Annotated in this window: 43 protein-coding genes and 1 pseudogene (1 of these 44 cut by a window edge); 21 read left to right on the top strand and 23 right to left on the bottom strand. The window is 75.8% G+C overall.

Annotation, left to right across the window (positions count from 1 at the left end; all coding sequences use genetic code 11):
• Window positions 1-51: 51 nt before the first annotated feature.
• Window positions 52-291: a DUF397 domain-containing protein gene (locus tag GA0070558_RS18195; RefSeq protein WP_043968620.1), complete on the bottom strand. Its 240-nt coding sequence runs from the start codon at window positions 289-291 to the stop codon at window positions 52-54.
• Between the two features lie 262 nt (window positions 292-553).
• Here GA0070558_RS18195 and GA0070558_RS18190 point away from each other — a divergent pair, with 262 nt between their 5' ends.
• The gene (locus GA0070558_RS18190) at window positions 554-1,204 is read left to right on the top strand and encodes a GGDEF domain-containing protein (protein ID WP_091281555.1); all 651 of its coding nucleotides are present in this window, start codon (window positions 554-556) and stop codon (window positions 1,202-1,204) included.
• A gap of 37 nt (window positions 1,205-1,241) precedes the next feature.
• Here GA0070558_RS18190 and GA0070558_RS18185 read toward each other — a convergent pair whose 3' ends face one another.
• A complete protein-coding gene (locus GA0070558_RS18185) occupies window positions 1,242-1,736 on the bottom strand; it encodes a type II toxin-antitoxin system PemK/MazF family toxin (protein WP_091281553.1) in 495 nt (164 codons plus the stop codon).
• A gap of 129 nt (window positions 1,737-1,865) precedes the next feature.
• On the opposite strand from GA0070558_RS18185, the gene GA0070558_RS18180 reads away from it, so the two are divergent.
• Window positions 1,866-3,152, top strand: a complete 1,287-nt coding sequence (locus tag GA0070558_RS18180) for a hypothetical protein (RefSeq protein WP_091281551.1) — start codon at window positions 1,866-1,868, stop codon at window positions 3,150-3,152.
• 60 nt (window positions 3,153-3,212) lie between these two features.
• Here the strand turns inward: GA0070558_RS18180 and GA0070558_RS18175 are convergent, their stop codons facing one another.
• From GA0070558_RS18175 to GA0070558_RS18125, 11 genes are all read right to left on the bottom strand, one after another.
• Window positions 3,213-8,714 (bottom strand): non-ribosomal peptide synthetase/MFS transporter, encoded by a 5,502-nt coding sequence (locus GA0070558_RS18175; RefSeq protein WP_091281548.1) that lies wholly within the window; start codon window positions 8,712-8,714, stop codon window positions 3,213-3,215.
• On the bottom strand, window positions 8,711-11,833 hold the full coding sequence (locus GA0070558_RS18170; RefSeq protein ID WP_091281545.1) for a non-ribosomal peptide synthetase: 3,123 nt from the start codon (window positions 11,831-11,833) through the stop codon (window positions 8,711-8,713). Before GA0070558_RS18170 ends, GA0070558_RS18175 begins: the two co-directional genes overlap by 4 nt.
• Window positions 11,830-12,018: an MbtH family protein gene (locus GA0070558_RS18165; protein ID WP_043968608.1), complete on the bottom strand. Its 189-nt coding sequence runs from the start codon at window positions 12,016-12,018 to the stop codon at window positions 11,830-11,832. Before GA0070558_RS18165 ends, GA0070558_RS18170 begins: the two co-directional genes overlap by 4 nt.
• A complete protein-coding gene (locus tag GA0070558_RS18160) occupies window positions 12,018-12,971 on the bottom strand; it encodes a TauD/TfdA family dioxygenase (protein WP_091281542.1) in 954 nt (317 codons plus the stop codon). Before GA0070558_RS18160 ends, GA0070558_RS18165 begins: the two co-directional genes overlap by 1 nt.
• A 56-nt stretch (window positions 12,972-13,027) precedes the next feature.
• The gene (locus tag GA0070558_RS18155) at window positions 13,028-18,529 is read right to left on the bottom strand and encodes a type I polyketide synthase (protein ID WP_256092001.1); all 5,502 of its coding nucleotides are present in this window, start codon (window positions 18,527-18,529) and stop codon (window positions 13,028-13,030) included.
• Between the two features lie 11 nt (window positions 18,530-18,540).
• Window positions 18,541-22,116, bottom strand: coding sequence for a non-ribosomal peptide synthetase (locus GA0070558_RS18150; protein ID WP_091281538.1), 3,576 nt, complete (start codon window positions 22,114-22,116; stop codon window positions 18,541-18,543).
• Window positions 22,113-24,434, bottom strand: coding sequence for a lantibiotic dehydratase (locus GA0070558_RS18145; RefSeq protein WP_256092000.1), 2,322 nt, complete (start codon window positions 24,432-24,434; stop codon window positions 22,113-22,115). Before GA0070558_RS18145 ends, GA0070558_RS18150 begins: the two co-directional genes overlap by 4 nt.
• Window positions 24,416-27,568 (bottom strand): thioesterase domain-containing protein, encoded by a 3,153-nt coding sequence (locus GA0070558_RS18140; protein ID WP_091281535.1) that lies wholly within the window; start codon window positions 27,566-27,568, stop codon window positions 24,416-24,418. The genes GA0070558_RS18145 and GA0070558_RS18140 overlap by 19 nt, the downstream gene beginning before the upstream one ends.
• Window positions 27,565-31,341: an AMP-binding protein gene (locus GA0070558_RS18135; protein ID WP_091281531.1), complete on the bottom strand. Its 3,777-nt coding sequence runs from the start codon at window positions 31,339-31,341 to the stop codon at window positions 27,565-27,567. Before GA0070558_RS18135 ends, GA0070558_RS18140 begins: the two co-directional genes overlap by 4 nt.
• Before the next feature lie 911 nt (window positions 31,342-32,252).
• Window positions 32,253-32,453, bottom strand: a complete 201-nt coding sequence (locus GA0070558_RS18130) for a DUF397 domain-containing protein (RefSeq protein ID WP_091281523.1) — start codon at window positions 32,451-32,453, stop codon at window positions 32,253-32,255.
• Window positions 32,444-33,211 (bottom strand): DUF5753 domain-containing protein, encoded by a 768-nt coding sequence (locus GA0070558_RS18125; protein ID WP_091281519.1) that lies wholly within the window; start codon window positions 33,209-33,211, stop codon window positions 32,444-32,446. Before GA0070558_RS18125 ends, GA0070558_RS18130 begins: the two co-directional genes overlap by 10 nt.
• A gap of 324 nt (window positions 33,212-33,535) precedes the next feature.
• On the opposite strand from GA0070558_RS18125, the gene GA0070558_RS18120 reads away from it, so the two are divergent.
• The 4 genes from GA0070558_RS18120 (at window position 33,536) to GA0070558_RS18105 (ending at window position 35,546) form a co-directional block, all read left to right on the top strand.
• On the top strand, window positions 33,536-33,820 hold the full coding sequence (locus tag GA0070558_RS18120) for a hypothetical protein (protein ID WP_256091999.1): 285 nt from the start codon (window positions 33,536-33,538) through the stop codon (window positions 33,818-33,820).
• A complete protein-coding gene (locus GA0070558_RS18115; protein ID WP_091281511.1) occupies window positions 33,820-34,074 on the top strand; it encodes a flavin reductase in 255 nt (84 codons plus the stop codon). The genes GA0070558_RS18120 and GA0070558_RS18115 overlap by 1 nt, the downstream gene beginning before the upstream one ends.
• Before the next feature lie 87 nt (window positions 34,075-34,161).
• Window positions 34,162-34,638, top strand: a complete 477-nt coding sequence (locus tag GA0070558_RS18110; RefSeq protein ID WP_091281507.1) for a macro domain-containing protein — start codon at window positions 34,162-34,164, stop codon at window positions 34,636-34,638.
• Between the two features lie 50 nt (window positions 34,639-34,688).
• Window positions 34,689-35,546 (top strand): hypothetical protein, encoded by an 858-nt coding sequence (locus tag GA0070558_RS18105; RefSeq protein WP_141722238.1) that lies wholly within the window; start codon window positions 34,689-34,691, stop codon window positions 35,544-35,546.
• Between the two features lie 149 nt (window positions 35,547-35,695).
• Here GA0070558_RS18105 and GA0070558_RS18100 read toward each other — a convergent pair whose 3' ends face one another.
• Window positions 35,696-37,090: an FAD-dependent oxidoreductase gene (locus tag GA0070558_RS18100; RefSeq protein WP_091281499.1), complete on the bottom strand. Its 1,395-nt coding sequence runs from the start codon at window positions 37,088-37,090 to the stop codon at window positions 35,696-35,698.
• 36 nt (window positions 37,091-37,126) lie between these two features.
• Window positions 37,127-37,600, bottom strand: a complete 474-nt coding sequence (locus GA0070558_RS18095) for a GNAT family N-acetyltransferase (protein WP_091281591.1) — start codon at window positions 37,598-37,600, stop codon at window positions 37,127-37,129.
• Between the two features lie 88 nt (window positions 37,601-37,688).
• Between GA0070558_RS18095 and GA0070558_RS18090 the strand changes: the two genes are divergently transcribed.
• The 4 genes from GA0070558_RS18090 to GA0070558_RS18075 all read left to right on the top strand — a co-directional run bounded on the left by GA0070558_RS18090 (window position 37,689) and on the right by GA0070558_RS18075 (window position 40,429).
• Entirely contained in the window at window positions 37,689-38,090 is a 402-nt protein-coding gene (locus GA0070558_RS18090) for an ArsR/SmtB family transcription factor (RefSeq protein ID WP_091281495.1), read from the top strand.
• The gene (gene arsB / locus GA0070558_RS18085; RefSeq protein ID WP_091281492.1) at window positions 38,087-39,154 is read left to right on the top strand and encodes an ACR3 family arsenite efflux transporter; all 1,068 of its coding nucleotides are present in this window, start codon (window positions 38,087-38,089) and stop codon (window positions 39,152-39,154) included. The genes GA0070558_RS18090 and arsB overlap by 4 nt, the downstream gene beginning before the upstream one ends.
• Before the next feature lie 35 nt (window positions 39,155-39,189).
• Window positions 39,190-39,597 carry an arsenate reductase ArsC gene (locus GA0070558_RS18080; RefSeq protein ID WP_077939844.1) on the top strand — a complete coding sequence of 136 codons (408 nt, stop codon included), beginning with the start codon at window positions 39,190-39,192 and terminating at the stop codon, window positions 39,595-39,597.
• Window positions 39,598-39,724: 127 nt separating this feature from the next.
• A complete protein-coding gene (locus GA0070558_RS18075) occupies window positions 39,725-40,429 on the top strand; it encodes a CBS domain-containing protein (protein ID WP_091281490.1) in 705 nt (234 codons plus the stop codon).
• A 41-nt stretch (window positions 40,430-40,470) separates the two neighbouring features.
• Here the strand turns inward: GA0070558_RS18075 and GA0070558_RS18070 are convergent, their stop codons facing one another.
• Window positions 40,471-41,820 carry an MGH1-like glycoside hydrolase domain-containing protein gene (locus GA0070558_RS18070; protein ID WP_439709613.1) on the bottom strand — a complete coding sequence of 450 codons (1,350 nt, stop codon included), beginning with the start codon at window positions 41,818-41,820 and terminating at the stop codon, window positions 40,471-40,473.
• On the bottom strand, window positions 41,817-42,647 hold the full coding sequence (locus tag GA0070558_RS18065) for a sugar phosphate isomerase/epimerase family protein (protein WP_091281487.1): 831 nt from the start codon (window positions 42,645-42,647) through the stop codon (window positions 41,817-41,819). Before GA0070558_RS18065 ends, GA0070558_RS18070 begins: the two co-directional genes overlap by 4 nt.
• A gap of 249 nt (window positions 42,648-42,896) precedes the next feature.
• Here GA0070558_RS18065 and GA0070558_RS18060 point away from each other — a divergent pair, with 249 nt between their 5' ends.
• Entirely contained in the window at window positions 42,897-43,499 is a 603-nt protein-coding gene (locus GA0070558_RS18060) for a class I SAM-dependent methyltransferase (RefSeq protein WP_091281472.1), read from the top strand.
• A 116-nt stretch (window positions 43,500-43,615) separates the two neighbouring features.
• Here GA0070558_RS18060 and eccB read toward each other — a convergent pair whose 3' ends face one another.
• Window positions 43,616-45,004, bottom strand: a complete 1,389-nt coding sequence (gene eccB / locus GA0070558_RS18055) for a type VII secretion protein EccB (RefSeq protein ID WP_091281470.1) — start codon at window positions 45,002-45,004, stop codon at window positions 43,616-43,618.
• Window positions 45,005-45,169: 165 nt separating this feature from the next.
• Here eccB and GA0070558_RS18050 point away from each other — a divergent pair, with 165 nt between their 5' ends.
• Window positions 45,170-45,439: a metal-sensitive transcriptional regulator gene (locus GA0070558_RS18050; RefSeq protein WP_043968569.1), complete on the top strand. Its 270-nt coding sequence runs from the start codon at window positions 45,170-45,172 to the stop codon at window positions 45,437-45,439.
• Window positions 45,440-45,475: 36 nt separating this feature from the next.
• Here the strand turns inward: GA0070558_RS18050 and GA0070558_RS18045 are convergent, their stop codons facing one another.
• Window positions 45,476-46,033 carry a histidine phosphatase family protein gene (locus tag GA0070558_RS18045; protein ID WP_091281468.1) on the bottom strand — a complete coding sequence of 186 codons (558 nt, stop codon included), beginning with the start codon at window positions 46,031-46,033 and terminating at the stop codon, window positions 45,476-45,478.
• A 125-nt stretch (window positions 46,034-46,158) separates the two neighbouring features.
• Between GA0070558_RS18045 and GA0070558_RS18040 the strand changes: the two genes are divergently transcribed.
• From GA0070558_RS18040 to GA0070558_RS18020, 5 genes are all read left to right on the top strand, one after another.
• A complete protein-coding gene (locus tag GA0070558_RS18040; protein WP_256091997.1) occupies window positions 46,159-46,620 on the top strand; it encodes a helix-turn-helix domain-containing protein in 462 nt (153 codons plus the stop codon).
• A complete protein-coding gene (locus GA0070558_RS18035; protein WP_091281466.1) occupies window positions 46,613-46,981 on the top strand; it encodes a DUF4180 domain-containing protein in 369 nt (122 codons plus the stop codon). Before GA0070558_RS18040 ends, GA0070558_RS18035 begins: the two co-directional genes overlap by 8 nt.
• A gap of 124 nt (window positions 46,982-47,105) precedes the next feature.
• A complete protein-coding gene (locus tag GA0070558_RS18030; protein WP_256091996.1) occupies window positions 47,106-47,813 on the top strand; it encodes a polyamine aminopropyltransferase in 708 nt (235 codons plus the stop codon).
• Window positions 47,814-47,961: 148 nt separating this feature from the next.
• Window positions 47,962-48,141, top strand: a complete 180-nt coding sequence (locus GA0070558_RS18025; protein WP_043969511.1) for a hypothetical protein — start codon at window positions 47,962-47,964, stop codon at window positions 48,139-48,141.
• 113 nt (window positions 48,142-48,254) lie between these two features.
• Entirely contained in the window at window positions 48,255-49,103 is an 849-nt protein-coding gene (locus tag GA0070558_RS18020) for a glycosyltransferase family protein (RefSeq protein WP_091281463.1), read from the top strand.
• 58 nt (window positions 49,104-49,161) lie between these two features.
• Here the strand turns inward: GA0070558_RS18020 and GA0070558_RS18015 are convergent, their stop codons facing one another.
• Both GA0070558_RS18015 and GA0070558_RS18010 read right to left on the bottom strand, forming a co-directional pair.
• Entirely contained in the window at window positions 49,162-50,334 is a 1,173-nt protein-coding gene (locus tag GA0070558_RS18015) for a fatty acid desaturase family protein (RefSeq protein ID WP_091281459.1), read from the bottom strand.
• A gap of 14 nt (window positions 50,335-50,348) precedes the next feature.
• Window positions 50,349-51,440 carry a ferredoxin reductase gene (locus tag GA0070558_RS18010; RefSeq protein WP_091281454.1) on the bottom strand — a complete coding sequence of 364 codons (1,092 nt, stop codon included), beginning with the start codon at window positions 51,438-51,440 and terminating at the stop codon, window positions 50,349-50,351.
• An 84-nt stretch (window positions 51,441-51,524) separates the two neighbouring features.
• Here GA0070558_RS18010 and GA0070558_RS18005 point away from each other — a divergent pair, with 84 nt between their 5' ends.
• Window positions 51,525-52,805: a PucR family transcriptional regulator gene (locus GA0070558_RS18005; RefSeq protein ID WP_091281588.1), complete on the top strand. Its 1,281-nt coding sequence runs from the start codon at window positions 51,525-51,527 to the stop codon at window positions 52,803-52,805.
• On the opposite strand, the gene GA0070558_RS33860 is transcribed toward GA0070558_RS18005, so the two are convergent.
• Both GA0070558_RS33860 and GA0070558_RS34465 read right to left on the bottom strand, forming a co-directional pair.
• Window positions 52,802-53,704, bottom strand: a complete 903-nt coding sequence (locus GA0070558_RS33860; protein ID WP_256091995.1) for an alpha/beta fold hydrolase — start codon at window positions 53,702-53,704, stop codon at window positions 52,802-52,804. The two genes, GA0070558_RS18005 and GA0070558_RS33860, sit on opposite strands and share 4 nt — an antisense overlap.
• 247 nt (window positions 53,705-53,951) lie before the next feature.
• Window positions 53,952-55,049 (bottom strand): annotated as a pseudogene (locus GA0070558_RS34465) (MFS transporter); the annotation flags it as partial.
• Between the two features lie 174 nt (window positions 55,050-55,223).
• On the opposite strand from GA0070558_RS34465, the gene GA0070558_RS17990 reads away from it, so the two are divergent.
• The 3 genes from GA0070558_RS17990 to GA0070558_RS17980 form a co-directional block, all read left to right on the top strand.
• On the top strand, window positions 55,224-55,859 hold the full coding sequence (locus tag GA0070558_RS17990) for a S1 family peptidase (protein WP_176734257.1): 636 nt from the start codon (window positions 55,224-55,226) through the stop codon (window positions 55,857-55,859).
• The gene (locus tag GA0070558_RS17985) at window positions 55,860-56,876 is read left to right on the top strand and encodes a hypothetical protein (RefSeq protein ID WP_091281447.1); all 1,017 of its coding nucleotides are present in this window, start codon (window positions 55,860-55,862) and stop codon (window positions 56,874-56,876) included. It begins immediately after the preceding gene.
• 198 nt (window positions 56,877-57,074) lie between these two features.
• Window positions 57,075-57,671 carry the 5' portion of a tetratricopeptide repeat protein gene (locus GA0070558_RS17980; RefSeq protein WP_091281444.1) on the top strand. The gene runs 525 nt beyond the window's last position, so 597 of the gene's 1,122 nt are visible here — the first part of the coding sequence; its start codon is at window positions 57,075-57,077; its stop codon lies off the right edge, out of view.

Raw genomic sequence — 57,671 nt, 5'->3', positions numbered from 1 at the left:
GGTCGGCGTTTCGGTCCCGTTGACGGGACGCAGCCGAGGGGTGACCCAGGGTCAGCCGATCAGGTGGTCGAAGTCGCCGTCCCTGGCGCCGAGGACGAAGGCCGCGATCTCGTCGATCGTGTAGATGAGCGCCGGACCGTCGGGGTAGCGGGAGTTACGGACGGCAATGCCGGCGCCACCGGGAAGCTCGGCGAGCTCGACGCAGTTGCCGCTGGGATTGCTCCGTCGACTCTTCATCCAGGTCAACGGGGGGAGCTGTGCAGTGGGAACGCCGTTGCGGGGCTGCTGCATGGGGCATCTTTCTTGTCAAGAGCCTGCCGATGCCGCGGGAGGAGCGGTGTGCTGGCGAGGGGTCGGGGCTTACGACGGGATTTGCTGCACGTGCATCTGCTATTGCATCTGCACCGGACAGCGAGCATGATAGCCCAACGAGGGTGTACCTAGGTGTTCACTTTGGGTTACCTCACCTGGGGCTGCACCAGGGAAAACAGGAGTCCCACGGGCACCTGGCCGGCACGGCCGGGCGCGTGGGCAGACGCGGTGAGGAGGGTTCGTGCCGGATCCGTTGACCATCGCGTCCGGCATCTCGGCCGCCGGAGCCCTGGTCTCCGCATGGCAACTGCGTCGCCGGGCCATGCTGGCCGAGGCGGAGATCGAGCACCTCCAGGCCGAGCTGGCCGCCGAGCGGCACGCCGCCAGCCACGACCCGCTCACCGGGCTGCCCAACCGACGGGCCTTCTTCCGGCTGGCCGCGACCCTGCTCACCGACACCGCCGGCCAGCCACTGATCGCCATCGTGCTGGACCTGGACGACTTCAAGCAGGTCAACGACCGCTACGGGCACGCCGCCGGGGACCAGGTGCTGGTCAGCGTGGCCGAACGCCTGGCCGCCTTCGCCGGAGACAACCTCGTGGCCCGCCTCGGCGGCGACGAGTTCGCGGGCCTGCTGGCCACCCCGACCGTCGACCGGCGGTGGATCGAGCACGCCTCCCGCCGGCTCTGCGAGTCACTCGCCGCGCCGATCCCCCTCGGCGGCCTGAGCCTGCGAGTCACCGCCTCCGTCGGGCTCGCCCCGGTCACCTGCCCGACCCAGCTCACCGAGGCGCTCGACCGCGCCGACGCGGCGATGTACCGGGCGAAGAGCGTCGGCACCTCCCGCTCCGCCCGCCAGCTCGTCGACAGCGCGCGCCTCGCCGAGTGCTGAGACAGGGACCGGAGCGCCCGCGACCTGGCGGCGGGGCTCAGCGCCAGCCGTAGCCGGCGCGGAGGGCCTGGCCGACCCGGTCGAAACGCGCCCGGTCCAGCACCGCGCCCTCGCGGCGGATGCTGTCCTCCCGCATGGTGAGGACGCGGTCGAGCCGCACCCAGCTGGGCCGGTTGTCCCGGTCCCAGGTGCCCGGGCCCAACGCCAACCAGTGCCGCTGACCGTCCCGCTCGCCCTGGCTGGACAGCATCAGGCCGAACAGGGTCCGGCTGGACCGCCCGACCACCAGCACCGGGCGGTCCTTGCCCTGCCGGGGGTCGTCCTCGTAGGGGACCCACGTCCAGACGACCTCACCCGGGTCGGCCTGACCGTCGGGCTCCGGTGCATAGCTCAGCTCCCGGCGCTGCAACGCGGAGACCTGCCGGCGCCGCGCCACCTGGGCCGGGATCGGACCGGGGGTACGCGGCGGCGCGGCCCCGCCGCGGGCCACCCGCCCCAGCCGGGACGCCACACTCCTCAACAGACCAGCCACGGCGGGCAGCCTAACCCGTCCCCCGGCCCGCCGCCCACCCACGGCGGCGGGAGGGGGCGACGCGGCCGCCGGGAGGGGCGGCGCGACCGCCCGCCGTGCGAACGGGACCCGCCGGGGCACAGTAGGGGCATGACGACGAACCTCCACGCCCCGCTGGCCCGCTACGCCGCCCGGCTGCACGGCGCGGCCGGCGACGGGCACCACGTCGCGTCCCCGCTGGGCGCGTGGCTGCTGCTCGCCCTGTGCGCGTCGGCCGTCCCCGAGCGCGACGCCGCCGACCTCGCCGACGTGCTGGGCATCGCACCGGCCCAGGCCGCCCGGATCGCCGCCGACCTGCTGGACGCGCCGCATCCCCTGGTGCCGTCGGCGACGGCCGTCTGGCACCGGCCCGGCACGGAGACCGCCGGGCTGGACGCCTGGCGGGCCGCCCTCCCCCGCGCCACCGGAACCGGCCCGCTGCCGGACCAGGCCGGCCTCGACGCGTGGGCCCGCGAGCACAGCCTGGGGCTGGTCGAGCGGTTCCCGCTGACGCTCACCCCCCGGGTGACGCTCGCCCTGGCCTCGGCCGTGGCCACCCGGATCTCCTGGGCCACCCCGTTCGACCTCGCCCCGGCCGGGACGCTCGGCCCGGACAGCCCGTGGGCCGGGCGGCTGACCCGGGTGCTGCGCACCCCGGCGCACGGGCACCGCGCCTGGATCGCCGCGACACCGGAGGCCGGGGACGTCGCCGTGCACGTGGCGGCGGCGCAGCCGGCCGGGGACGGCACCGGCGGGCACGAGGCGGGCGGCGCGCACGGCGGCGGCGGAACCGACACCGCCTCGGCGGGGCTGTCGGTGGTCTCGGTGGCCGCCGCCCCCGGGGTCGCCCCGGCCGACGTGCTCGCCGCCGCGTACCGGATCGCCGCCGACGCCGACGCCGACGAGCCCGCCGGCCGGCGGTCGCTGTTCGACCTGCCGCTGGGCGACACTCCGCTGTGGACGCTGCGCGAGGAGGCCGTGCGCACGTTCGCCCCCGACCGCCGGGAGCAGCGGCACACGGCGGCGCTGCCCTGCTGGTCGGCACGCGACGAGCACGACCTGACCGGGATCGGGTTCGCCGCCGCCGGCCGGGTGCTGGCCCCGCTGGTCGGCACGGGCGACGTGCGGGCCCGGCAGGCGGTCGCCGCCCGCTACGACCGGTACGGGTTCGCCGCGGCGGCCGTCACCGGGATGTTCGCTCGGGTCAGCCTGCCCCCGCTCGGGGTGGCCCGCGTCGCGGAGCTGCGCTTCGGCCACCCGTACGCGGTGGTGGCCGTCGCCACCGACCGGCGCGGCGGCGGCACCGGCCCGTGGCACGGGGTGCCGGTCTTCTCCGGCTGGGTCGCCGAGCCCGACGACGTCGCCGACGCCGACCTGGCCGACCCGCCGGGGGCCTGAGCGCACGCCGGGGCCTGCGGCGATAACCCGCCGCAGGCCCCGGCCAGCCACCCGGGCGGGTCAGGCCGCCACGGGCACCTTCTCCTCCTGCCGTTCGGCGGCGCGGGCGGCCAGCCGCCGCTCGCGCTCCTGCGCGCCGATCAGATCGTCGGGCAGCGAGTCCGGCACCTCGATGTCGAAACGGCGCAGCAGCCGGATCGCGAAGCCGCCGAGGGTGACCAGCACCAGCGCCGCGCCGAAGCAGACGTACGCGAAGCCGATGCCCCGGCCCGGACCGGTGCCGATGACCGCGCCCACCGACCCGGCGAGCGACCCGCCCTCGGCGAGCATCGGCTCGAACAGGCCGGTGGCCGCCGGCGCGAGCAGCGCGAACCCGATGGGCAGCGTCGACCAGGAGATGGTCTGGTTGAGGCTGAACACCCGGCCGTGGTAGCGCTGCGGCACCTTCACCTGGACGATCGTCGCGTAGATCGACTGGGCGGTGGTCATGGACATGGCCAGCCAGAACGCCCCGACGCAGATGACCACCACGGAGGCGTCCAGGCCGATCACGACGCAGCCGAGCGCGGTGCCGAGGTTGCCGATCAGGACGCCGATCATCCGCCGGTGGCGGGGGCCGCCCCACAGCGACATCAGCACGCCGCCGGCCACCGCGCCGAGCGCCTCCGCCAGGGCCACCTGCGCCACCTGCGTCGCCGTGGCGAAGGAAAGCACCAGCGGGGTGGTCAGCACCAGCGCCGGGGCCAGGAAGATGTTGCCGATCGCGAAGTAGCCCAGCATGAGCCGGAAGCCCCGGTGCTGCCACGAGTAGCGCAGCCCGTTGGCGATCGCGACGAGCAGCCGTTCCCGGGGCCGCCAGCCGAGCAGGTCGGGGAAGCGGACCACCGCCAGGGTGGTCACCGCCACCACGTAGCTGGCCACGTCGATGAGCAGGATGCCCTTGAGCTCGATGGCGGCCAGCAGGCCGGCGGCGAAGACCGGCATCAGCAGCATCGCGAAGCCGTTGGTGAGCTGGGTGACGCCCATCGCGTGGCCGAGGTAGCGCTTCGGCACGAGCTGCGGCACCGCCGAGGTGAACGCGATGCGCTGGAACGACCCGGCGACCTGGCTGAGCGCCACCAGGGCGTAGATCATCCACAGCCGCAGGTTGTCCGTCCAGAGCAGGGCGGCCAGCACCAGCTGGATCGACCCGGCGGCGGAGCTGGCGATCATCATGATGCGACGGCGGCTGACCCGGTCGGTGATCGCGCCCGCGATGGGCAGCATCAGCACGCCGCAGATCAGCGCCAGCGCCCACAGCAGGCCCAGGTTCGCCACCGAGCCGGTCTGGGTGAACAGCCAGATCGGCAGGGCGAACGCGGTCAGCGCCGAGCCGGTGGTGGAGACGAGCTGTCCGGCGGTGACCGCGACGAACCGGCCCATGCTCGGCTTGACCACGGCCCGCTCGGGGCTCCGGTCCGCGCCGACGCGCTGGTGGTCGGCGACGACCCAGCCGGCGCCCTCGCCCCGGGCCGCCGCCTCCAGGGCGGTCGTGTCGTCGGCGCGCACCGCCGGGTGCACCGAGGTGACGATCTCGGCCAGCTCGTCGGCCCGGTATTTGAGGAAGAAGTGCCCCGCCTGGTCGAGCACGACCAGCCCGACGGTGTCGGTGAGGAACTGCCACTCGGCGTACCGCTCGGTGAAGTAGTCGGTCACCGGGTCCTCGGAGCCGACCACCGAGACGATCGGGGCGCGCAGCTTCGCCGCACCGGCGTCGAGCAGCCCGGTGAAGTACTCCTCGGAGGCGCGGGAGTCGGCCCGCATGTTGCTGATGATCCGGTCGGCCTGCTCCGGGTCCAGCTCGTCGGTGTCGACACCCATCGACTTGAGCCAGCTCGCGTAGTGCTTGTTGCTGCGCAACCGCTCGAGCCGGTTGCGGGCGGCGGCGAAGAGGCCCTTCGGGCGGGCGAACGGGAACATCGCGCCGATGTAGAGCGCCTCCAGCTCCCGGCCGGCCGCCTCGACCTTGCGGGCCACCTCGGCGACGATGGCGCTGCCGACGCCGCAGTGGCCGTACAGGACGATCGGGCCGGAGATCCGCTCGACGATCTCGTCGGCGACCCGGCGGGTCAGCTCCTCGAACGGCAGGCCCTCCTCGCTGAGCCCCACGTCGTGGCCGGGGATCGCCAGCGAGAACAGGGCGTTGCCGGCGGGCAGGGCGTCGGCGAGGGGCTGGTAGACGATGGCGCTGCCGCCGCCGTAGGGGACGCAGACGTACGTGCGGACCCGCTGGCCCGCCGGGATCGGCTTGGTCAGCTCGTAGAGCAGCCGGCGCGGGCCGTCGTCGGCGGCGTCGCCGGTCATGAACGCGGCCAGCTCGCGGATGGTCCGCTGCTGGAACAGGTCCATCACGCCGACGGGCCGCCCGCCGTGCTCGGCCTTGCGGATCTTCGCGACGACCTGGGTGGCGAGCATCGAGTGCCCGCCCAGGTCGAAGAAGTCGTCGTCGATGCCGAGCGTGTCGACGCCCAGCACCTCCGACCAGATCCCGGCCAGCAGCCGCTCGGTGTCGTCGCGCGGCTCGACCAGCGCCACCGACGCCTCGCGGGTCACCACGGGCGCGGGCAGCGCCCTGCGGTCGAGCTTGCCGTTGGGGCTCAGCGGCAGCGCGTCGAGGGTGACGAACGCGGTCGGCACCATGTATTCGGGCAGCGTCTCCTTCAGCGCCGCCTTCAACGCGGCGTGCTCGGCGTCGCCCACCAGGTACGCGGTGAGCCGCTTGTCGCCCGGGGTGTCCTCGCGGACGATGACGGCCGCCTCGGTGACGCCCGGCTGCTCCCGCAGGGCGCTCTCGATCTCGCCCAGCTCGATGCGCAGGCCGCGCAGCTTCACCTGGTGGTCGATGCGGCCGAGGAACTCGATGACCCCCGAACCGGCCGGGGAGACGACCCAGCGGGCCAGGTCGCCGGTGCGGTACAGCCGGGCCCCCGGCTCGAAGGAGAACGGGTCGGGCACGAACCGCTCGGCGGTCAGCGCCGGCCGGCGGTGGTAGCCCCGGGCCAGGCCGACGCCGCCGATGTGCAGCTCCCCCGCCACGCCGACCGGGCACTCGTTGCCGGCCGCGTCGAGCACGTGCAGCCGCAGGTTGGCGATCGGCCCGCCGATCGGCACGCCGGACAGCCCGGCGAGCGCCGCCGGGTCGCAGTGCCAGGCGCTGACGTCGATGGCCGCCTCGGTGGGGCCGTACAGGTTGTGCAGCTCGCACCAGGGCAGTCGGGTGGTGAACTCCACCGCCGAGGCCAGCGGCAGCTCCTCGCCGGAGCAGATCACCCGGCGCAGGCCGGTGGCCGCCTCGATGCCGTCCTCGCCGAGGAAGACCGTCAGCATCGACGGCACGAAGTGGGCGGTGGTGATCCGCTCGGCCACCAGCAGGTCCCGCAGGTAGCCGGCGTCCTTGTGCCCGCCGGGCTTCGCCAGCACCAGCCGGGCGCCCTCGCGCAGCGGCCAGAAGAACTCCCACACCGACACGTCGAAGCTGGCCGGGGTCTTCTGCAGCACCGCGTCGTCGGCGGCGAGCCGGTAGGTCTGCTGCTTCCAGTGCAGCCGGTTGACGATGCCCCGGTGGGTGTTCGGCACGCCCTTGGGCCGGCCGGTGGAGCCGGAGGTGTAGATGACGTACGCGAGGTTGCCGGGCCCGGCCGTCGGCGCGGGGTCGGTGGCGGGCTGGTCGGCCCACGTCGCGGTGTCGTCGAGGGCGAGCACCGTCGCGCCGGTGTCGGGCAGCACGTCGCGCAGGTGCTCCTGCACCAGCACCACGGGCGCGTCCGCGTCGGTGACCATGAAGGACAGCCGGTCGGCCGGGTACTCCGGGTCCAGCGGCAGGTACGCGCCGCCGGCCTTGAGCACGCCGAGCAGCCCGGCGACCAGCTCCACCGACCGCTCGGCGCACACCCCGACCAGGGTCTCCGGGCCGACGCCGGCCGCACGCAGCCGGTGGGCGACGCGGTTCGCGGCGGCGTTCAGCTCGGCGTACGTGACCGAGCGGCCCTCGAAGGTCAGCGCCACCGCGTCGGGGGTGGCGGCGGCCCGCGCCTCGAACGGGCCGTGCAGGGTCTGCTCCTGCGGGAACCCGGCCGTGGTGTCGTTCCAGGCGGCCAGCAGCTCCCGCTCGGCGGGGTCGACCATCGGCAGGGCCGAGACCGGGGTGTCCGGTGCGGCGACGACCGCCCGCAGCAGGGTGGTCCACCGCCGGGCGATCCGCTCGACGGTGGCCCGGGTGAACAGGTCGGTGTTGAAGACCAGCTTGCCCCAGAGCCCCTCGGTGGTCTCCACGGCGTGCAGCTCGAAGTCGAACCGGGTGGCCCGCAGCTCCATCGGCGTCCACTCGAAGCGGACGTCGGCGGCGTCGGAGACGCCGGTGAACCGGCCCATCTCGTAGTTCTGCAGCACGAACATGGCCTGGAACACCGGGGACCGGCTCACGTCGCGGGGCAGGCCCAGCTCGTGCACGACCTTCGCGAACGGCACGTCGGCGTGCTCGAAGCCGTCCAGCACGCCGCGCCGGGTGCGCTCCAGCAGCTCGGTGAACGTCGGGTCGCCGGCCAGTTCGGCGCGCAGCGGCAGCATGTTGATGAACATGCCGACGACGTTCTCCAGCTCGGGGACGGACCGGCCGGCCACGGACGCGCCGACGGCGAAGTCCTCCTGCCCGGCGTGCCGGGACAGCAGCACCTGGTAGGCGGCGAGCAGCGTCATGAACAGCGTCGCGCCGGACGACCGGGTGAGCGCGTTGAGCCGCTCGGTCTCGGCCGGGTCGAGCTGGAACTCGACGAAGTCGCCCCGGTAGGTCTGGGTGGCCGGGCGCGGCGCGTCCAGCGGCAGCTCCAGCGGGGTGATCCCGGCCAGCCGGGACTTCCACCAGTCCAGGTGCCCCCGGGCCGCCGGGCCGTCCAGCTCCTGGCCCTCCCACACGGCGAAGTCGCCGTACTGCACGGGCAGGGCGGGCGGCTCGCCGCCGTGGTAGAGGGTGATCAGGTCGCGCAGCAGCACGTCCACCGACCAGCCGTCGCCGACGATGTGGTGCTTGCTCAGGAACAGCACGTGGTCATCGGGGGCGAGGCGGATCAGCAGGGCGCGCAGCAGCGGCCCGCTGGCCAGGTCGAACGGCTCCGCCGAGGCGGCCTCCACCAGCGCCTGGGCGGCGTCGGCGTCGGCCGCCTCCGTCACCGTCAGCGGCACCTCGACGGACTCCTCGACCACCACCGTGGGGCGGCCGTCGGCGTCGGCGGGGAACCGGGTGCGCAGCGACTCGTGCCGCGCGGTCAGGGCGGCCAGCGCGCCGCGCAGGGCCGCGACGTCGAGCGGTCCGCGCACCCGCAGCGGCACCGCGATGTGGTACGCCGCCTCGCCCGGGGCGATCTGGTCCATGAACCAGACCCGCTCCTGGGCGTACGACAGCGGCACCGGCGTGCCGGGGGGTCGGGGGGTGATCCGGGCGGCGGGGGCGGCGGTCCGCTTGCGCAGGCGCTTGGCGATCAGCGCCTGCCGGGCCGCCTCCCGGGCCGGATCCTTCAGGTCGGTCATGCGGTGGGTCCCTCTTCCGTCGCCAGCAGCTCGGCGACCTCGGCGTCGGAGAGCTCGTCGAGTTCCGCGGCGATCAGCTTCTCGATCTGGGCGGCCAGGTCGGCCACCACCGGGCTGCCGAACAGCGCCCGCATGGGCAGGTCCACGTCCACCTCGGCCCGGATGCGGGCCATCGCCCGCATGCCGCGCAGCGAGTTGCCGCCGAGGGCGAAGAAGTCGTCGGCCGCGCCGACCTTCTCCACGCCGAGGATGTCCGCGTACACCTCGGCCACGAGGGCCTCGGCGTCGGTGCGCGGGGCGACGTACGCGTCGTCGACCGCCGCCGGGGCGGCCGGGGCGGGCAGCGCGGCCCGGTCCAGCTTGCCGTTCGGGGTCAGCGGCAGCGCGTCGAGCGTGACGAACGCGGTCGGCACGAGGTGCGCGGGCAGCTCCCGGGCCAGGTCGGCGGCGAGGGTCGCCGGGTCGGCGTCGCCGACGAGGTAGCCGACCAGCGCCGGCTCGCCGGAGTCGGCGCGCACGGCTGCCGCCGCCGCCCGCACGCCCGGCCGGGCCAGCAGGGCCGACTCGACCTCGCCCAGCTCGATGCGCATGCCGCGCACCTTCACCTGGTCGTCGCGGCGGCCCAGGTACTCCAGCGTCCCGTCGGCCCGCCAGCGGGCCAGGTCGCCGGTGCGGTACATGCGCTGCCCCGGCGGCCCGTACGGGCAGGGCAGGAACCGCTCGGCGGTCAGGCCGGGGCGGCGCAGGTAGCCGCGGGCGAGCTGGTCGCCGGCCACGTACAGCTCGCCGGCCACGCCCGGGGGCACCGGGTGCAGCGCGGCGTCGAGCAGCAGCGCCCGGGTGTTCCAGGTGGGCGTGCCGATCGGCACCGGCCCGGCGGCCAGCTCCTGCCCGGGTGCGATGCGGGCGGCGACGCAGCCGACGGTGGCCTCGGTCGGGCCGTACTCGTTGGTGACGGCCACGCCCGGGTGGGCGGCCCGCCAGGCGGCGAGCTGTTCGCCGGTGAGCGCCTCGCCGCCGATGACCAGGTCCGCCGTCGGGGACAGGGCGTCGTCGAGCAGCGGCAAGTGGCTCGGGGTGACCTTCAGGAACGCCGGCTTCCCGCCCGCGCGGGCGGCCGGCTCGTCGATGGCGGCGAGCCGGACGGTGCCGCCGGCGGTCAGCGGGCCGAGCAGCCCGGTGACGGTCAGGTCGAACGACACCGGCGAGTGCAGCAGCGCCGTGCCGGCCAGCCCCGGGTAGGCGTCCCGGGCCCAGGCCAGGTAGGCCGCCACCGCCCGGTGCTCCACCACGACGCCCTTGGGGCGGCCGGTGGAGCCGGAGGTGTAGAGCACGTACGCGGGGTGTCCGGGGCGCAGCGGGGCGACCCGGTCGGCGTCGGTCAGGTCGGCCGCGTCGAGGTCGTCGGCGGTGCCCGGGTCGAGCACCAGCGCGTCGCCGGGCACCAGGGCCGCCGTGTCGGCGGCGGCGAGCACCAGCGCCGGCCCGGCGTCGTCGAGGAGGTAGGCGATCCGGGCCGCCGGGTAGCCGGTGTCGACCGGCACGTACGCGGCCCCGGACTTGAGCACCGCGAGGACGGCCACCAGCAGGTCCGCCGAGCGGGGCAGGGCCAGCGCGACCCGGGTCTCCGGGCCGGCCCCGCGCGCCACCAGCAGCCGGGCCAGCCGGTTCGCGGCGGCGTTCAGCTCGGCGTACGTCAGCTCGACGCCGTCGCCGACCAGCGCGGTGGCGTGCGGGGTGGCGGCGGCCTGCCGCTGCACCGCGTCGACGACGGTGCCGGCCGGCCGGGCGTGGCCGGTGGCGTTCCAGTCGTCGAGGACCAGCCGCCGCTCGGCGTCGTCGAGCAGGGGCAGCTCGCTGACCCGCCGGCCGGGGTCGGCGACGGCGGCGGCGAGCAGCCGCACGTAGCGGGCGACGACCGCCTCGGCGGTGGCCCGGTCGAACAGGTCGGTGCGGTAGACCAGCCGGCTCTCCCCCGCGGTGACGTCGAAGGCCAGGTCGTCCTTCGTGGTGCCCAGCGGCACCGGGTCCAGGCCGGAGTCGGGGATGAAGTTCAGCGCGGTCTGGAAGATCGGCTGCACGGACGGGTCCCGCTGCGGGGCCACCGCCTCGACGATCTTCTGGAACGGGGTCTGCCCGTGCTCCATCGCGTCGAGCAGGCCGCCCTTGACCCGGCCGAGCAGCTCGGCGACGGTGGGGTCGCCGGTCAGGTCGCAGCGCAGCGCCACCGGGTTGACGAACATGCCGATCAGCGGGGCCACCTCGGCGGTGTCCCGGCCGGCGGTGGAGACGCCCACGACCACGGTGTCGTCGCCGGAGACCCGCGACAGCAGCGCGGCGAACCCGGTCAGCAGCACCATGTACGGGGTGGCCGCCGACGCGGTGGCGAGCGCGCCGACGGCGTCGAGCAGCCCGTCGGGCAGGTCGAAGCGGACCTCGTCGCCGGCGAAACCGAGCTGGGCCGGGCGGGGCCGGTCCAGCGGCAGGCCGGTCACGGCGGGCGCGCCCGCCAGGTGCGCCTTCCAGAAGTCGAGCTGCCGGTCCAGTTCCGGGCCGGCGAGCTGGTCGCGCTGCCAGGCGGCGAAGTCGGCGTACTGGATGGGCAGCTCGGGCACGGCGGCGGGCGCGCCGGTCAGCGCGGCCGTGGTGAACGCGGACAGCTCGGTGGTGAACAGCACCGCCGAGTGGGCGTCGAAGACGGCGTGGTGCACCACGAACTGCACCGACCACGCCTCGTTGACCTTGACCAGCCGGGCCCGCCACAGCGGCGGGACGTCCAGCGGGATCGGGGTGCGGGCCAGCTCCTCGCGGATCGCGTGGTAGCGGGCGAGCCGCTCGGCCTCGGGCAGGCCCGACAGGTCCTCGGCCGGCAGGCGGACCGGCTCGTGCTCGCGGACCACCTGCACCAGCGTCCCGTCGTCGGAGCGCAGGTGGGTGCGCAGCGCCTCGTGCCGGGCGACGACCTGGTTGAACACCTCGGTCACGGCGTCGGCGTCCAGCTCGGGCGGGAAGGGCCACGGGTTGGACACGTTGTAGACCGGCGAGCCGGGGTCGAGCTGGTTGGCCAGCCACACCCGCTCCTGGGCGAAGGAGGCGGGGAAGGTCCACTCGCGCGTCATGACGCTGCCTCGCGTACGGAGCGGGGGCGCATGTCGGTCCAGACGGTGTCGATGTGGGCGAGGCACTCGGAGCGCGTGCCGGCGAAGCCGGTGTCGTGCCAGCCCGCGGGGAGCTCCCGGTCGGCCGACCAGATCGAGTACTGCTCCTCGTCGTTGCGCACGACCAGGAATCGGGTTTCGGCCATCAGTTGTCTCCAGTGCTCTCGGGGGTGTGCGGCTCGGCCATCGCGACGGCGATCTTGCGGGGCCCGGTGAACGGCTCCCGGGCGTGCGCGGCGGTCATGTTGTCGACCACCAGCACGTCGTCGCGCTGGTAGTCGAAGCGGACGCTGGCGGCCCGGTACGCGGCCCGCAGGTGGTCCAGCACGTCGGCGGGGATCTCGCCGCCGTCGCCGTAGTAGGTGTTCGACGGCAGCCCGTCGGGGCCGAACATCGCCAGCAGCCCCTCCTGGTATTCCTGCGGCAGGGTGCTCAGGTGGAAGAACGTGGCGTGGTTGAACCAGCGCGGGGTGTCCGAGCCGGGCCGGTAGTGCACCGGCTCGCGCACGGCGCGGGTGCGCAGCCCGTCCGCGCCCACCCACTCCAGGCTGATCCGGTTCGCCGCCGCGTACGCCTCGACCTCGGCGCGGTCGTCGGTGTTGAACACGTCCTGCCAGCGGGTGCCGAAGTCGGCGTGGAAGTTGCGCACCAGCATCCACCGGCGGCGCACGAACTCCTCCCGCACGGCCGGGTCGATCAGCTCGTGGACCCGGCGCACGTCCGCCAGGGGCGTCGCGCCGAGGGTGTCCGGCGGCGTGACGCACCAGAAGAACAGCGTCAGCGGCCAGCGCGCCTGGTACGAGTTCTCGTTGTGCAGGAAGATCTCCTCGTCCGGCGGGTAGTCGGTCGAGGTGTAGACCCGGCCCTTGATGGCGTGCCGGGGCGAGGACCGCTCGGTGTAGACCAGCGGCTCCCCGGCCAGCGCCCGCACCACCGCGTCGAAGCCGTCGACGCCGCCGACGTCGAACCCGCGGAACAGCAGCCCGCCGTGGTCGACGAGGGCAGCCCGCAGCTCGGCGCGGCGCTCGCCGATCAGGTCGGTCAGTGCCCGGCCGTCGCTTTCGACGACCACCGGCAGCGTGGCGATCGTGTCGCTCATTGCTCTGTACTCCCTTGCTTGCTCGAAGCCACGAACCCTGGGTGCTTCCTTGGTGCTCACGCGCGGGGCAACCGCGGGATGCTCGTGGTCGGGGCCGGGGCCGGGGGCTCGTCGGCGGCGGACGCCTCGGCGCGCAGCTCCTCGATGCGGGCGGCGAGCCCGGCGACGGTGGGCGTCTCGAAGAGGCTGCGCATCGGCAGCCGCACCCCGGTCGCCTTGCGCATCGACGCGATGAGCTGCACCGCGACGAGGGAGTTGCCGCCGAGGGCGAAGAAGTCGTCGTCCACGCCGACGACCGGCACGCCGAGGCCGTCGCGCCACACCTGGGCGATGGTGGCCTCCAGCTCGGTGCGCGGCGCGGCCGACGCGCCGGCCTCCACAGTGGCGGCCGACACCGCCGGGTCGGCCTCCGACTCCAGGCTCCCGGTGGTGACCCGGGCGGCGCGGGCCCGGATGTCGGCCACCGACCGGGTGGTGATCACCACCTGGGCGCCGAGGCCGGCGGTGAGGCTGCGGCGGAACGCCTCCGCGCCGTCGACCGGTCGGATGTCCTCGCTGGGCGCACCCGCCGCCGGGCCGTCGGCGTCGGCGGGCGTGCCGTCGGCGGCGAGCCCGCCGGTGACCGCCGACGCGTCCACCCGGCGCAGCACGAAGTCGCTGATCGAGACCAGTTCCCGCCCGTCGGGGGCGGTGAGGGTCAGGTCGGCGGAGACGACCTCGTCGGTGCCGCCGGCGCGGTGGCGCAGGTGGCTGTGGAACCGTGCGGGCAGCGGCCCGCGCACCACGATCCGCCCGTACGACAGCGGCAGGTAGGTGCCGGAGCCCTGGCCCCGGCCGAACGCGGTGGCCACGTCCAGCAGGGCCGGGTGCAGGCCCCACGCGCCGAGGTCGGCGGCGGCCTCGGCGGGCGCCTCCACCAACGCCAGCTCCTCGCCGTCGGCGAGGTGGTGCGCGGTCAGCGACCGCCAGCGCGGCCCGAAGGTGAGCATGCTGGTGCGGCCCCGGCCGAACGACGCGTCGTCGTCGACCCGGCGGGACCGGGCGGCCACCGCCGCCACGTCGACCGCCGCCGGGGCGGGCTCGGTGGTCCAGCCGGCCGCGCCGCGCACGTGGGTGCGCAGCACCCCGGCGGCGAGGCTCTGCACCACGAACTCCGTGGCACCGTCCTCGGCGGCGGTGAGCGCCACCCGGTACTGGGCGATCGTGCCGTCGGGCACCGAGAACGGCTCCAGGAACACCACGTCGCGCAGCTCCACCGCCGCGTCGGGGCCGGGGGCCGCGACGGCGGCGGCCACGGCGGCGCGCACCGACTCCAGGTGGGCGGTGCCCGGCACCACCGGCACCCCGCCGATGCGGTGCTCGTCGAGCAGCCAGTGGGTCGCGGCGGAGACCAGCCCGTGCAGCACCGTGCCCTCCGGGCCGGTCACCCGCGTGGTGAGCACCGGGTGGTCGACCGTGGCGGTGACGGTGTCCCGGGTCACCGCCCGGAAGCCGGCCGGCGCGGTGCTCTCCGCCGCCATGCCGACCTCGGCCCAGCCGCCCCAGTTCTGCGACACCACCGGCGCGGCCCAGCCGGCGCCGGCGCGGGCGTGCGCGTCGAGGAAGTTGTTGGCCGCGCAGTAGTCGACCTGGCCGAAGCCGCCGATCACGGCGGTGATCGAGGAGCAGAGCACCACGAAGTCCAGCGGCAGGTCGCCGAAGACCTGGGCCAGGGCGAGGGTGCCGGCGAGCTTCGGGGCGAGCACCCGGTCGGCCTCGGCGCGGTCCTTCACCTCGGCCATGCCGCCGCCGGGCAGGCCGGCGGCGTGCACGATCCCGTCGATCCCGCCGAACTCGGCCTCGGCGGCGGCCCGCACCCGGCGCAGGTCGGCCGGGTCGGTGACGTCGGCGGCGAGGATCAGCACCGACGCGCCGGCGGCCTCCATCCGGCGGATCGCGGCGATGGCCCGGCCCGCCCGGTCGTCCGCGCCGTGCACGGCGAGGTGGTCGTCCCACCGATCGCGCGGCGGCAGGCCCGAGCGGGTCAGCAGCACCAGCTTCGCCTTCGCGCGGGCGGCGAAGTCCTCGGCGAGGGTGATGCCGATGCCGCCGAGGCCGCCGGTGATGACGTACCGGCCGCCGTCGCGCAGCGCGCCCGGCTCGGCCTCGGCGTCGACCGTCACCTGCTCGTAGCCGGTGACCCAGCGGCGGGACCCGCGCAGCGCCACCTCCGGGTGCGCCGGGTCGACCGGGCGGCGCAGCTCGGCGACCAGAGCGTCCGCGCCGGGCGCGGCGGGGTCGGCGTCGAGCAGCCGCACCGTCAGCCCGGGCAGCTCGACCGGCAGCACGCGGGCCAGGCCGGCGAGGGTGGCGTGCTCGGGGCGGGTCAGGTCCGCGCCGGTCACGTCGCCGATGCCGGCGGTCACCAGGTCCAGGGCCAGCGGGCGCTCGTCGCCGGTGCGGCCGGCCCCGGCGAGGGCCTGCACCAGGTGCAGGGCGCTGAAGAAGCCCCGGTCCTGGGCGGCGAGGGTGGCGGCGATGTCGGTGCCGGTGGGCTCGCCGTCGAGGGCGAAGGCGTGCACCAGCCGCGCCGGCAGGTCGTCGCCGAGGGCGGCGACCAGCGCGTCGAAGTCCTCCCGCGCGGCAGGACGCAGCGTGAAGCCGCCGTCGACGGCGGCGAACGCGTCGCCGGGGCGTACCACGAGGGTGTCGGCGCCCGCGGCGCGCAGGCCGGCGACGAGCGCCGCGCCGCGCGGGCCGTCGGCCAGCACCAGGCACCGGCCGGGCGGCGCGGTGGCCGGCGCGGGCGCGGCCTGCCGCCACACCGGCACGGCGAACCACTCCGGCAGCGGCCGCGGGCCCGTCTCGGCCGGCGCGGCGGCGACCGCCTCCACCGGGTCCGGGTCGACCCAGTAGCGGCGGCGCTCGAACGGGTACGTCGGCAGCGGCACCCGCCGCGCCGCCGGGTCGGAGCCGGTGCGCACGGGCAGGCCGGCGCACCACAGCGCCCCGGCGGTGGCCAGCAGCGTCGCCAGGTCGCCGGTCGGCTCCCCCGGGCCCGGGAGGCTGCCCAGCGGCACCAGGGCCCGCTGCTGCGCCGAGCCCTTGGCGACCTGCATCCGGGCCAGGTTGGCCAACTGCCGGCCGGGGCCGCACTCCACCAGGGCCCAGGTGCCCTCGGCGAGCAGGGCGGCCACCGCGTCGCCGAAGCGCACCGGCTGGCGCAGGTGCGCCGCCCAGTACGCCGGGTCGGTGGCCTGCGCGTCGGTGATCCAGGTGCCGGAGACGTTCGACACGAACGGGACGCGCGGCGCGCGCAGCGCCACGGTGGCCATCAGCGCGGTGAACTCGGCGAGGATCGGCTCCATCATCGGCGAGTGGAACGCGTGCGAGGTGCGCAGCGCCTTGCTCTTGACCTTGCGGGTGGTCTTCAGCGTCTCGGCGAACGCGGCCACCGCGTCGGCCTCGCCGGCCACCACGCAGGTGCCCGGCCCGTTGACCGTGGCGATCGACACGCCCTCGGGCAGCAGCCCGGCGACCACCGACTCGTCCAGCGGCACGGCCAGCATCGACCCGGCCGGCAGGGACTGCATGAGCCGGCCCCGGGCGGCCACCACCCTCAGCGCGTCGGGCAGGTCGAGCACCCCGGCGACGGTCGCGGCGACGTACTCGCCGATGGAGTGCCCGACCATCGCCGCCGGCCGCACGCCGAAGCGCTGCCAGGTGACGGCCAGGGCGTACTCCACGACGAACAGGGCGGGCTGGGTGTAGCGGGTCTGCGCCAGCAGCTCGGCCGCCTCCGGGTGCCGGTCGAGGATCAGCTCCCGGATGTCGAGGCCCAGCTCGGCGCGGAGCAGCTCGGCGCACTCGTCGACCACGGCCGCGTAGGCGGGCTCCTCGGCGTAGAGCTGCGCGCCCATGCCGACGAACTGGGAACCCTGGCCGGAGAAGAGGAAACCCACCTTCGGGGCGGGCCCGTCGGTCACCCCGCGCGTCGCGCGCCGGGGGTTGCGCAGCGCGGCGACCGCGTCGGGCAGGTCGGTGGCGGCCACGGCGAGACGGTGGGCGTACTGCTGGCGGCCCACCCGCAGGGTGTGCGCGACGTCGGCGAGGTGCGCGGCCCCGCCGTCGGGGTTGCCGGCGAGGTGCTCGGCGAGCCGGTCCACGGCGGCGTCCAGGGCGGTGGCGGTCTTCGCCGAGACGTGCAGCAGCTGCGCCGGGCGCACCCGCCGGTCGCCCGGGTGCGCCGCCGGCGCCTCCTCCAGCACCACGTGCGCGTTGGTGCCGCCGATGCCGAAGGAGCTGACCCCGGCGCGGCGCGGCGCGCCGTCGGTGTCCCACTTGGTGAGGGTGTTCGCCACGTAGAACGGGGTGTCGGCGAACTCGATCGCCGGGTTGGGGGTCTCGTAGTTGATCGTCGGCGGGATCAGGCCGTGCTCCATCGCCAGCACCGTCTTGATCACGCTGACGATGCCGGAGGGCTGGCTGAGGTGGCCGATGTTGGACTTCACCGAGCCGATCCCGCACCAGCCCCGGTCGTCGGTGTCCTTCGTGTAGACCGCCGACAGGGCGGCCACCTCGATCGGGTCGCCCATCGCGGTGCCGGTGCCGTGCGCCTCGACGTAGCTGATGGTGCGCGGGTCGATCCCGGCCATCCCGACGGCCTGGGCGACGGCCTCCGTCTGCCCGTCCACGCTGGGCGCGGTGAAGCCGACCTTGCCCGCCCCGTCGTTGTTGATGGCATTGCCGAGCACCACGGCCCGGATGTGGTCGCCGTCGGCGATCGCGTCGGAGAGCCGCTTGAGCAGCGTCACCCCCACGCCGCTGCCCCACACGGTGCCGTTCGCGGCGGCGTCGAACGGCCGGCACCGCCCGTCGGGCGAGGTGAAGCCGTCCATGCCGAGGTAGCCGGCCTGCGGCAGCTCGATGTTGACGCCGCCGGCCAGGGCCATGTCGCACTCGCCGTTGCGCAGCGCCTCGCACGCCAGGTGGAACGCGACCAGCGAGGTGGAGCAGGCGGTGTGCACGGTCAGGCTCGGCCCCCGCAGGTCCAGCCGGTACGACACGTTCGTCGCCACGTAGTTCGGCGAGTTGCTGGTGGCGATGGAGACGGCGCTGTGCGGGTTGCCGCCGACCTTCTTGTTGCGCAGCACGTTGCGGTTGAGGTACGACGCCGCGCCGGTGCCCGCGTACACGCCGACGGCCCCGTCGTAGCGGGCCGGGTCGTAGCCGGCGTCCTGCAGGGCCGTGTAGCAGGTCTCCAGGAACAGCCGGTGCTGCGGGTCGGTGACCTCGGCCTCCCGGGCGGTCATCCCGAACAGGCCGGCGTCGAACTCGTCGTAGCCGTCGACGAGGGGGGCGCGGCTGACCCAGCCCGGGTCGTCGACCTCCTCGGGCGGCACGCCCCGGGCGATCTGCTCCTCGCGGGTCAGCTCGGTCACCGACTCCACGCCGTCGACCAGGTTGCGCCAGAACTCGTGCACGTCGGCCGCGCCGGGCAGCCGGGCGGCCAACCCGACGATCGCGATCGGCTCGATGCCGTCGTCGGCGGGGTGGTCGGTGTCGATCGCGTTGTCCATCAGGTCGTCCTTCATGCGGTGCCGCCGGGGCGGCGGGGAGGGATACGTCGGGCGCGGCTGCGGCGGGCGGCGGCCCGCAGCGCGGCGCGGGCCAGCTCCGGCCGGTCGGCCGCGCCGTCGAGGTGCGCGGCGAGGGCCCGGACGGTGGGGTGGCGGAACAGGTCGAGCATCGCGATCGACCGGCCGGCGGCGGCGGTCAGCCGGGCGTGCACGGCGGCCAGGGCGAGCGAGTGCCCGCCGATGTCGAAGAAGTTGTCGGTCACACCGACGCGGTCGCGGCCGAGGATCTCCCGCCAGATGCCGGCGACCAGCTCCTCGGTGTCGGTGAGCGCGTCGGGCCCCGCCGGCAGCGCCACCGGCCGGGCGGGCTCGGCGGACGCGGCGACGGTCATCGCGCCGAGCCCGGCGGTGCGCACCGTCGGGCGGGGCAGCTCGGCGGCCACCTCCCCGGCCGGGGACCGCGGCGCGGCGGCCAGCGCGCCGACGAGGGCGGCCAGGTCGGCCAGCATCGCCGCGACGCGGTCGGCGTCGAACAGGTCGGGGTTGAACACCACCTCGACGCCGAGCCGGCCCGGGCCGTCCGCCCCGTTCGTTCCGGCAGGCGCGCGCTCCACCACGTAGACGGTGAGGTCGAACGGGGAGCCCGGCTTGGGCACCGGCACCGGCTCGGCGGCCAGCCCGGCCAGCCCGAGCCGGGGCTCGGCGAAGTTGAGCACGTTGAACAGCACCTGCACCAGCGGGGCGCGGGAGGTGTCCCGGCCCACGCCGAGGGCCTCCACGATCCGCTCCAGCGGCGCGCCGGGGTGGGCGGTGGCGTCGTGCAGCTCGGCGGCGCACCGGTCGACCAGCTCGGCGAAGCTCGCCCCGGCGGTGCGGACCCGCACCGGGACGGTGTCGATGAAGAACCCGACGACGTCGTCGAACGCGGCCAGCCGCCGGTCGGCGACGATCGCGCCGACGACGTGGTCGTCGCCGCCGGTGAGCCGGCTCAGCAGCTCGCCGAACCCGGCCAGCAGCACCGCCGCCACGGTCGTCGCGCGCCGCTCGGCCAGCGTCCGCACCGCCCGGTCGGCCTCGGCGGAGAACATGACAGCGGCCTCCACCCCGGCGTACGTCTGCACGGCGGGGCGGGGGCGGTCGCGGGGCAGCTCCAGCACCGTCGGCGCGCCGGCCAGGTGCGCGGACCACCAGGCGAGGTCGTCGGCGCCCCGGCGGCGGTCCCGCTCGGCCCGCCACACGGCGTAGTCGGCGTACCGGGCCGCCGGGGCGGGCAGCGCCGGGTCGTCGCCGGCCACCGCGCGGGCGTACGCGGCGGCGAGGTCGGCGTAGAACACCGCCTCGGACCAGCCGTCGAACACGGCGTGGTGCCAGGTGACGGCGAGCACGTGCTCCGCCGGGCCGAGCCGGTAGACGGTCACCTGCCAGGGCGGGCCGGTGGCCAGGTCGAACGCGTGGGCCGCCCCGTCGGCGAGCATCCGGGCCAGCTCTGCGGCGGGGTCGCCGCCGCCGGTCAGGTCCACCACGGGCACCGCCACGTCGGTGGGTTCCGCGCAGACCGCGTACGGCACCCCGGCGGTCTGCGGGATGCGCCAGCGCAGCACGTCGTGCCGTTCGGCCACCGCCCGCAGGGCCGCGCCGAGGGCCGGCACGTCCAGCTCGCCGCGCAGCCGGTGGGCCACCGCGATGTTGTAGGGCGCGCTGCTGGGCGCGAGCTGGTCGACGAACCACAGCCGCCGCTGCGGCGGGGACAGCGTCGGCGGGTTGCCGGTGGTCAGCCCGTCGGCGGCGGCGGGCGCGGCGGCGATCCGCTGCACCAGGCCGGCGAGGGTGCGGCCGGCGAACACGTCCCGGGTGTCCACGGCGCGGCCCAGCTCGGCGCGCAGCGCCGCGACCAGCCGCATCGCGGCGATGGAGTTGCCGCCGGCCGCGAGGAAGTCGGTGTCGGGGCCGGGGGCCGCGCCGAGCAGCCGCGCCCACACCCGGGCCACCGCCCGGGTGACCGGGTCGGCGTCGGCCGGCCCGTCGGCGTCGGCGGCCCCGGGCGCGGGGCGGGCGGCGGCGGCCAGGGCCCGCAGCGCCGGCCGGTCCAGCTTCCCCGTGGTCGGGCTGACCGGCAGCTCCGCCAGGCGCAGCACCCGGGCGGGGCGCATCGCGGCGGTCAGCCTCGGCTCGGCGTACGCGCGCACCGCCGCGTCGTCGGGGGCGTCGGCGGGGGTGAGGAACGCGACCAGCTCGGCCCCGGCGGGAGCGTCGACGGCCTCCGCCACGACCCGGTCGACGCCGGGCAGCCCGGCGAGGACGGCCTCGACCTCGCCCAGCTCGATGCGCTGCCCCCGGATCTTCACCTGCCGGTCGGCGCGGCCGAGATAGACGATCCGCCCGTCGGGGGCCTGGGTGACCAGGTCGCCGGTGCGGTACAGCCGCTCGCCGGGCAGGCCGGAGAACGGGTCGGGCACGAACCGGTCGGCGGTCAGGCCGGGCCGGTTGAGGTAGCCGTCGGCCAGGCCGGGGCCGCCGATCAGCAGCTCGCCGGTCTCGCCGGGCGGCACGGGGCGCAGGTCGGCGTCGACGACGTACGCCCGGTGGTTGGGCAGCGGCCGGCCGATCGGCACGGGGTCGGTCTCGGCGGCGGTCAGCTCGGCCGTGACGGCCAGCACGGTGGTCTCGGTGGGGCCGTAGCCGTTGACGAAGCGCCGGCCGGGGGCCCAGCGGGCGGCCAGCTCGGCGGGCACGGCCTCGCCGCCGCAGAGCACGGTGCGCCAGCCGGGCAGCTCTGCCGGGTCCAGCATGGACAGCACGGTCGGGGTGATGAAGCCCCAGTTGACCTCGTGGGCGGCGACGAACCGGGCCAGCCGCGCCGGGTCGGACCGGTCGTCGGCCCCGATGAGCTGCACCGTGCCGCCGAGCAGCAGCGGCACGAACAGGTCCATGGTGGCGGCGTCGAAGCCGAGGGAGGCGATGCCGAGGCTGCGCACCGACGCGTCCGCGCCGGTCAGGGCCGCGCAGCCGGTGACGAACTCGACGACGTTGCGGTGGGTGGTGAGCACGCCCTTGGGCCGGCCGGTGGAGCCGGAGGTGAACAGCACGTACGCGGGGTCGCCGGGCCGGGCAGGGCACGGGGCCAGCGGGGCGGGTCCGGGCAGCCCGAGCGCCTCGATGCCGGGCACGTCCCCGCACTCGGCGTCGCCGGCAGCGCCGAACTCGGCCTCGGCGGCGTCGCCGACGACGACGCGCACCCCGGCGTCGGCGGCGATCTCCCGCAGCCGGCGGCGGGGGCCGCCGGGCTCCAGCGGCACGTAGCACGCGCCGGCGAGCAGCACGCCGAGGACCGTGACCACCAGGTCCGGGCGGCGGTGCCCGCACACCCCGACCCGGCTGTGCCGGCCCACGCCGCGCTCGCGCAGCGCGGCGGCCACCCCGGCGGCCCGGCCGACCAGCTCCCGGTAGGTGAGCCGCTCGTCCCACTGGCGCACCGCCACCGCGCCCGGGGTCCGCGCGGCCTGCGCGGCGACCAGCTCGGCCAGCGTCGCGTCGGGCCACGGCAGCGGCTCGCCGTGCGCCGCGCTGATGGACAGGATGTCGGTCACCCGTGTTCCCCCCGGTAGGTGGCTGGATCGGTGATCTGCAGGCGCAGCTCGCTGACGTAGCCGCGCCCGGCGGCGTCGGTCACCCAGGCGTCGGCGGGGGCCGGCAGCAGCTCGCTGACGGTGAGCGTGACGGCCGGGTCGGTCCGGGCGGCGGCGTCGGCCATGGCGCACAGCGACTGGGCGTACAGCGGGCCGGTGAGGTCGACGTAGCAGGGCTTGACCTCGGTGCCGACCTTCACGAAGACCCGCTCGGGCAGGCCGAGGCGGGCCCGCCAACGGCGCACCGCGAGGAAGCGCGCGGACTCCCCGGTGGCCCCGGCCAGGCCGCTGTCGGCGACGGTGGTGCGCCAGGTGCGCCGGGCCACCACCAGCCGGTCGATGGTGATCCGGGGCGTCGTCGGCGCGGGGGCGAGCAGCTTGAAGCTGTCCAGCAGCAGCGCGCCGAGGAGGTTGGCGAACACCTCGACCAGCGGCCAGCGGGCCCCGTCGGGCAGCACCGCGACGAGCCGGCCGGCGACGGACTCGACCCGGACGGCGCTCGCGGCGACGAGGTCGGTGACGTCCGCGCCCCGGGCCGTGTCGATGCCGACCTGCCGGTCGGCCGGGCCCCGCAGGTGCCACGTGGTGCGGGTGGTCTGCCGGGGGAACCCGGCCGGCGGCAGCAGCCGCAGCCGGGCCGGCCCCAGGTCGGCGTCCACGGCGGCGCGCAGCGCGGCCGGGTCGGGGTGGAACGGGGCGAACACGGCGCTGTCGAACGGCGTCGTCGCCGGGTGCAGCTCGCCCAGGACGAGCTGGAACTCGCCCCGGTTGAGCGCATCGACGCCGGCCGCGGCGACCTGCACGTCGGGGCTGTGCACGCGGGCGGTGGGCCAGCCCGGCGCGGTGGCGGGGAACAGCGCCTCGGCCCGCCCGGCCAGGTCGGCGCTGCGCAGCCGCAGCTCCGGCTGGTCGGCGGCGACGTCGGCGAGCCCGAACAGCTCCGCCCAGCGGGCGGTGAACCCGGCGCTGGCGACGGCGACGGGGCCGTCCGGGGCGAGGATGAGCCCCTGCGCGAGGGACCACATGTCGGCCAGCCGCACCGGCCCGTCGGCGGCCAGCTCGGCGTGCAGCTCGCCGAGGACCCGCTCGCAGGCCGCGCCGATCTCGGCGGTGAGCCAGCGGGCGGCCCGCAGCACGATCGCCAGGGGCGCGGCGAGGGCGTCGAGGACGGCCGACCCGACGGCGACCTCCAGGTCCCGCGTCGTCTCCTCGTAGACGACGGTGCGGCCCGTGTACATCTGCCCGCCGTGCCGGGTCGCCGACTCCCCGGTGGCGGCGGTGAACGCGGCGTTGAGGGCGGCGAGGGCGGCGGCGAGCCGGTCCGGGTCGCCGGCGGCGGCCACGGCGTCGCGGGCGGCGGTGAGCCGGTCGAGGCCGGCGGTCAGGTCGGCGCGCAGCTCGGGGTCGCCGACGGCGGCGATCCGCGCCGCGAGCACCCGCACCGCCTGCGGGTTGTTGGGCAGGCCGGCGTCCCAGGTCAGCAGGCCCCGCTCGACGAGCCGGTCGAGCAGCAGGTAGCCGTCGTCGGCGCGGCGCAGGCCGGCGTCGCCGTCTTCGCACAGCCGCGCCACGATCTCCCGGGCCGGGGTGCGGCCGTCGCAGCCGGCGAGCAGCCGGGCCTCCACGGCGGTCAGCTCCACCGCCGGGGCCAGCGGCGGGCACAACCGGCGGCCGTCGAGCCGCAGGTGGGGCGGGAGCACCGGGGCCCACCAGCGGCGCACCGCCGGGTCGGCGGCGACCCGGTCGGCGTACGCGGCGAGCGCCCACGCCTCCAGGTGCACCTCGCGGCGGCCGACCAGCCCGGCGCCCGGGGCGAGCCGGGTGTGCGGGCTGTCCGGGTCGAGGGTGCCCCAGCAGACCGGCCCGAAGAAGCCGATGGTCTCGGCCTTGCCGCAGTAGCGCTGCCAGTAGCGCAGCACCGCGATCTCCCGCTTGCGGCGGGGCTTGTTGCGCACGGCCGGGTCGGTGCGCAGCAGCCCGTCGAGGGCGACGAGCATCTCCGGGTTCTGCCAGGTGACCGCCTCGCGCACGGCCGGGTCGGCGCAGATCCCGGCGAGCACGTCGGAGGAGCGGGCCAGGGCGGCGGCCAGCTCCTTGTCGTACCCCTCGGTGGCGGCCTCGCCGGCCAGCAGGGCGTCGGCCGCCGCGGCGGCCTCGGGCGCGGCGAGCAGGTCGAGGCCGGCGGCGGGGAACCCGGCGGTACGCAGCAGCACGTCCCGCCACACCGACCAGCCGGTGTCGCCCAGTGGCAGCAGGTGGCTCACTCCGCGGCCCGCCACTGGTCGTCGACGATGTGCAGCCGCAGCTCGCTGAAGTAGCGGCGGCCGGCGGCGTCGGGCACCCACGCGTCGTCGGGTGTCGGCAGCATCTCGCTGACCGTCAGCGACACGGCGTCGCCGCCGTCGGTGCGGGCGGCCCGCACCATCGCGGCGAACATGGCGGCGTACGCGGGGCTGGACAGGTCGACGAAGCAGGGCTTGGTCTCGGTGCCGAGCTTGACGTAGACCCGCTCGGGCAGGCCGAGGTCGCGCCGCCAGCGGCGCACGGCGAGGAACCGGTCCCGCTCGGTGGTGACGTCGGCCAGGCCGCTCTCGGCCACCGTGGTACGCCACGTCTGCCGGGCCACCACCAGCCGGTCCAGGGTGATCCGGGGCGTGTACGGAGCGGCGGCGACCAGCTTGAACCCGTCCACGGCGTGGGCGCTGAGCAGCCCGGCGAACACCTCGGTCAGCGGCCAGCGCGCCCCGTCGCGGGCGGTGACGACGAGCCGGCCGTCCTCGTCGGTGACGGTGAGGTCGACGGTGGGCAGCACCCGGTCGGGGTCGACGCCGGGGGCGGGCAGGAACGCGAGCTGCCGGTCGGTGGGGCCGGTCAGCGCCTCGGCGGTGCGGCTGGTGCGCCGGGGCCAGTCGGCGGGGAACAGCAGCCGGATCCGGTGCTCGCCGAGGTCGGCGGCGAGCGCCGCGCGCAGCCGCGCCACGTCCGGGTGCGACGGGGTGAACACCTGGCAGTCGAACGACGGCCAGGCGGCGTGCAGCTCGCCGAGCACGACGGTGTAGTCGCCCCGGGCGAGGGCGTCGGCGTCGGCGGCGCAGAGCTGCAGGTCGGGGCTGTGCAGCCGGCCGCTGGTCCAGTCGCTGGGGCGGTCGGGGAACACCTGCGCGACCCGGTCGACCAGGTCGGCCACCGCCAGCCGCACCTCGGTCGCGCCGTCGGGCAGGTCGGCGAGGCCGAACAGTCCCGCCCAGCGGGCGGCGAACTCGGCGGCGACGGCGTCGACGGGCCGCTCGCCGGTGCCCCAGAACAGGCCCTGCACGAGGAACCACAGGTCGGCCAGGCCAACGGGGGCGTCGCCGGCGTCGGCGCGCAGCTCCTCGTAGAGGTCGCGGAACGTCGCCCCGTACTCCTGCTCCAGTTCGCCGGCCAGCCAGCGGGCGGCCCGCAGCAGCACGGCGAGCGGGGCGGCGAGGTCGGCCAGCAGCGGCGCGCCGAAGCTCACGTCGAGGTCGCGGGCGGTGTCTTCGTAGCAGAGGGTGCGCCCGGCGTACATCTGGCCGGCGCGGCGGCGGGCCGGCTGGCCGGTCAGCTCGGTGAACGTGGCGTCGAGCCGGTCGAGGGCGGCGCGCAGCCGGTCGGGGTCGCCTGCGGCGTCGGCCACCTCGTCGCGGGCGGCGCGCAGCCGGTCGAGGCCGGCGCGGGCCGCGAGCCGGGCCGGCTCGTCGCCGATGGCGTCGATGCGGGCGGCCAGGGCCGCCTCGGCGTCGGGGGCGACGGGCAGGTTGGCGTCCCAGGTGATCAGTTCCCGCTCGACGAGGCGGTCGAGCAGGGCGTACCCGTCGTCGGGGCGGCGCAGCCCGATCGCCGGGTCGGCGACCAGGTCGCGGGCGCTGCGGTGGCCGTCGGCGGCGGCGAGCAGGGCCGCCTCGACGGGGGTGAGGGTGACCGGCGGGCGGCCGGGGCGCAGCACCGACCGGTCGCGCAGGCTCAGGTGCGGCTGGAGCAGCGGCGGCCACCACTGCCGCACGGCCAGGTCCGCGCCGACGGTGTCGGCGTACGCGGACAGCGCCCACGACTCGAACCACACCCAGCGCCGCCGGGTCAGGGCCGGCCCGGGGCGCACCCGGGCGGTGTCGGCCTGCCCGGGGTCGAGGGTGACCCAGCAGCTCGGGCCGAAGAAGCCGACGGTCTCGTTCTTGCCGCAGTAGCGCTGCCAGTACTTCAGCAGGGCCCGCTCGCGGTCGCGGCGGCGCACGTTGCGAGGCGCGTCCGCGCCGGCGCGGGCCAGCCCGTCGAGGGCGAGCAGGGCGTTGCGGTTCTGCCAGGTGACGGCCTCGCGCAGCAGCGGGTCGGCGGCCAGCTCGTTGAGCCGGCCGGCGGCGGCGGTGAGCGCCTCGGCGAACTCCTTGTCGAACCGTTCCGCGCCCTCGCCGGTGGCGAGGAGGTCGTCGGCCGCGGCGGCGGCCTGCGGCGCGGAGAGCGCGGTGAGCCCGTCGGCGGGAAACCCGGTGGTACGCAGGATGGCGTCGCGCCACACCGACCAGCCGGTGTCGCCCAGCGGCACCCGGTGCGCGCCGGCCGCGCCGGCCCCGTCCCCCGTCGGGTCGATCGCCGTCTGCTCCGCCGGGCCGTCCGGGGCCGGCACGGTCCCGTGTGCGCCGGCGACCCGGACGGCGGCGGCGCCCCGCAGGGCGTCGGTGAGGTCGGCGCGGATCGCGGCGACCAGCTCGGGCAGGCGGTCCTGCAGGAAGAAGTGCCCGCCGTCGATCTCGTGCAGGGTGAACCCGGCGGCGGTGTGCCGCTCCCAGGCGGCGCTCTGCGCGTGGCTGACGGCCCGGTCGGCCCGGCCGGAGAACGCGACGACCGGCACCGGCAGCGGCTCGCCCGGGACGTACCGGTAGCTGTCGACCCGGCTGAAGTCGGCGCGCAGCAGCGGCAGCAGCAGCTCCACCAGCTCGGGGTGGGCCAGCACCTCCGGCGGCAGCCCGCCGCCGTCGCCGAGGCGGCGCAGCAGCTCCTCATCGTCCACCGTGGACAGCCCGTCGAACAGGCTCGCGTCGTCGACGTGCGGGGCGCGGGCCCCGCCGACGTAGAGCCGCAGCGGCAGCGGCCCGCCGGTGCGGCGCAGCTCGCGGACCACCTCGAAGCCGACCCGCCCGCCCATCGAGTGGCCGTAGATCGCGTACGGGCGGTCGGCCCGGCCGGCGATCGCGGCGGCGACGTCGGCGACGGTGAAGTTCGGGTCCTCGCTGATCCGGTTCTCCCGCCCGGGCAGCTGCACCGGCAGCACCTCGACGTCCGCGCCGAAGGCCCGCTGCCACTCGCGGAACGCGCTGGCCCCGGCCCCGGCGTAGGGCAGGCAGAACAACCGCACCGGCGCCTGGGGTCGGCTTCCGGCGGAGACGAACCAGTTCACCGCGCACCTTTCTGAGGGGGGTCGATCCAGTGCCGCTGACGTTGGAAGGGGTACGTGGGCAGCCCGGTGCGCCGCACGCCGCCCTCGGGGTGCAGGGCCGCCCAGTCGACGTCGCGGCCGGCGACCCAGTCGAGGGCCAGCTCCCGCAGCGCGCCGTCCGGGCCGGCGACCCGGGCGTCGGCGGCGGGCAGCTCCTCCGGGCCGGCGGCGTCGAGCAGCTCGTCCAGGCCGGCGAGGGCGGCGGCGAGGTCGGTGGCGACGACCGCCGCCCGGCAGCCGAACTCCCTGCGGCCCAGCGCGAGCGTGGCGGCGACCTCGGCCAGCGCCGGGGACGCACCGGACAGGTGCTGCCGCAGCCGGCGCAACGCCGCCCGCAACGCCACGGGGGTACGCGCCGACACCGGCAGCAGGTGCGCGACCGCGTCGGGGGCGTCGGCATCCTCCCCCGCGGCGGCTCCCGGGGCGGCGGCGTCCCGGGCGGCGACCGGCTCGACCGGGGGCGGCTGCTCGACGACGACGTGGGCGTTGGTGCCGCCGAGCCCGAACGAGCTGACCCCGGCCACCCGGCGGGCCGCCTGCGGCCAGTCCCGGGCCTTCGTCGGCACATAGAACGGGCCGGCCAGGTCGATCTCGGGGTGCGGGCGGGTGAAGTGCAGGTTCGGCGGGATGACACCGTGCTGGACGGCGAGCACCGCCTTGATCAGGCCGGCGATGCCGGCGGCGGCGTCGAGGTGGCCGATGTTGGTCTTCACCGAGCCGAGCGCGCAGCTCTCTGCGGGCGCGGCGCCCCCGTACACCTCGTGCAGGGCGGCGACCTCCAGGGCGTCGCCGAGCGGGGTGCCGCTGCCGTGCGCCTCGATGAGGCGTACCTCGCCGGGGGCGACCTCGGCGGCGGCGAGCGCGCCGGCCACGGCGGCGGCCTGCCCCGACGGGCCGGGGACGGCGAAGCCGGCGCGGTCCGCGCCGTCGTTGGTGACCGCCCAGCCGGGCAGCACCGCGTAGATCCGGTCCCCGTCGGCCTGCGCGTCGGCGAGCCGGCGCAGCGCGACGACCCCGACGCCGGAGCCGAAGCCGGAGCCGTTGGCGGACTCGTCGAAGGCGCGGCACCGCCCGTCCGGGGACGCCATGCCGCCGGGGGCGTGCCGGTAGCGGGGCCAGGTCACGTTGACCCCGCCGGCCAGGGCGATGTCGCACTGGTAGTCGGCGAGGCTCTGGGCGGCGACGCAGACCGCGACCAGCGAGCTGGAGCAGGCGCTCTGCACGGCCAGCGCCGGCCCGGTCAGCCCGAGGCGGTAGGCGACCTGGCCGGGCAGGTGGTCGGTGAACTGCCGGCCGACCAGGCGGGCCTCCCAGTCGTCGGGGTCGACGTCGCCGACCACCGCCGGGTTGTCCATGAGGTGGAACAGGAAGTAGCGGTTGGCGGAGGTCGCGGCGTAGACGCCGACCAGGCCGGGGAACCGGGACGGGTCGTGCCCGGCGTCCTCCAGGGCCTCCCACGCCGTCTCCAGGAACAGCCGGTGCTGCGGGTCGGTGCGGGCGGCCTCCTGCGCACCGAAGGCGAAGAAGTCGGCGTCGAAGTCGGCCACGTCGTCGAGCCGGCCGGCGGCCCGCACGTGCCGGGGGTCGGCGAGCAGCCGGGGGCCGATGCCCAGCGCGGCCAACTCCTCGTCGGTGTGGTCGTGGATGGCGTCGACGCCGGCGCAGAGGTTCCACCAGAAGGTGGCGGGGTCGGGCGCGCCGGGGAAGCGGCCGGCGAGCCCGACGACGACGATCTCGTCGCCGGTGTACTCGCGGGCGGCCGTGGCGGGCGCGGCCGGCGTCGGCCCGACGGGCGCGTGGCCGGGCGCGGCCGGCGCGTCGACCAGGCGGGCCTGCGCCTCGATCGTCGGGTTCTCGAACAGCCGCAGCAGGGGCAGCCGCACCCCGAACCGGGCGGCGAGCCGCTGCTGGACGACGCCGAGCAGCAGCGACTGGCCGCCGACGTCGAAGAAGCCGGCGGTGCGGGCGACCGTCTCGCGGCCCAGCACCGCGCACCAGATGTCGTGCACGGCCCGCTCGGTGGCGGTGGCCGGCTCCTGGCCGGCCGCCTCGCTGCCGGTGGTGGCTTCGGCGTCCGGGTCGGGCAGCGCCCGCTCGTCGACCTTGCCGGTGACGGTGAGCGGGAACTCGTCGACCACGACGACGGCCCGGGGCAGGGCGTAGTCCGGCAGCCGCCGGGCGAGGGCGGCGCGCAGGGCCGCCGGGTCGAGGCCCCCGCCGGCCGGTCGGGCGTACGCGAGCAGCTCGCCGCCGCGGGCGATCGCGCGGACCGCGCCGACACCCGGCTCGGCGGCGAGCACGGCCTCGATCTCGGTCAGCTCGACGCGGAAGCCCCGCACCTTGACCTGCCGGTCGAGCCGGCCGAGGCAGACGAGGTCGCCGCCGGGCAGCCGCGCCCCGAGGTCCCCGGTCCGGTACGACCACACGCCGTCGGCGTCGCGACTGAACCGGTCGTCGGTGCGGTCGAGGTAGCCGGGCGCGACGTGCCGCCCCCGCACGACGATCTCCCCGGTGCCGCTGGTCTCGGCGCTGTCGTTGGCTCGGGCACTGCCGCTGGCTTCGGCACTGCCGTTGGCTCGGGCGCTGTCGTTGGCTTCGGCGCTGCCGTTGGTCTCGGCGCTGCCGTTGGTCTCGGCGCTGCCGTTGGTCTCGGCGCTGCCGTTGGTCTCGGCGCTGCCGTTGGTCTCGGCGCGGTCGCCGACGAGGTCGACGTGGTAGCCGGGCAGCGCCGTACCGATCGGCAGCGGGCCGACGGCGGCCGGGTCGGCGTCGGCCAGCGGCAGCGCGTACCGGGCGGCGAACGTCATCTCCGTCGCGCCGTACCCGTTGACCAGCACGCAGCCCGGGGCGAACCGGTCCCGGCCCCGGGCGACGTCGGCGTGGGTGGCCTGCTCGCCGCCGAGCAGCACCGCCCGGACGCTGTCCAGCCGCCGGTCGCCGAGGGCGTCGAGCATGAACCGGTAGACGGTCGGGGTGGAGTGGTAGACGGTGACCCGGTGCTTCTCGAGCTGTTCGACGGCGTGGGCCAGCCCGTGCCGGCGCAGGTCGACGGGGACGACGGCGGCGCCGGTCAGCAGCGCCGGGTACAGGTCGGGGATGGCCGCGTCGAAGCTGAACGAGGCGAGCAGGCTGAGCCGGTCGTCGGGGCCGACGCCGAGGGTGGCGATCTGGTTGTCGACGACGTGGGCGAGGTTGCGGTGGGTCTGCCCGACGGCCTTCGGCAGCCCGGTCGAGCCGGAGGTGAACAGCACGTACGCGAGGGCGTCGGGGTCGACCGGCACGGGGCGCAGCGGCGCGGGAGTGACCTCGTCGGTGGTCAGCACGACGCCGGCCGGCACGGCGGTGCCGGGCAGGTCGGCTGGTTCCCGGTGGTCTGCGGCGAGCTGGTCGGCGAGGTCCCGGTGCTCGGGGGCGGCCAGCACGGCGCGCACCCGCGCGGCGGCGAGCATGTGGCGCAGCCGGTCGGCGGGGAAGCCCGGGTCCAGCGGTACGTACGCGGCCCCGGCGGCGAGCGTGCCGAGGATCGCGGCGACGGTGGGCGCGCCGTGCGGGGTCAGCAGGGCGACCCGGTCGCCGGGGCGGACCCCGGCGGCGGCGAGCTGCGCGGCGTGACCGCCCGCCGAGGCGGCGAGGGCGGCGTAGCTGACCGGCTGGCCGTCGCCGAGCAGGGCCGGCCGGTCGGCGAAGATGGCCGAACGGTCAGCGAAACGATGGACGACGTTGTATATTTCCATGTCAGTGGGCGCGGGTCGTCGCCACGCCGACGGGCGCGCAGCATCCAAGCATCGTGATCACGATCCCCCCCAGGACTTCACAATGGATGCAGCATAGGACTCGATGCCTGGGCGGCAAGATCATCGATCAGAGTCGGACCGAACAGCCGACGGAGGCGACCCGGGACGGCCGGCAAGATTCACCCGATCATCCCCCTAGCGCGCACATGAGTTTCGGCCTAGAGGTATACCCGCAAGTAATCTTGCGGCCAAAGCGCCTGCTGACCGGCGTTTTTCCTATGTGGCGATCCTTAACGGCAGCTCAGGAAGGGCAATGCCGGGCGGGCCGAACGCCAACCATCGTACGCCGCAAACGCGTTCCTGACCGACCCTGCCGCGCCCCGTGCCGGCCGCCCCGCACCCGCTCGACGCGCCCTGCGCGACGGCCAGGTCGCGCACGCTCGCATGTCAGCCAGCCCGCCGACTCCCGCCCGCCGACCCGCGCCCGCCGACCCCTGTCCACCGACCTGCCCGTCGGGGCACCAAGGAGAGCTTGGCCCCGAACCCTGGCCGCCTCCGCGACACGACACGCCGACGCGATTCCACCGCAACCGGCCACCGAACGCCCCGCACCACCAGACGCCCCGCACCACCAGACGCCCCGCACCACCAGACGCCCCGCACCACCAGGGCGAGCCACGCGCGGCGAGCCCGACCGGGCCGGGGCTCACGCGCGCCCGCCCCACCCCGCCACGAACACGAGGCACCTGAACGATATCGACAGATCTTGGTACGAAACGGCCCCCAGAGGGGCCGAAACCTACCAAGATCTGCCAACGCCTCCACCGCGATGTCGCGCTACCGGCGGCGAGCACGTTGTCGGCCGTCAGGTCACGTCATGGTCGGCTCGCGCACGGCCCGGGGCGGCTTGGTCAGCCGACGGGGCCGATCCGCTTGGCGAGGCTCACGAACCCGGCCCAGGCGGCAGGCGCGAAGGTCAGCGTCCCGCCGTCGCGGTCCTTCGTGTCCCGGACGAGAACGACACCAGGCAAGTTGTCGGCGACCTCGACACACGCACCGCCGTTGTTGCCGCTCCTCGTGCTCTTGCGCCACCGAGCCTGGCTCATGTCCATGATGCCGCCGCTTTCCTGATGAGTTCTAGGGATTGCGCCCGCGGCAGGGCATCACCACAGATACGAGCCCACCGCCGATCCAGCGTAACAAGGTCAGCCGCCTGTTCGAGGATCTGCGCGTGGGCCTGACCGTCCACGTGCAGGAGGCGCGCGCCGCCGTCCAGTTCGGCGAGAATGAACGGCCCGCCGAGCCCGGCATACATGCCCACGTCCGCAGGAACGACATGGACCTGCACGAACGGCAGGGTCGCGCAGTCCGCCAGGTGCTCGCACTGCTCGCGCATCATGGACCGGTCCCCACCAGCCGTGCGCCTGAGCACCATCTCATCGATGACCGCGACCAGCAGCATGGGTGGGTCGCGGCGCAGGACCGCCTGCCGGGCCAGACGAGCGGCAACGAGTCGGTCGACCTCGCCACTGGACAACGCCTCGCCCGCGAGGGTGGCTCGCGCGTATGCCTCGGTCTGAAGTAGGCCCGGGACCCAGGCCAGCTCGAACCATCGCAGCGAGAGCGCCTCGCGCTCGACGTCGGCCCACCGCCGGAACCACGCCGGCTCGCGCCGCCTGCCGACCTCAGGCCACAACTCCGAGACTTCTCGGCCGAGCAGGGCGGCAACCTTTGCCCGGTGGCGGGACTGCGGGATATGTCCAGGATTTGCCCACCGCCCTGCCGTCTTCGGGTCCACCTCAACCTGAGCTGCAAGGGCTTCGGCAGTCAGACCGGCAGTCGCCATCGCCTCGATAACCGCGTGGTTCATCCGGCTTCCTTTCTGGATTGTCCCGTGCACCTCAACTCCATCCTGCTACAGGGTGTATTCGTCTCACAACCCTCAGCAAGCTGGTGTCGGGGCGGCGCGGGTCGGTCGACAGACGTCTCGACCCGTGTTCGCCGAGGGGGCCGTCCCGGTCCTTCCGCACCAGTCGGGCGGGCGGCCCCCTCTCCACTGCTCCACTGCCGACACGCACCGAGGGAGAGCCATGTCCCACCGACGAGCACGTGACCGGGCGACCCGCCTCGCGCACGGCGGCGCCGCTGCGCCGCGTACCCCGATCGAAGGCCGGCGGAGAGACGGAGGCCGCTGGTGAGGCCCGCGCTGGCGCTGGAGCGGCATTGCGCGGCCGGGCCCACCTGGCGGTGCGAAGCCGACGGCGAGCCGTTCCCCTGCCCCGCGTGGCGCGGCCTGCCGCTGGACGACCACCTGCGCGGCGTACTGCTGGCGAGTTTCACGCTCTTCCTGCGCCCGGCGATCCGCGACCTGCGGGGCCGGCCGGAGGGCCCGACGCCGCCGCAGATCGTGCGGCGGTTCCTGTGGTTCCTGCCGATGACCGACGAGGAGGCGCGGGCGACCGCGCTGCGGTACCGCTGATGTCGGGCGGCCCGCACCTGCCGATGCGCCCCCTCTGGCGGTGCCGCCGCTGCGGGGCCCCGTGGCCGTGCGGCCCGGCGCGGCTTTCGCTGCTCGTCGAGTACCGGGGCGACCGCACCGCCCTGCTGTTCTACCTGGCGCTGCTCATGCAGGAGGCGACGGCGCACCTGACGGCGCTGAACCCGGCGAGCCCGCCGGGCGACCTCACCAACCGCTTCCTGTCCTGGGTGCGCGCGCCGCGACCGCCCTCCTGATCCCCCGCACGACCTGTCTCCTCTGCCCGGTCGTGGCCTCTGGATAACGAGGTCGACGGCTGGCCGCACCGGTGGGAGCATCACCGGGTGGCACCACTGCAGATCATCAGGGGCGATGCGACCAGCCCGCAGGCCAGGGGGCCGAAGATCATCGCCCACGTGTGCAACGACATCGGCGGGTGGGGCAAGGGTTTCGTCCTGGCCGTGTCCCGCCGGTGGCCGGAGCCCGAGCGCGCCTACCGGCGGTGGCACCGCGAGCGCTCCGGCAACGACTTCGGCCTCGGCGCGACCCAGTTGGTCCAGGTCCGGCCCGACACCTGGGTGGCCAACATGGTCGCCCAGCACGGCATCCGCACCGGCAGCAACGGGCCCCCGATCCGGTACGACGCCGTCGAGCGCTGCCTCGACGCCGTCGCCGCGCACGCCACGCGGCTGTCCGCCAGCGTCCACCTGCCGCGCATCGGCTGTGGCCTCGCGGGCGGGCGGTGGGAGCGCATCGAGCCGCTCGTCGTCGCGGCCCTGTGCGACCGTGACATCGCCACCACCGTCTACGACCACGGCTGACCGGTGCCCGCCGGTCCGGACATATCCGGGCCCGCAGACATAATGCCCCCGTGTCGCATGCCGATCTCACGTTGCCCGCCTGGTCGGGTCTGTCCGACGATGCCGCAGCCCGCACCGCCGCCGCCATCGCGCGCAGCACCGGAACGCGCCTGACCGGCGTCGGGCCGCACGCGTACGCCGGCCGGGGCGGCCGGGTCGCCTTCTTCGACCGTGACGGCGTCAGCTTCGCCCTCGTGCCGGGCGGCACCGCACAGCTCGGCCACGACCCCGACCGCTTCGTTCCCGACGCCCGGATGCGCGCCGACTTCGCCGAGGCCAGCACGGGGTGGGCCCTCACCGAGCCGCTCGACCGTTTCCTGGCCGAGGTGACCTCGCCGCCGCGTCGCGTGTCCCTGCCGGCCCGCCTCGTCGCGGTCCGCTCCGTGGAGGCCGACACGCTGCTGCCCACCGACGACGAGGACGACCCCGAGGACGATGACGGCCCCGAGGACGGCGACGGCCCCGAGGACGACGGTCACGCGTGGCTGGTGGCCGGGCTCGACCGCCTCGGCCTGCGACCGCCGACCCCCGACGAGTGGGAGTACGCCTGCGGGGCCGGGGCCACCACCCTGTTCCGGTGGGGCGACGGCTATCCCGAGGGCCTGCCCTACGGCACGGTGCCGCTCATCCAGGAGCCGAACCTGTTCGGCCTGGTCATCGGCGACGACCCGTACCGCGCCGAGTTCACCGCCGACCCGGCGGTCCTGTGCGGCGGCGACGGCGGCGCGTCGCTCTGCGGCGGCTACGGCAGCTTCCTGAGCTGGATCGTCCTCGCCACCGCCTACCGGGAGCGGGAGCTGGCGGCGACCGTGCACGACGGCGGCCTGCTCGGGGAGACGCCGGTGCGCCCCGTCGCGCCGATCCCCTGAGCCGGGGGCCGCCGCCGGGGCACGCCGCCGCCGGGGCACGCCGCCGCCGGGGCACGCCGCCGCCGGGGCACGCCGCCGCCGGGGCACGCCGCCGCCGGGGCACGCCGCCGCCGGGGCACGGGCTGTCGCCGCGCCCCGGCAGCGCCGGGTCAGCCGGCGCAGCACCCGCCCGCGCCGGAGTCCACGGTGGCCAGTGGCAGCGCGGTGAGCAGCCCGCCGGCCAGGCCGGTGGCCAGTCCCCGGGCGGCCGGCTGCGGGGCGGGGCCGCAGCAGTTCTGCCCGTCGACGGAGTCGGCCGGGTCGCTGCTGCACACCCCGGTCTCGGGCAGTTCCAGCCGTACGTCGCGGGCCGCCGCCCAGTCCCCGGCGAGGGCGGCGACGACCGAGCGGACCTGCTCGTAGCCGGTGGCCATGAGGAACGTCGGCGCGCGCCCGTAACTCTTCATGCCAACCGCGTAGTAGCCGGGCTCGGGGTGGCTCAGCTCGTCGACGCCGTGCGGCGGGACGGTGCCGCAGGAGTGCTCGTTGGGGTCGATCAGCGGGGCCAGGGCCCGGGTCGCGCCGAGCACCGGGTCGAGGTCGAGGCGCAGCTCGGCGGCGATGCCGTGGTCGGGGCGGAAGCCGGTGGCGGCGACGATCCGGTCGACAGTCACCGACTCCTGCCCGCCGTCGGGGCGGCGCACGGCGACGGTGACCCGGTCGCCGGCCGGGTCGAGGGCGTGCACGGAGAAGCCGGTGAGCAGCCGGATCCGGCCCGCCTCGACGTGGGCGCGCAGCCGGGAGCCGAGGGCGCCCCGGGCGGGCAGCGCATCGGCGTCGCCGCCGCCGTAGGCGCGGGTCGGCGAGGCCGCGCGGATCGCCCAGGTCACCTCCGTGCCGGGCGCGTCAGCGGCCAGCTCGGCGAGGGAGAGCAGCGTGTTGGCGGCGGAGTGGCCGGCACCGACGACGAGGGTGTGCCGGCCGGCGAACCGGTCGCGGTCCGCGCCGAGCACGTCCGGCAACGCATGGTCCAGGTACGCCCCGGCGGCCGCCTCGCCCCGGGCGGGCAGGCCGGAGGCCCCGAGCACGTTCGGGGTGTCCCAGGTGCCGGAGGCGTCGATCACGGCGCGGGCCAGCAGCTCCTCGCCGTCGGCGAGCCGGACGAGGAACGGGGTCTGCTCGCGGCCGGCGGTGCGCAGCCGGTCCAGGCCGAGCCGGCTGATCGCGACCACCCGGGCGCTCAGCCGCACCTGCGGCGCGATCTGCGGCAGCTCCGCGAGGGGCCGCAGGTACGCGTCGACCAGCTCGTCGCCGGTGGGCAGCGCGTCGGGATCGGGCGCGGTCCAGCCGCTGTCGGCGAGCAGCCGGCGGGCGGCGTCGTCGATGTCGTAGCGCCAGGGCGAGAAGGCGCGCACGTGCCCCCACCGGCGCACGGCCGCGCCGACGCTGTCCCCCGCCTCCAGGACGGTGCAGGGCAGGCCGCGCTCGTGCAGGTGCGCGGCGGCGGCGAGGCCGACGGGGCCGGCGCCGATCACCACGACGGGCAGGTCGTCGAGGACGGTCATGGGGCTCCTCCAGGTGTGTCGCATCAACAGGGGCGATCAGCCGACGACGGTGCTGCGGCGTTCCAGCAGCACCACGTCGCGCCAGCGGCCGTGGTGCCGGCCGACCCGCTCCCGTACGCCGACGGTCCGGAAGCCGGCCCGCGCGTGCAGGGCGAGGCTGGCGGCGTTCTCGGGGAAGACGCCGGACTGGATGGTCCAGATCCCGGCGGCCTCGGTGCCGGTGATCAACGCGTCGAGCAGGAGCCGGGCGACACCTCTGCCCCGGGCCGCCGGGTCGACGTAGACGGAGTGCTCGACGACGCCCGCGTAGACGGGGCGGGTCGAGGTGGGCGACACCGCGACCCAGCCGAGCACGGTGTCGGCGTCGTCGACGGCGACGAGGCGGTGGGCGGCCAGCCGGGACGCGTCGAACGCTTCCCAGGTGGGGGCGACGGTCTCGAAGCTGGCGTCGCCGCCGTCGAGGCCGGCCTGGTAGATGGCGAGGACCGGTGCGGCGTCGGCGGCGACCATGGCGCGGATCAGCAATGCAGCCTCCCTGTCTCGACATCCGTCGAACCAGAGGCTTGCACGCTGATTAGACGTCTGTCAACCTAGAGCGATGTCGAAACAAGCGCCGGACCTGACCGCCGCGCTCTGCTGCGCGCCGCTGACGCAGCGCCGGGTGCCGACCGGGACGGCGGCGGCGCTCGCCCCGGCGTTCAAGGCGCTGGGCGACCCGGTGCGGCTGCAACTGCTGTCGATGATCGCCTCCGCCGACGGCGGCGAGATCTGCGTGTGCGACCTCACCCCCGCCTTCGACCTGACCGGGCCGACGATCTCGCACCACCTGCGGGTGCTGCGCGAGGCGGGCCTGGTCGACGCCGAGCGGCGCGGCACCTGGGTGTGGTACCGGGCCCGGCCGGCGCTGCTGGGCCGGCTCGCGGCGCTGCTCACCGTCGAGCCGGTCGCCGGCGCCGCCGGGCCCGCCCCGGCCACCGGCACCTCCCGGGAGTGCGCGTGAGCACCACCCACGCCGACGCCGCCGAGACCGCGGTGGTCGCCCGGCTGTCCCGCCTCGACCGGTTCCTGCCCGTCTGGATCGGCCTGGCCATGGCCGCCGGCCTGCTGCTCGGCCGGGCCGTGCCGGGCCTGGACCGGGCGCTCGACGCGGTGCAGCTCGGCGGCATCTCGCTGCCGATCGCCCTCGGCCTGCTGGTCATGATGTATCCGGTGCTGGCCAAGGTCCGCTACGACCGCCTCGACACGGTCACCGGCGACCGCCGGCTCCTCGTCTCCTCGCTGGCGCTCAACTGGATCGTCGGCCCCGCGCTGATGTTCGCCCTCGCCTGGATCTTCCTGGCCGACCATCCCGCCTACCGCACCGGGCTGATCATCGTCGGCCTGGCCCGCTGCATCGCCATGGTGATCATCTGGAACGACCTCGCCTGCGGCGACCGGGAGGCCGCCGCCGTGCTGGTCGCCCTGAACTCGGTGTTCCAGGTGCTCGCCTTCGGGCTGCTCGGCTGGTTCTACCTGGCCGTGCTCCCCGGCTGGCTCGGCCTGTCCGGCGCCGAGCTGGCGGTCTCGGGCTGGGACATCGCCCGCAACGTGCTCATCTTCCTCGGCGTGCCGCTGCTCGCCGGCTGGCTCACCCGCCGCCTCGGCGAACGCGCCCGGGGCCGCGAGTGGTACGAGTCGCGCCTGCTGCCCCGGATCGGCCCCGCCGCCCTGTACGGGCTGCTGTTCACCATCGTGGTGCTCTTCGCGTTGCAGGGCGACGCGATCACCGGCCGGCCGCTCGACGTGGCCCGCATCGCGGTGCCGCTGCTGGTCTACTTCGCGCTCATGTGGGCCGGGGCGTACCTGCTCGGCCGGGCGATCGGCCTCGGCTACGCGCGCACCACCACCCTCGCCTTCACCGCCGCCGGCAACAACTTCGAGCTGGCCATCGCCGTGGCCATCGGCACCTTCGGCGTCGCCTCCGGCCAGGCCCTCGCCGGGGTCGTCGGCCCGCTGATCGAGGTGCCCGTCCTCGTCGGCTTGGTCTACGTCTCGCTGTGGCTGCGCCGGCACTTCACCCACTGACCCCAGCACACCCCAGCACCTCGGAGGAAACCACCGTGGCCGACAAGCCCAGCGTCCTGTTCGTCTGCGTGCACAACGCGGGCCGCTCCCAGATGGCCGCCGGCTGGCTGCGCCACCTGGCGGGCGACGCCGTCGAGGTCCGCTCCGCCGGCTCCGCCCCCGCCGAGACGGTCAACCCGGCCGCCGTCGAGGCCATGGCCGAGGTGGGCATCGACATCACCGACCAGCGGCCCAAGTTGCTGGAGTACGCCACCGCCGAGTCCTCCGACGTGATCGTCACCATGGGCTGCGGCGACGCCTGCCCCGTCTTCCCCGGCAAGCGCTACGAGGACTGGAAGCTCGACGACCCGGCCGGGCAGGGGGTCGAGGCCGTCCGGCCCATCCGCGACGAGATCCGGTCCCGGGTGGAGGCGCTGCTGCGCGAGCTGTCCCCCGCCCGCTGAGGTCCGCCCGCCGGGACCTCCGGCCCGTTAGGTACGGGCAGGAGGTCCCGGCGTTCGCCGGGCCGGCCGGCCCTGCCCAGCACCACCCGCCCGCTCCTACGGTCGGGGTGGAACGAGGGAGGTCGCCATGCGGGCGTGGCAGGTGCGGGACGTGATGACGACGGACGTCGCGGCGGTACGGGAGGGCACGGCGTACCGGGAGATCGTCGACGTGCTCACCGGCTGGCGCGTCACCGCGGCGCCGGTGGTGGACGGCGCGCGGCGGGTCCTCGGGGTGGTCTCCGAGGCGGACCTGCTGCACAAGGTGGAGCTGCTCGGGCAGCCGCACGAGCGGCGGGTGTTCGTCGGCCGCCGGCACCGCGAGGCGCAGGTCAAGGCCGGGGCGACGCTCGCCGCCGACCTGATGAGCGCCCCGGCGGTCACCGTCGGGCCGGACGCGTCCTGCGTCGAGGCGGCGCGGCTCATGACCCAGCGGCACGTCAAGCGGCTGCCGGTGGTCGACGACCTGGGCCGGCTGGTGGGCATCGTGACCCGTGGCGACCTGCTCCGGGTGCACCTGCGCCCCGACGGCGACATCCGCGCCGACGTGGTGGACGAGGTGCTGCGCCGGACGCTGGGCGTCCGCGACGACGTCGTCGACGTCACCGTGCACGAGGGCGTGGTCACCCTCACCGGCCAGCTCGAACGCCGCTCCACGGTGCGCCTCGCGCTGCGGCTGTCCGCGCAGGTCAGCGGGGTCGTCGAGGTGGTCGACGCGCTCGGGTACGCCGTCGACGACATCCCGCTGTCCGGGCTGCGGGTGGGCGGCGGCACCCCGGCGGGCGTGTCCTGATCCCCGGCGGCCGGCCGGCCCGCCCGTGGGCCGCCGGCCGCTCAGGTTTCGGCGAGGACGTCGAGCAGCAGCGCGGCGGTCCAGCCGAACGCGGGCGAGCCGAGCCCGGCACCGGTGTCGGGGTGGAAGTACTCGTGACAGCCGGCGGTCGCGACGAGGTCGATCATCGAGTCGCGCAGCCCGGCGGCCAGGTCGAACCGGTGGTGGGCGCGCAGCCCCCGCCACAGCAGCCAGTTGAGGTTCTGCCAGCTCGGGCCCCGCCAGTAGCGCAGCGGCTCGAAGTCGGGCGCGGTGCGGTCGTGGCTGGGCAGCGGCCGGTCCATCCGGGCCGCCAGCCCGAACCGGGGCGAGCAGGCCTCGGCGAGCAGCGCCGCGACCGGCCGGGCGGGCAGGCCGGGCAGCGCCAGGGGCATGAGGCCGAGCGCGGTGCGGGCCGGGACGAGCCGGCCGGTGCGCAGGTCCCGGGGGTGGAAGGTGCCGCCGACCGGGTCGTACAGCCGGTCCACCAGGGCGGCGGTGATGCGGGCCGCGCGCTCGCGGTGCGGGCCCGGGTCGGCCCCGGTCTCGCGGGCGATCGCGGCGAGCGCGTGTTCGGCGAGCCCCAGCGCCGTGTTCAGCAGCGGGCACTCCACCAGGAACGGGTGCCGTCCGTCCAGCCCGTCGTCGCGGTATCCGCCGGCCCGGTAGGCGTCGACCAGCGCGACGTAGCGCGCGTAGTCCAGGTCCGTGGGGCGGTGCGCGGCGTCGGCGTGCACGGTGTCGTGCCGCCGGTACGCCCGCATGACCGCCGCGTCGGCGGGCACCGCGGCCAGCGGCGGGTCCCAGGCGGGGCTGTTGTCCAGCCCGGACTCCCACGGGTGCACGATGCAGGCGAGCCCCGCCCCGCCGACGTCGCGCCGGCCGGTGAGGTAGCGCTGCCAGGCGACCAGCCGGGGGTAGAGCCAGGCCAGCTCGGCCCGGCTGCGCTCCGACGGCGCCCGGCGGTGCACCAGCCACGCGGCGAGGGCGTGCAGGGGCGGCTGGACGATGCCGGAGGTGGCCACGGCGGGCGCGCCGGGCACCCGCGCGGAGTCCCAGAACGCGGGCCCCGGGAAGTAGGACCCGGCGCGCAGGGCGGGGTTGAACACGATGTGCGGCACCCGCCCGTCGGCCCACTGGGCGGCGAACAGGGTGCGCAGCTCCCGCCAGGCCCGGTCGGGGCGCACGTGGGCCAGACCGACGGCGACGAACGCCGAGTCCCAGCTCCACTGGTGCGGGTAGAGGGTGCGCGACGGGACGGTGTGGTCGTGCTCCCAGTTGCCGTCGAGGGTGGCCACCGCCAGCCGCCACAGCGCCCCCGTCTCCCGGGCGCGGGCCGGTGCGCCGCCGTCGGCGGCGGTGCCGGTGCTCACGCGGCCATCCGCCGGGGCTCGGCGTGCCGCAGCACGGTGACCGCCTGGTGCAGCGCCTGCACCGGCTCGCCGCGCAGCCGGCAGCCCAGCGCCAGCCAGCCCGGGTAGCCGAGGTCGCGCAGGGTGCGCACGAGCTGCGGCCAGTCGAGGTGGCCGGCGCCGGGCTGGTGCCGGTTGGTGTCGCTGACCTGCACGTGCCCGAGGTAGGGGGCGGCGGCCCGCAGGGCGGCGTGCACGTCGTCCTCCTCGATGTTCATGTGGAACGTGTCGGCGGCGACCCGCACCGAGGGCAGGCCGACGGCCGCGCAGAGCGCCACCGCCTCGTCGAGCCGGTTGACCATCTGGTCCTCGTACCGGTTGAGCGGTGCGAGGAACAGGGTGACACCCTCGGCGCGGGCGTGTTCGCCCAGGGTGCCGAGGGCGTCCAGGAGGGACTGGCGGTCGCCGGCCGGCGGGCGGGGCGGCTCGAACGGCGGCAGCCGGCGGGCGGGCGTCGCCCGGGCGGCGGGGGTCGTCACCCCGACGCCGCCCAGCTCGGCGACGACGGAGAGCTGGGAGCGCAGGTCGCGTACCGCGTCGGCGGAGCGCTCGGGGTCGACGTCGCCGGTGAGGGGGCCCGGCTCGACGCGGACGGTCGGCATGACCACCCCGGCGGCGCGGGCGCGGCGCAGCTCCGGCAGCCGGCGGGCGAGGGCCGGCTCGCCGCGGCCGCGCAGCTCGATGCCGGTGAAGCCGAGCGCGGCGGCGAGGGCGTGCTTACGGATCAGGTCGTCGCCGGGGAGCAGCTGCTCCTGGCAGGCCAGCGGGATGGTCGGCGGAACGGTCATGGGCACCTCGGCACGACGTGGCGGGCGTCGGCGTCGCCGTGGTCGAGCGGCACCCGGGCACCTGAGCTGATCCGTCGGGGCCGGCGAGTGAGACAACCCAGTTGACCATGGGTCACATCGGTAGCACTGGGCTTCAGTGTAGAGCAAAAAATCGGCATATGTCTTGTTATTGATCAATCGGTACCCTTCCGGCGGGGCGGGGTGGGGCTGGCCGCGGGCCCGGCGGGTCGGCTCGGCTAGCGTGGGGCGATGGCGAACCCGACCCGATGGGTGACCGACACCGGCCCCGAACACTCGCAGTGGTATGTCGACCGGTTCCGCCGGCTGGCGGCCGAGGGCGCGGACCTGGCCGGCGAGGCCCGGCTGCTGGACGCGATGGTGCCGCCGCGCGCCCGTGTCCTCGACGCCGGCTGCGGCACCGGCCGGGTGGGCGCGGCGCTGCACGACCGGGGCCACACGGTGGTGGGCGTCGACGCCGACCCGGTGCTGGTCGAGGCGGCCGGCGTCGACCACCCCGGCCCCCGCTGGCTGGTCGGCGACCTGGCCGAGCTGGACCTCGCGGCGGCCGGGGAGTCCGAGCCGTTCGACGCCGCCGTGCTGGCCGGCAACGTGATGGCGTTCGTCGCGCCCGGCACCGAGCAGCGGGTGCTCGGGCGGGTCGCCGCGCACGTACGCCCCGACGGGGTGGTGGTCGTCGGCTTCGGCACCGACCGGGGCTACCGGCTGGCCGACTTCGACGCCGACGCGGTCGCCGCCGGCCTCCGCCTGGAGCACCGCTTCGCCACCTGGGACCTGCGGCCGTGGCGCGACGACGCCGACTTCGCGGTCACCGTGCTGCGCCGCCCCGCCTGACCGGCCTCCCCACGCCCGCCGCCGGCCGGCGCCCGCCGTCGGGTCCGCGCCCGCCCGTCGGAGCGGGGTGAGCGGGGAACCCTTCTCTACCGTAGGCGTTAACAGGGGGCCCTTCCTTACGCGCCGGCCGAGCGGGCCGCCGCCGGGTCGAGCGGGCTGCCGGCCGGCACGAGACCCACCAGGCCGGCGGGCAGCCGGACGGGGCGAACGTCGCGGTAGCCGAGCATGCCGAGCACGGCGGGGTCGGCCAGCACGTGCCGGCGGCCGAGATCGGTGACCACGCTCAGCGCGCCGCCGGTGGCACCCGGTGCGGCGACCGACTCCACCACGGCGCCGTGCCCGGGTTCGACCACGACGTGGTCGGCGACCGCCGTCCCGCCCGTCGCCTGCGGGGTGTCCGACAGGTCGGGCAGGGTCGCGCCCAGCCGCACGTCGCCCACCCCCGCGTCGTCGCCGACGCGGACGCAGAGCGCCCCCGGGTCCGCCGCGGCGAGCCGGGGCGGGGTCGGCGGCGGGGCGGCGGGCCCGGTCGGCACCAGGTCCGGCAGCTTGGGCAGGGCGGCGAACCGGCCGAGGGTCATCGCCTCCGGCTCCCCCTGGCCGGTGCGGGCCAGCAGCAGGGCGGCCTGCAACTCGGTGACGCCGGCCAGGCCGCCGGTGAGGGCGACGGCGTACTGGCGGCCGCCGCCGGAGTTGCGGACGAGGAAGACGTCGCCGACCGTCGCGCCGGTCACCCGGGGCGACGGTTGGCCGAGGCCGGGCAGGTCGAGCGGGGCGAGGTCGGCCCCGGCCGGGATGCTGTTGATCAGGGCGGGCGCGGCCGGCACCGCCCGCTGCCGGGTGGCGGCGAGCGCGGCGAGCACCCGCCCGGTGTCGCGCAGCAGGTAGCGGCGGGCGTGCCAGACCAGGTGCAGCCCGCCGTCCGGGTGTTGCAGCAGGATCGCGTCGTCGCCCAGGGCCCGGCCGCCGGTGGCCGCCGTGCCGATCAGCACGACCGACCGGGGTGCGCCGGGTTCCGCCCCGGCGGCGGCGCGCTCGGCCCCGGCGCCCGAGCAGACCGTCCACCCGGCGGTGGACAGCCGGGCCCGGTCGGGCAGCGAGTCGGGGGCGTCGGGGATGCCCAGCGGCAGCCCGCGCGGCACGCCCTCGATCGAGCGGCGGGAGACCAGCACGGTCTTCGCCCGCTCGGCGCCGATGATCAGCAGGGCGGAGGCGTAGTTGAGCACCGGGTGCAGCTTCTGCTCGCGGTAGACGAACCGGGCGCCGGACTCCTTCTCCACGATCACCGCGCCGGTGTCGCGCCACTTGGTGCCGCCGCCGGCGAACAGCCCGTAGAGGGCGAAGCCGCCGAGGGCGATCGCGGCGACCAGGACGCTGGCCAGCCCGGCCCCGGCCAGCCGCCGAAACGGCGACCGTGCGGGGTCGGTCTCCCGCATCACCAGGGCGGCGACCGCCCGCTGCACGGTGAACTGGTACGAGTGAAGCTGGTCCTGCCGCGACGGCATGCGGTTTCCTCCGACCGGTCGATCGGGGCACAGGATAGACGCTGCGTCGACCGCACGGAGACCCTCCGCCACGAGGGCGGGCAGGCGCGGGGTCGTAGGGTGTGACGCGAAGCGGTGGCCACGGCGTACCCCCCGGGGTACCCTTCTCCCCGGAGGTGACGCGAGGTGAAGCTGCGACCGGAGATGACCGCCGACGCCCTGACCCGCCTGAAGCGGGCCCGGGGCCAGCTCAACGCCGTGATCGACATGATCGAGTCGGGGGAGGACTGCCGCGCCACGCTGACCCAGCTCGCCGCGGTCTCCAAGGCCCTCGACCGGGCCGGCTACAAGCTGATCGCGTCCGGGATGCGGCACTGCAACGCCGCCCGCGACCGGGGCGAGGACCCGGAGATGACCGAGGAGGAGCTGGAGAAGCTCTTCCTGGCGCTCTCCTGAGCCCCCGCGCCCGGCGGGTCACCCGCGGGCGCGGGGTCAGGCGCGGGCGGAATGGCGGGCGTCGGTGTCATACTCCCAGCCCTCGCGCCAGGCGAAGTCGGCGGTGATCAACTCCTCCAGCGGGACGCCGTCGAGCAGGTGGTCCAGCGCCCACCGGGTGGCGACGTGTCCGATCACCAGGATCCGACGCCCATGCCAGCGCAGCGGGACGTCGTCGAGGAAGCGCCCGGCCCGCAGCACGGCCTGCCGCCAGCTCTCGCCACCCGGATAGGGCGAGTCGAGGTGGCGGGCCCGGCCCTGGTGCAGCTCCGCGGCGGAGGTGCCGTTGCGGTCGCCGTAGTCGCACTCGCGCAGCCGCCAGTCGTGCAGGACCGGGATGCCGCTGCCGCCGAAGGCCACCTCGGCGGTCTCCACCGCCCGGCGCAGGTCCGAGGTGAAGACGGCCGCGATGCCGTCGTGGCGCCTGCGGTCACCGAGCTCGGCGGCCAGCGCCCGGCCGCGCGCGGACAGCCGCCCCGGCAGCCAGCCGGTCGCCACTCCCCGGTCGTTGTCCTCACTCCACGAATGGGTCTCGAAGACGATCCGCGTCGACATGGATCAAGGCTAGGGGCCCGGCCGCGACAGAGGTTGCCGTCGCGTGACAGCCCTGTGAGCGAAACCGCCCCCGGCCGCGACCCAACATTCCCTATCAACACCCTTTCGGGGTACGGTAGGGAGCGATGAGGGAAGAAATGTACTCGGTCGAGCAGGTGGCCGACCTCCTCGGCCTGCACGTACGCACCGTGCGCGGTTACATCCGTGCCGGCCGGCTCCGGGCCACCCGGATCGGCAAGCAGTACCGGATCGCCCGCGCCGACCTCGACGCGCTCACCGGCCACCCGCCGACGCCGCCGGCGCGGAGCACCTCGGCGGAGGTGTCGAGCATCGTGCAGGTCGACGGCGTCGACCGGGCCACGGCCGACCGGCTCGGCACGTTCGTCCTGGCCGGGGCGAACAACGGGTACGACCTCGCGCACCCGCTGCGGGTGCAGACCGTCCACGACGAGGAACGGAACCGGATGAAGATCGTGATCCTGGGCGGCACCACCGCCACGGCCGGCCTGCTCCGCATGATCGACGCGGTGCTCGACACCGACGGCGGCCTGCTCGGCCGGGAGGGCGGGGAGGCGGAGGATGCCTGACGAGGTGCGCGAGCTGGCCGGGGTGCCGGTGCTGGTGTGCGACGCGGCCGGCCCGGTGGTGGCCACCGAGCAGGACGCGCTGGACCTGATCGGCGCGGCCTTCCTCGGCGCGCAGGTGGTGGCCGTGCCCGTGGACCGGCTGGCCGAGGGGTTCTTCTCGCTCGGCACCCGGTTCGCCGGCGACGTGATGCAGAAGTTCGTCAACTACCGGCTGCGCCTGGCCGTCGTCGGCGACATCTCCGGGCACCTGGCGGCCAGCCCGGCGCTGCGCGCTCTGGTGCACGAGTCCAACCGGGCCGACCATGTGTGGTTCCTGCCCGACCTCGACGCGCTCGCCGCCCGGCTGCGCGCCGGGTCCTGACCGGTCCCCGGCGGCCGGACGCGGGCGCGGCGCGCCCGTACCGGATGACGGTTGTTGCGGCGGTCGGGCCCGCGCGGGCGGTAAGATCCGCTCGGACCCGGCCGAAGTGAGGACCCGCGTGGGCGTGCGATTCGAGGAACTGGCCTGGCGGGAGACCCCGATCGGCGAGATCAGCCTGCGCCGCCGGCACGACCCCGCGCTGGACCGCGAGGTCTACGAGGTCAAGCTCGACGACGAGTTCCTGATGTCCAGCCTCTTCCCCGTCGCGGAGATCGAGCTGGCCCGGCTCGGGCTGGCCCCGCTGCGCGGCACGGCGCTCGACGTCGTGGTCGGCGGCCTCGGCCTCGGCTACACGGCCCGCACCGCCCTGGAGGACCCCCGGGTGGCCTCGCTGCTGGTGGTGGAGGCGATCGAGGACGTCATCGACTGGCACCGGCAGGGCCTGCTGCCCTTCGCGGCGGGCCTGGCCGACGACCCGCGCACCCGGTTCGTCCGGGCGGACTTCTTCGCGGCCGTGGCCGACGGGGCGGGCTTCGACCCGGACTCCCCCGGCCGCCGGTTCGACGCGATCCTGCTCGACGTGGACCACTCGCCCCGGCACGTGCTGCACCCGAGCCACGCCCCGTTCTACACCGACGAGGGCCTGCGCCGCCTCGCCGGCCTGCTGCACCCGGACGGGGTGTTCGCGCTCTGGTCCAACGACCCGCCCGACCCGGACTTCCAGCGGGTGCTCACCGGGGTGTTCCCGACGTCCCTGGCCCACGTCGTCCGCTTCCCCAACCCGTTGCAGGGCCGGGAGTCGGCCAACACCGTCTACGTCGCCCGCCGCTAGCCGCTGATCCCGGCCAGCCACGCCGGGCCGACGAAGTCGGCCCGGCCCACGGGCATGGCGGCGGCGGGCATGGCAGCGGCCGAACCGGGAAAGGCGTGTCCGACGGACGCCCCGGTCGGCGGGACCGTCCGGTCAACGGGAGGTGGACATGCGCGCCATGCTCTGGGTCGTCGGCGTCGTCGCCGGCGCGCTCATCCTGCTGGGTCTGCTGCTCGAGGCGGTCCGCTGGCTGGTGATCATCGGGGTGATCGCGCTGCTCGCGGTCATCGTGTTCGCGTTCGTCAAGGGCCGGCAGGCGGTACAGCACCGGCACTCGGCGCGGCGCTGAGCCCTGCCGGCGGCGACCGCCGGACATCCACCGTGATCACTTGCCCGGCGGTGACAGGGTGATCTATCATCCTCACGATGCGCAACCGTCGCGCCCCGTGAAGGAGCAGCTTCGTGTCCAACCGGGGCGCGTACTTCGTCGCCAACGACGCCATCCTGGATCTCGCGATCGCGTTCCTGAACAGCTTCCGCGTCCACAACCCGTCGATCCCGCTGTGCCTCGTGCCGTTCGGTGACGACGTCGGGGACATCGCCGCGCTCGCTGGCGAGTACGACTTCTCGGTCTGGCGCGACCAGGCAAGGCTGGACTGGTGTGACGACATCAGTCGCAGGTTCCACGGCCATACCGTCGGGCAGTACCGCAAGCTGGCGATCTGGGACGGCCCCTTCGACGAGTTCGTCTACATCGACACCGACACGGTGGTCCTCAGCGACATCGGCTTCACCTTCCGGCTTTTGGACCGCTTCGACTTCCTCACCTCCCACTCGGACCTGCCCGACATCCGCAGATGGGTGTGGAAGGACTCGGCGTACGCCGCCGGGGCCCTGAGCCGGCGGCAGGTCTCATACGCCGCCAACACCGGGTTCGTGGTCTCCCGCAAGCCGGCCCTGACGCCGGCGTCGGTCGAGGCCCGGCTCCCCGCCGCCCTGGCCCTCGCCGAGCACATGGAGCTGTCCTGCTACGAGCAGCCGCTGCTGAACTATCTCATCGTGACGGCGGGGGGCGGGTACGGCAGTCTGCTGGCCGTCGCGGCGGCCACCGGGTCGTGGCGCATCCCCCTCGAACGCTGGGCCGGTGACCCGTCGCTGTCCGTGCGGGACGGCCGGTTGGTCGGGTCGCGCACGCCGAGCCTGCTGATGCACTGGGCCGGCGAGTGGGCCCGCGCCCGCGCGACCGGCCGGCAGATCCCGTACGTCGAGCTGTGGGAGCACTACCGCCGACTGCGGGAGCCCGTCGGCTAGGCGCCACAGCCATGTCGCGGGGCGCGGCGCACCAGCCGAGCCGGCGGCCACCGGGCCGTCACACCGAGGCGGTCGCCAGGGCGTCCTGCCTCTCCTGCGGGCCGTGCGGGAGCGCGTCGGCGGGCGGCGGGGCGGGGGTCTCGGTGGAGCGGTTGGGCAGGGAGAGCCGGATGACCTTCCACCAGGCGGAGGCGACCTGCTTCGGCAGCGCCCCGGTGGTGTACGTCAGCCCGTACCTGGCGAACAGCGCCCGCACCTCGGGCGCGACCTCCTGGTAGCGGCAGCTCGGCAGGTCGGGGAAGAGGTGGTGCTCGATCTGGAACGACAGGTTGCCGGTCATGATGTGCAGCAGCCGGCTGCCGCTGATGTTGGCCGAGCCGAGCATCTGCCGCAGGTACCACTCGCCCCGGGTCTCCCCCTCGATGGAGGTCTTCTCGAAGGTCTCCACCCCCTCCGGGAAGTGCCCGCACATGATCACCGAGTGGCTCCACAGGTTGCGGATCAGGTTGGCGGTGAAGGTGGCCGCGAGGGTGCTGAGGAACGACGGCCCCGACAGCAGCGGGTGGATGACGTAGTCCTTGAGGAACTGGCGGCGGATCTTGCGACCGACCGCGCGGGCCCGGGCCCGGAACTCGGGGGCCTTGTGCCGGCCCTTGCGCAGGTTGCGGCCCAGCTCCAGGTCGTACGCGGCGATGCCGTACTCGAAGAAGCAGGCGTTGATCAGGTTCCACAGCGGCTGGCCGAGGTGGACCGGGTGCCACGGCTGGTCCTCGTCGACGCGCATGATGCCGTACCCGAGGTCGTTGTCCTTGCCGAGCACGTTGGTGTACGTGTGGTGCAGCTGGTTGTGCGAGTGCTTCCACTGCTCGGCCGGGGAGACGTGGTCCCACTCCCAGGTCGTCGAGTGAATCTTCGGGTCGCGCATGAAGTCGTACTGGCCGTGCAGGACGTTGTGGCCGATCTCCATGTTCTCCAGGATCTTGGCCACGGCGAGGCCGAGGGTGCCGACCACCCAGGCCGGCGGGAACAGCGAGAACAGCAGCACCGCCCGGCTGCCCAGCTCCAGCCGGCGCTGGGTCGAGATGACCTTGCGGATGTAGGCGGCGTCGGCCTCGCCGCGGCTGGCGAGCACCCGGTCGCGGATGGCGTCGAGCTCCCGGCCCAGTTCCTCGATGTCGGTGGCGGTGAGGTGGGCGATCGGGTTGTGGGCCTTCTTCTGGATGGCGGTCACGTCCGGTTCTCCTGTCAGAGGTCGATGTCGCAGGTACCGGCCGCCGCCGACACGCAGGTCTGGATGAGCACGCCGTCGCCGGGGACGGCGGTGGTGATCTCCCCGTTGCGCAGGTCCCGGACCGCGCCCTGGCGCAGCGGCACCACGCAGCCGAAGCAGATGCCCATCCGGCACCCGGACGGCATGAGCACCCCCGCCTCCTCCCCCGCGTCCAGCAGGGGGGTGCCGCCGTCGGCGGCGACAGTGACCCCGGCGCGGGTGAAGGTGACGTCGCCACCCGTGCCCGGTGAGATCACCGTGGGCCGGAACCGCTCGGTGTGCAGCCGGTCGGCCGCCCCGTGGGCGGCCCAGTGGGCCTCGACCGCGTCGAGCAGGCCGACCGGGCCGCACGCCCAGGTCTGCCGGTCGAGGTGGTCGGGCACCAGGTCGGCCAGCTCGGCCACGCCGAGCACGCCGTCGGTGTCGGTGTGCCGCTCGACGAGGCGGATCGCGCCCCGGTCGGCGAGGCCGCGCAGCTCGGCGGCGAAGATCACGTCGTCGGGGGTGGGCGCGGAGTGCACCAGCACGACGTCCGCCGCGGCGGGCACGCCGGCGCGCAGCATCCCCATGACGGGGGTGATGCCGCTGCCGGCGGTGAGGAAGAGGACCTTCCGCGGCGCGGTCGCGGGCGCGACGAAGTCGCCCTGGGCCTGGTCGAGCTGGACCAGGGTGCCGGGCCGGACCCGGCGGACCAGGTGGTTGCTGACCCGGCCGTCCGGGATCGCCTTCACGGTGACCGAGATCAGCCCGTCGCGGCGGCCGGGGGCGGAGGTCAGCGAGTAGGCCCGCCACTGGCGGACCCCGTCGACGTCCACGCCGAGGCGGACGTACTGCCCGGGGGTGTGCCCCCGCCAGCCCCGGCCGGGCCGGATGGTCACCGTCGCGGCGTCCCGGGTCTCGGGCCGGACGTCGAGGATCCGCCCGCGCAGGGCGGCGCCGGAGCGCAGCGGGGCGACCAGGTCGAGGTAGTCGTCGGGCAGCAGCGGCGTGGTGACCGTCTCGGCGAGCCGGAACAGCCTGTCCCGGACGGTGCGGCGGCCGGACGGGCGCGGGACGGTGGTGGTCATAGGACCAGGGTGGCGGACACGATCGCATAACATCTTGGCCAAGAAAGATGAAAGGCCCGCACGGTTTTGTTCCGGGAGAACAAGATGTCGGAAGAGTCGGGGACCGGTCGCCGCGCGGCCCACCTCGCGTTGGACGCGCCGACGGCCGCCCGCCTGCTCGCGGTGCTGCCGGCGGTCGCCGAGCGCACGGTCACCGCGATCACGGCCGAGGTGCCGGCCTACTCGGGCACCCTCACCGGGCAGATGCGGGCCAAGATCGAAAACGCGGTACGCATCGCGTTGGGCACCTTCCTCCAGCTCGTCGGGCGCCCCCAGGCGGCGGCCGACCCGAGCACCCCGCTGGCCCCCGCGCTGGAGGCGGCGTACGCCCTGGGCAGCGGCGAGGCCCGCTCCGGCCGCAGCATGGACGCGCTGCTGGCGGCGTACCGGGTGGGGGCGCGGGTGGCCTGGCGGGAGGTCTCCACCACCACCGTGCGCGCCGGGCTCGCGGCGACGACCGTCGCCGAGTTCGCCGAGCTGATGTTCGCCTACATCGACGAACTGTCCGCCGCCAGCGTGGCGGGGCACGCCGACGAGCTGGCCAGCGTGGGCCGGGCGCGGCAGCGCTACCTGGAGCGGCTCACCCAGCAGCTGCTGGCCGGCGAGGCCGAGGACGTGCTGCGCCGCAGCGCCGCCCGGGCGGACTGGCCCCCGCCGCAGACGCTGACCGTCGTGCTGCTGCCCCGCAGCGGCCTGCGCACGGTGCTGACCGCGCTCAGCCCGCACACGCTGGAGAGCGGGGAGGACGTGCCGGGGCCGGAGCCGGCCGAGGAGCTGGCCGTGCTGCTGGTGCCCGACGTCCACGGCGGCCGGCGGCGGCAGCTGGCCCGGGTGCTGCGCGGTCACCGGGCGGTGCTGGGGCCGGCCCGGCCGTGGCACCGGGTGGCCGGGTCGTACGAGCGGGCCGCCCGCGCGCTGCTGCTCGGGCTGCCCCGCGACGACGCCGACGCGCCCCTGGACACCGAGCGGCACCTGGCGCGGCTGCTACTCAGCACGGACCCGGAGGCCCTGGCCGACCTGCGGGCGCAGGTGCTGGAGCCCTTCGCCGCGCTGCCGCCGGCCACCGCCCACCGGCTCGCCGAGACGCTGCGGGCCTGGCTGCTGCACCAGGGCCGCCGCGACGACGTGGCGGCGGCCCTGTTCGTGCACCCGCAGACGGTGCGCTACCGGATGGCGCAGGTGCGGGAGCTGTACGGCGACCGGCTGCTCGACCCGCAGACCGTGCTGGACCTGACGCTCGCCCTGGCGGTGCTGCCGCCCGGCGACAGCGGCCGAACGGCCGTGGGCGGCACGGCACCACCGTCGAGGCCGACCGGGGGAAGCTAACGCACCGGGCGCGGCGGGCTCGACGCGCGGAGGATGAGTGCGACCGCCTCCCGGGCGGAGGTGGCCCGCGCGGGGGGACCGACCAGGTGGTCGAGGGCCTTGCCCCAGGACTGCGTCACCAACAGGTGCCCGGCGTCCGGCACGACCTCCAGGCGGGCGTCGGGCAGCGCGTCGCGCCACCAGCGGCCGTGCGCGGGGCCGGCGAGGGCGTCCCGCGCCCCGTAGAGCAGCAGGGTGGCCGCCCGCACCTGGTCGGGCGTGAAGCCCCACGGGCGCAGCGAGTAGCCGGCGACGTCGTCCGCCAGGCCTCGCGTGCCCTGGGCGAACGCCTCGGCCAGCAGGTCGCCGAACCGCGCCGCCGTGGCAGGGTCGGCCAACGCGGCCTCGTCGGCCTGGTTCGCGCCCAGCAGCCGCAGCGCGGCCGGGTCCCGAGGGTCGGCGGGCACCAGGGTGGTCAACGCGGCGTCCAGCTCGGCGCGGACGTCAGCGACGGGCCGGTCGCGCAGCGCCGCGATCATGTCCCGCTGCCGGGGGTCGAGCCAGGGCACCTCCTCGTCGGGGGCGGGGGTGGCCAGCACGGCCACCCGGCGCACCAGGTCGGGCCGGCGGGCCGCGAGGGCGAGCGCGACCCGTCCGCCGGCCGACCAGCCGGCGACGGAGACCTGCCCGAGGCCACGCTGGTCGAGCAGCTCGGCGAGGTCGTCGGCGGCGGCCGGCACGTCGGACCAGCCGGTGGCCGCCTCGGAGCCGCCGTAGCCGGGCCGGTCGGGGGCGAGGAGGGTCACCCCGGCGAGGCGCGTGGCCGCAGGGTCGGGATCGAAGGCCCCGGAACCCGGGGCCGGGTGACAGAACACCACCACCCGCCGGCCGGTGTCCGCACCGGAGCGGTGCACCGCCATCCGGCGGCCGTCCCTGAGCGTGATCATCTCCCCGGTGCTGGACATGCGGCCGATTCTGACAGCGACGGGCCCGGCTAAGGACGGTACCGCGGGAGGTCACCCGATCGGGTGACCCGCTGCGGGGCCGGCCCGGCGCACGGCGGTGCACAGGGCGGCGACCGCCACCGCGACCCCGCCGGCCCCGGCCACGACGAAGGTCACCGGCGCGCCGTGGCGCTGGGCCAGCCAGGTGAACGCCGCCGAGGGAGAAGTGGATCGTCCAGAACGCGGCGGTGACCCGGCCGAGCAGGTGCTCCGGCGTCACCTCCTGGCGCAGCGACAGCGAGCAGATGCCGCCGACGCTGAGGCAGCCGAAGTAGACGGCCACGAGCGCGCCGACCTCGGCGGGCCGGCGGGTCGACGCGAGGGCCGCGACCGCGCCGCCGGTGGCCGCGACCGCGCCGATCCAGCACGCCCCGAACCCGAACCGCCGGCGCAGCCGCGCGACGACCAGCGATCCGGTGACCGTGCCCGCGGCGCCGGCGGCGAGCACCAGGCCGACCGTGCCGTCGGGCTGGTGCAGGCCGTGCTTGAGGTGGTAGACGACCACGTCGTCCATGCCGTAGATGAGCAGGAGGAAGACGGTCAGCAGCGCGGTCAGCGGGCGCAGCACCCGGTGACGCCACAGGAACCGCGCCCCGGCGAGGAACTCCGCCCACGGCCCCGCGCGGCCCGCCGCGTCGGCGGTCGCGGCGCGACGGGCGGGAAGGCGTACCAGCGTCAGCAGCGCCCCGGAGACGCCGAAGCTGGCGGCGTCGACGGCGAGCGCGCCGGCCGGGCCCCACCAGCCGGACACGGCGCCGGCCAGCGCGGGCCCCGCGACCGCCGCGAGGGCGGTGCCGGCGTGCAGCCGGCCGTTCGCCCGGGTCAGCTCCGGGCCGTCGACCAGGCCGCGCACCGCCGTGACGGCGGCGACCTGGAACACCATCCCGATCGCCGCGGCCAGCGGCAGCAGCACGAACAGCGGCCAGACCGGTGGGGTCGGGGCCAGCCACCACACCAGCGGGACCACCGCGAACAGCAGCATCCGCGCCGCGTCCGCGCCGACCAGCAGCGCCCGCCGGTCGAAGCGGTCCGCGACGACGCCGGCGAACAGGCCGGCGACCACCGCGGCCGCGCCGGACGCGCCGGTGAGCAGGCCGGCCGTGGCGATCGACCCGGTCGCGTCGAGCACCAGCAACGGCACCGCGAGCTGGGAGAACGAGTCGCCGAGCACGGAGAGGACCTGCGCCGCCCAGAGCGCGCGGAAGCCCCGGCTGCGCCCCGGCGGCGCGGGCGCGACCGACGTCCCCGTGGTCGCCGTCACCGGGCAAAGGGTAGCCCACCGGGAGGGGCCGCGCGGGCCCTGGGAATCGCGGTGGCGGCAATTCCCGAATGGGGTCGGCCACCGCCTCTTTCGCGTTTCGCGACCGAGTCGTCTTTCTTACAACGGTCAATTCCGCGCCCCACCCCCGAAAGGATCTGCGAATACCATGCACAGGTGAAGGAGCATCACGGCCGTCAGCCATGGGTGGTGCGCATCCGTGGCGTCAGCGGCCTGATCCTCGGCAGCGGGACGCTGCTGGGCGACCGGCACGTCCTCACCTGCGCCCACGTCGTCGACCGTGCGGTCGGCCGCGCGGCGGCCGGGGCTGACCCGCCCGCCGACCGGGTCCAGGTCGAGCTGGTCCGCCTGCCCCGGCTGCCCGCCCGGTCCGCCGGGGTCGTGGCCGGCGGCTGGGTGCCGGCGGGCAAGGAAGGCCAGGGCGACATCGCCCTGCTCGAACTCTCCGATCCGGTCCCCGACCGCCCGGGCGCCGAGCTGCGGCGGCTGCCGCTGTGGGAGAAGCACGTCTACGCCTTCGGCTTTCCCAAGGAGTTCCGCGACGGCGAGACCGTCCACGCCGTCCTGCACGGGGGCACGGGCCCGGCCAACGAGTGGATGCAGATGGATCCGAGCCCGGCGACCCCCGGGCTCCGGGTGCGCAGCGGGTTCAGCGGCGCGGCGGCGGTCGACAACGACACCGGCTACGTGGTGGGCATGGTGGTCTCCTACTACAGCGGCCCCGCCTCCGGCCGTTCGTTCATGATCCCCGTGGAGACACTGCTCAACCATCTGCCCCTGCTCCAGGCGTGAGTGGTCGGCGACTCCTCCGTCGACCGGGAGTTGACGTCGGTGGGCGGCGGCCGGGAGGACGGCGAGGTCGCCCGGCGCACGGCCGAGTTCTTCGCCCGCCGCTCACCGCAGAACGTCCTGGTGGTCGTCACCGGTCCGCCCACGTCGACGGCCTCGGCCACCGTGCGCCGGGCCGTGGTGCTGTCCAACCGGCAGCTCCGGCCGTCGTCGGTCGATCCGGCCGCCGCCGAGCGGGACCCGTCGCTGCCGCCGCTGGGCAGCATCGACCTGGCGCTGGACGCCGCCGGCAAGCCACCACGGGAGCTGGCCGCGCGGATCCTGGGCTTCGTCGGCTCCACCGGGCCCCCGGCGGAGGCCGCGGCGGGCGACCTGCTCGGCGACGCGTCGCCCCGGTCGCTGCTGATCGACGGCGTGGACGAGTCGAGCGACTCCAAGGCGCTGGTCGACGACGTCGTCGGCCCGATCGTCGACCGTGCCGCCGAACGCGACCTGCGGATTCTGGTGGGCTTCCGCAGCCCGGCGGTCGGCCTGCGGCTCGCGCTGCTGGCCCGCCGGATCGCCGGGCTGCGCGAGGCCGAACACCTGGCCCGCGAAAACCGCCGCCGGATCGAGGCACGCGTGCGCGGGCTGCCACCGGCAAAGCCGCGGGCCAGCCAGCTGCGGATCCGGCTCACCGCGCTGCTGGCCGCGGCCCGGGAGCCCGACCCCGGCCCGTTGCTGGAGCACCTGGCCGCCATGGAGCAGGGCACCGACCGGGCCCTGCACGAGGTGACCGCGCTGCGACACGAGCTGACCGCGCGGGCCACCGAGCACCAGCAGCTGCGGGGGCTGCTGGACGCGCACCGGGCCCGCGCCGTCGCCGGCGGGTTGACCGAGCACCGGGGTATCGGGCGGTTCTACCGGCGGGCCCACGACCTGCTCTGGGCCGGCCCCTGCGACCTCGCCGACGCCGTGCACGCCTACGCCGAGGCGGTCCGCCGTGCCCTCGACGACCGGCGGGAAGGGGCGCCGTCCTGATGCGCTGTGCGCGTACCCCGGACTGTCCGGGCGTCGTCGACGCCGACGGCTTCTGCGAGGTCTGCGGCCTCGCGCCCTGGCCGACGCGGCCGGCGCGCGCCCGGCCGCGAGCCCGACCTCGGGGCGGAGTCCTTCGGGCGGCTGGTCGCCCGGGCCGCCCATCCCGAGTGGCGTCGCCGCTTCGCGTCCGCCTCCGAGATGTCCGAGCAGCTCAAGGGCGTGCTGCGAGAGCTGTTGCCGGCTCCCCCGGCCGACCGTGGCCAGGAACCGTCGACCGTGTTCGCCCCCACGGCGGCGCTGCTCGACGCCGGGCTCGGCGCGGTGCCGGGGCTGGCCGCCTGGACGGACCCGGCCGCCGCCGACCTGCCGCACCACGGCCGCCCGGCGCCGCCCTCGGTGGCCACCGGCCTGCCGGTGCCCCGCCCCGCGGCCGGCGACCCCGCCACCCCCGCCCTGCACCTGATCGGCGCGCTCGACCCCCGCAGCCTGCTGGCCCGGCTCGCGGCGTTCGAGACGGCCTCGGTCGAGGTCCAGCTGTCGCGCTGCCGGGCGCACCTGGAGCTGGCCGGGGCGGGCCCGGCCGAGGAGGCCCTGGCCGTCGCGGCCGGGCTGCTGGCCGAGGACGCGGTGGCCGACTGGCGGCTGGTCTGGCACCACGGCCTGCTGGCGCTCGCCCGGTCCGCCGTGGCCGAGGCCACCGAGCGGTTCGACCGGGCGTACGCGGAGCTGCCGGGCGAGGTGGCGCCGAAGCTGGCGCTCGGCTACTGCGCGGAGCAGCGGGGCGACGCCGGCGAG

This window comes from Micromonospora haikouensis (assembly GCF_900091595.1).
GTDB lineage: Bacteria > Actinomycetota > Actinomycetes > Mycobacteriales > Micromonosporaceae > Micromonospora > Micromonospora haikouensis.
This window is presented reverse-complemented; position numbering and strand designations above follow the sequence as displayed.

What these genes read in the sequence shown, in the direction of transcription:
- GA0070558_RS18130 (WP_091281523.1), bottom strand. Translation starts at nt 32,453, where the DNA reads ATGGACATGAGCCAGGCTCGGTGGCGCAAGAGCACGAGGAGCGGCAAC.
- GA0070558_RS18065 (WP_091281487.1), bottom strand. Translation starts at nt 42,647, where the DNA reads ATGACCGTTCCGCCGACCATCCCGCTGGCCTGCCAGGAGCAGCTGCTC.
- GA0070558_RS18010 (WP_091281454.1), bottom strand. Translation starts at nt 51,440, where the DNA reads ATGACCACCACCGTCCCGCGCCCGTCCGGCCGCCGCACCGTCCGGGAC.
- eccB (WP_091281470.1), bottom strand. Translation starts at nt 45,004, where the DNA reads ATGCCGTCGCGGCAGGACCAGCTTCACTCGTACCAGTTCACCGTGCAG.
- GA0070558_RS18095 (WP_091281591.1), bottom strand. Translation starts at nt 37,600, where the DNA reads ATGGTCGCCGCCGACGCCGCACCGGTCCTCGCCATCTACCAGGCCGGC.
- GA0070558_RS18125 (WP_091281519.1), bottom strand. Translation starts at nt 33,211, where the DNA reads ATGAACCACGCGGTTATCGAGGCGATGGCGACTGCCGGTCTGACTGCC.
- GA0070558_RS18155 (WP_256092001.1), bottom strand. Translation starts at nt 18,529, where the DNA reads ATGGACAACGCGATCGACACCGACCACCCCGCCGACGACGGCATCGAG.
- GA0070558_RS18090 (WP_091281495.1), top strand. Translation starts at nt 37,689, where the DNA reads ATGTCGAAACAAGCGCCGGACCTGACCGCCGCGCTCTGCTGCGCGCCG.
- GA0070558_RS18075 (WP_091281490.1), top strand. Translation starts at nt 39,725, where the DNA reads ATGCGGGCGTGGCAGGTGCGGGACGTGATGACGACGGACGTCGCGGCG.
- GA0070558_RS18170 (WP_091281545.1), bottom strand. Translation starts at nt 11,833, where the DNA reads ATGACGCGCGAGTGGACCTTCCCCGCCTCCTTCGCCCAGGAGCGGGTG.
- GA0070558_RS18005 (WP_091281588.1), top strand. Translation starts at nt 51,525, where the DNA reads ATGTCGGAAGAGTCGGGGACCGGTCGCCGCGCGGCCCACCTCGCGTTG.
- GA0070558_RS18035 (WP_091281466.1), top strand. Translation starts at nt 46,613, where the DNA reads ATGCCTGACGAGGTGCGCGAGCTGGCCGGGGTGCCGGTGCTGGTGTGC.
- GA0070558_RS18045 (WP_091281468.1), bottom strand. Translation starts at nt 46,033, where the DNA reads ATGTCGACGCGGATCGTCTTCGAGACCCATTCGTGGAGTGAGGACAAC.
- GA0070558_RS18100 (WP_091281499.1), bottom strand. Translation starts at nt 37,090, where the DNA reads ATGACCGTCCTCGACGACCTGCCCGTCGTGGTGATCGGCGCCGGCCCC.
- GA0070558_RS18175 (WP_091281548.1), bottom strand. Translation starts at nt 8,714, where the DNA reads ATGACCGACCTGAAGGATCCGGCCCGGGAGGCGGCCCGGCAGGCGCTG.
- GA0070558_RS18165 (WP_043968608.1), bottom strand. Translation starts at nt 12,018, where the DNA reads ATGGCCGAAACCCGATTCCTGGTCGTGCGCAACGACGAGGAGCAGTAC.
- GA0070558_RS18195 (WP_043968620.1), bottom strand. Translation starts at nt 291, where the DNA reads ATGCAGCAGCCCCGCAACGGCGTTCCCACTGCACAGCTCCCCCCGTTG.
- GA0070558_RS18180 (WP_091281551.1), top strand. Translation starts at nt 1,866, where the DNA reads ATGACGACGAACCTCCACGCCCCGCTGGCCCGCTACGCCGCCCGGCTG.
- GA0070558_RS33860 (WP_256091995.1), bottom strand. Translation starts at nt 53,704, where the DNA reads ATGGCGGTGCACCGCTCCGGTGCGGACACCGGCCGGCGGGTGGTGGTG.
- GA0070558_RS18040 (WP_256091997.1), top strand. Translation starts at nt 46,159, where the DNA reads ATGAGGGAAGAAATGTACTCGGTCGAGCAGGTGGCCGACCTCCTCGGC.
- GA0070558_RS18160 (WP_091281542.1), bottom strand. Translation starts at nt 12,971, where the DNA reads ATGAGCGACACGATCGCCACGCTGCCGGTGGTCGTCGAAAGCGACGGC.
- GA0070558_RS18115 (WP_091281511.1), top strand. Translation starts at nt 33,820, where the DNA reads ATGTCGGGCGGCCCGCACCTGCCGATGCGCCCCCTCTGGCGGTGCCGC.
- GA0070558_RS18025 (WP_043969511.1), top strand. Translation starts at nt 47,962, where the DNA reads ATGCGCGCCATGCTCTGGGTCGTCGGCGTCGTCGCCGGCGCGCTCATC.
- GA0070558_RS18135 (WP_091281531.1), bottom strand. Translation starts at nt 31,341, where the DNA reads ATGGAAATATACAACGTCGTCCATCGTTTCGCTGACCGTTCGGCCATC.
- GA0070558_RS18060 (WP_091281472.1), top strand. Translation starts at nt 42,897, where the DNA reads ATGGCGAACCCGACCCGATGGGTGACCGACACCGGCCCCGAACACTCG.